At 66.6% G+C, this 56662-nt stretch carries 48 protein-coding genes; 18 read left to right on the top strand and 30 right to left on the bottom strand.

Going from position 1 to position 56662, the window contains the following annotated elements:
* The first annotated feature begins 115 nt into the window (after positions 1-115).
* Positions 116-2332 carry a catalase/peroxidase HPI gene (gene katG / locus EYS42_RS16450; RefSeq protein WP_130969294.1) on the top strand — a complete coding sequence of 739 codons (2217 nt, stop codon included), beginning with the start codon at positions 116-118 and terminating at the stop codon, positions 2330-2332.
* A 52-nt stretch (positions 2333-2384) separates the two neighbouring features.
* On the opposite strand, the gene EYS42_RS16445 is transcribed toward katG, so the two are convergent.
* Positions 2385-3254: an MBL fold metallo-hydrolase gene (locus tag EYS42_RS16445; RefSeq protein ID WP_130969293.1), complete on the bottom strand. Its 870-nt coding sequence runs from the start codon at positions 3252-3254 to the stop codon at positions 2385-2387.
* A 132-nt stretch (positions 3255-3386) separates the two neighbouring features.
* On the opposite strand from EYS42_RS16445, the gene EYS42_RS16440 reads away from it, so the two are divergent.
* The 3 genes from EYS42_RS16440 (at position 3387) to EYS42_RS16430 (ending at position 5028) form a co-directional block, all read left to right on the top strand.
* Positions 3387-3575 carry a YgaP family membrane protein gene (locus tag EYS42_RS16440; RefSeq protein ID WP_130969292.1) on the top strand — a complete coding sequence of 63 codons (189 nt, stop codon included), beginning with the start codon at positions 3387-3389 and terminating at the stop codon, positions 3573-3575.
* Positions 3576-3582: 7 nt separating this feature from the next.
* A complete protein-coding gene (locus tag EYS42_RS16435; protein ID WP_130969291.1) occupies positions 3583-4389 on the top strand; it encodes a sulfite exporter TauE/SafE family protein in 807 nt (268 codons plus the stop codon).
* Positions 4390-4509: 120 nt separating this feature from the next.
* The gene (locus EYS42_RS16430) at positions 4510-5028 is read left to right on the top strand and encodes a Dps family protein (protein ID WP_130969290.1); all 519 of its coding nucleotides are present in this window, start codon (positions 4510-4512) and stop codon (positions 5026-5028) included.
* A 93-nt stretch (positions 5029-5121) separates the two neighbouring features.
* On the opposite strand, the gene EYS42_RS16425 is transcribed toward EYS42_RS16430, so the two are convergent.
* Genes EYS42_RS16425 through EYS42_RS16395 form a run of 7 tightly spaced genes read right to left on the bottom strand, consistent with a single transcriptional unit; the run spans position 5122 to position 15033 of the window.
* Entirely contained in the window at positions 5122-6150 is a 1029-nt protein-coding gene (locus EYS42_RS16425) for a DUF6708 domain-containing protein (RefSeq protein ID WP_130969289.1), read from the bottom strand.
* Positions 6147-6455, bottom strand: coding sequence for a hypothetical protein (locus tag EYS42_RS16420; RefSeq protein ID WP_130969288.1), 309 nt, complete (start codon positions 6453-6455; stop codon positions 6147-6149). Before EYS42_RS16420 ends, EYS42_RS16425 begins: the two co-directional genes overlap by 4 nt.
* Positions 6455-7249 (bottom strand): ion transporter, encoded by a 795-nt coding sequence (locus EYS42_RS16415; protein ID WP_130969287.1) that lies wholly within the window; start codon positions 7247-7249, stop codon positions 6455-6457. The genes EYS42_RS16420 and EYS42_RS16415 overlap by 1 nt, the downstream gene beginning before the upstream one ends.
* 34 nt (positions 7250-7283) lie before the next feature.
* A complete protein-coding gene (locus tag EYS42_RS16410) occupies positions 7284-8306 on the bottom strand; it encodes a DUF6708 domain-containing protein (RefSeq protein WP_130969286.1) in 1023 nt (340 codons plus the stop codon).
* On the bottom strand, positions 8303-11233 hold the full coding sequence (locus EYS42_RS16405) for a T6SS effector BTH_I2691 family protein (protein ID WP_130969285.1): 2931 nt from the start codon (positions 11231-11233) through the stop codon (positions 8303-8305). The genes EYS42_RS16410 and EYS42_RS16405 overlap by 4 nt, the downstream gene beginning before the upstream one ends.
* Positions 11234-11254: 21 nt before the next feature.
* Positions 11255-12091: a DUF4123 domain-containing protein gene (locus EYS42_RS16400; protein WP_165456832.1), complete on the bottom strand. Its 837-nt coding sequence runs from the start codon at positions 12089-12091 to the stop codon at positions 11255-11257.
* A gap of 44 nt (positions 12092-12135) precedes the next feature.
* Positions 12136-15033 (bottom strand): type VI secretion system Vgr family protein, encoded by a 2898-nt coding sequence (locus tag EYS42_RS16395; protein WP_130969283.1) that lies wholly within the window; start codon positions 15031-15033, stop codon positions 12136-12138.
* A gap of 290 nt (positions 15034-15323) precedes the next feature.
* Here EYS42_RS16395 and EYS42_RS16390 point away from each other — a divergent pair, with 290 nt between their 5' ends.
* From EYS42_RS16390 to EYS42_RS16360, 7 genes are all read left to right on the top strand, one after another.
* Positions 15324-16181 carry a gamma-glutamyl-gamma-aminobutyrate hydrolase family protein gene (locus EYS42_RS16390; RefSeq protein WP_130969282.1) on the top strand — a complete coding sequence of 286 codons (858 nt, stop codon included), beginning with the start codon at positions 15324-15326 and terminating at the stop codon, positions 16179-16181.
* 25 nt (positions 16182-16206) lie between these two features.
* Positions 16207-17571: a glutamine synthetase family protein gene (locus tag EYS42_RS16385; protein ID WP_130969281.1), complete on the top strand. Its 1365-nt coding sequence runs from the start codon at positions 16207-16209 to the stop codon at positions 17569-17571.
* 148 nt (positions 17572-17719) lie between these two features.
* Entirely contained in the window at positions 17720-18832 is a 1113-nt protein-coding gene (locus EYS42_RS16380; RefSeq protein WP_130969280.1) for a polyamine ABC transporter substrate-binding protein, read from the top strand.
* Positions 18832-19959, top strand: coding sequence for an ABC transporter ATP-binding protein (locus tag EYS42_RS16375; RefSeq protein ID WP_130969279.1), 1128 nt, complete (start codon positions 18832-18834; stop codon positions 19957-19959). The genes EYS42_RS16380 and EYS42_RS16375 overlap by 1 nt, the downstream gene beginning before the upstream one ends.
* Positions 19960-19989: 30 nt before the next feature.
* Positions 19990-20892, top strand: a complete 903-nt coding sequence (locus EYS42_RS16370; protein WP_425358909.1) for an ABC transporter permease — start codon at positions 19990-19992, stop codon at positions 20890-20892.
* Entirely contained in the window at positions 20889-21752 is an 864-nt protein-coding gene (locus EYS42_RS16365; protein WP_245503684.1) for an ABC transporter permease, read from the top strand. The genes EYS42_RS16370 and EYS42_RS16365 overlap by 4 nt, the downstream gene beginning before the upstream one ends.
* 43 nt (positions 21753-21795) lie before the next feature.
* Complete coding sequence (locus EYS42_RS16360; protein WP_130969277.1) at positions 21796-23277, top strand: DUF3138 family protein; 1482 nt, start codon at positions 21796-21798, stop codon at positions 23275-23277.
* A gap of 36 nt (positions 23278-23313) precedes the next feature.
* Here EYS42_RS16360 and EYS42_RS16355 read toward each other — a convergent pair whose 3' ends face one another.
* On the bottom strand, positions 23314-23934 hold the full coding sequence (locus EYS42_RS16355) for a ParA family protein (RefSeq protein ID WP_130969276.1): 621 nt from the start codon (positions 23932-23934) through the stop codon (positions 23314-23316).
* Positions 23935-24054: 120 nt separating this feature from the next.
* Here EYS42_RS16355 and EYS42_RS16350 point away from each other — a divergent pair, with 120 nt between their 5' ends.
* Positions 24055-25590, top strand: a complete 1536-nt coding sequence (locus tag EYS42_RS16350) for an aldehyde dehydrogenase (RefSeq protein WP_130969275.1) — start codon at positions 24055-24057, stop codon at positions 25588-25590.
* Between the two features lie 8 nt (positions 25591-25598).
* Here the strand turns inward: EYS42_RS16350 and EYS42_RS16345 are convergent, their stop codons facing one another.
* From EYS42_RS16345 to EYS42_RS16335, 3 genes are read right to left on the bottom strand one after another with little or no spacing between them, the layout of a single operon-like run.
* The gene (locus EYS42_RS16345) at positions 25599-28205 is read right to left on the bottom strand and encodes a GGDEF domain-containing protein (RefSeq protein WP_130969274.1); all 2607 of its coding nucleotides are present in this window, start codon (positions 28203-28205) and stop codon (positions 25599-25601) included.
* A gap of 54 nt (positions 28206-28259) precedes the next feature.
* Positions 28260-29291 (bottom strand): methyl-accepting chemotaxis protein, encoded by a 1032-nt coding sequence (locus EYS42_RS16340; protein ID WP_130969273.1) that lies wholly within the window; start codon positions 29289-29291, stop codon positions 28260-28262.
* 16 nt (positions 29292-29307) lie between these two features.
* Positions 29308-29682: a response regulator gene (locus EYS42_RS16335; RefSeq protein WP_342635529.1), complete on the bottom strand. Its 375-nt coding sequence runs from the start codon at positions 29680-29682 to the stop codon at positions 29308-29310.
* 215 nt (positions 29683-29897) lie between these two features.
* Between EYS42_RS16335 and EYS42_RS16330 the strand changes: the two genes are divergently transcribed.
* Entirely contained in the window at positions 29898-30269 is a 372-nt protein-coding gene (locus EYS42_RS16330) for a thioredoxin family protein (RefSeq protein ID WP_245503683.1), read from the top strand.
* 48 nt (positions 30270-30317) lie between these two features.
* Here the strand turns inward: EYS42_RS16330 and EYS42_RS16325 are convergent, their stop codons facing one another.
* The 13 genes from EYS42_RS16325 to EYS42_RS16265 all read right to left on the bottom strand — a co-directional run bounded on the left by EYS42_RS16325 (position 30318) and on the right by EYS42_RS16265 (position 47059).
* Positions 30318-32735, bottom strand: coding sequence for a bifunctional diguanylate cyclase/phosphodiesterase (locus EYS42_RS16325; protein WP_245503682.1), 2418 nt, complete (start codon positions 32733-32735; stop codon positions 30318-30320).
* A gap of 355 nt (positions 32736-33090) precedes the next feature.
* Positions 33091-34449: a condensation domain-containing protein gene (locus EYS42_RS16320; protein WP_130969272.1), complete on the bottom strand. Its 1359-nt coding sequence runs from the start codon at positions 34447-34449 to the stop codon at positions 33091-33093.
* 36 nt (positions 34450-34485) lie between these two features.
* Positions 34486-35547, bottom strand: a complete 1062-nt coding sequence (gene holA, locus EYS42_RS16315; RefSeq protein WP_130969271.1) for a DNA polymerase III subunit delta — start codon at positions 35545-35547, stop codon at positions 34486-34488.
* Positions 35548-35560: 13 nt separating this feature from the next.
* Positions 35561-36109: an LPS-assembly lipoprotein LptE gene (locus tag EYS42_RS16310; protein ID WP_130969270.1), complete on the bottom strand. Its 549-nt coding sequence runs from the start codon at positions 36107-36109 to the stop codon at positions 35561-35563.
* A 9-nt stretch (positions 36110-36118) separates the two neighbouring features.
* Positions 36119-38821, bottom strand: coding sequence for a leucine--tRNA ligase (gene leuS / locus EYS42_RS16305; RefSeq protein ID WP_130969269.1), 2703 nt, complete (start codon positions 38819-38821; stop codon positions 36119-36121).
* A gap of 164 nt (positions 38822-38985) precedes the next feature.
* Positions 38986-39465 carry a PACE efflux transporter gene (locus tag EYS42_RS16300; protein ID WP_245503681.1) on the bottom strand — a complete coding sequence of 160 codons (480 nt, stop codon included), beginning with the start codon at positions 39463-39465 and terminating at the stop codon, positions 38986-38988.
* Positions 39458-40132: a hypothetical protein gene (locus EYS42_RS16295; RefSeq protein ID WP_130969267.1), complete on the bottom strand. Its 675-nt coding sequence runs from the start codon at positions 40130-40132 to the stop codon at positions 39458-39460. Before EYS42_RS16295 ends, EYS42_RS16300 begins: the two co-directional genes overlap by 8 nt.
* On the bottom strand, positions 40129-40749 hold the full coding sequence (locus EYS42_RS16290; protein ID WP_130969266.1) for a hypothetical protein: 621 nt from the start codon (positions 40747-40749) through the stop codon (positions 40129-40131). Before EYS42_RS16290 ends, EYS42_RS16295 begins: the two co-directional genes overlap by 4 nt.
* Positions 40750-40832: 83 nt before the next feature.
* Positions 40833-43001 carry a peptidase domain-containing ABC transporter gene (locus EYS42_RS16285; protein WP_130969265.1) on the bottom strand — a complete coding sequence of 723 codons (2169 nt, stop codon included), beginning with the start codon at positions 42999-43001 and terminating at the stop codon, positions 40833-40835.
* A gap of 1 nt (position 43002) precedes the next feature.
* A complete protein-coding gene (locus tag EYS42_RS16280) occupies positions 43003-44250 on the bottom strand; it encodes an HlyD family secretion protein (protein WP_130969264.1) in 1248 nt (415 codons plus the stop codon).
* Complete coding sequence (locus EYS42_RS16275) at positions 44247-45701, bottom strand: TolC family protein (RefSeq protein WP_130969263.1); 1455 nt, start codon at positions 45699-45701, stop codon at positions 44247-44249. Before EYS42_RS16275 ends, EYS42_RS16280 begins: the two co-directional genes overlap by 4 nt.
* A gap of 137 nt (positions 45702-45838) precedes the next feature.
* Complete coding sequence (locus tag EYS42_RS16270) at positions 45839-46081, bottom strand: hypothetical protein (RefSeq protein WP_130969262.1); 243 nt, start codon at positions 46079-46081, stop codon at positions 45839-45841.
* Positions 46082-46255: 174 nt separating this feature from the next.
* Positions 46256-47059 carry a DeoR/GlpR family DNA-binding transcription regulator gene (locus tag EYS42_RS16265; protein WP_130969261.1) on the bottom strand — a complete coding sequence of 268 codons (804 nt, stop codon included), beginning with the start codon at positions 47057-47059 and terminating at the stop codon, positions 46256-46258.
* A gap of 112 nt (positions 47060-47171) precedes the next feature.
* Between EYS42_RS16265 and EYS42_RS16260 the strand changes: the two genes are divergently transcribed.
* Positions 47172-48788: an FAD-dependent oxidoreductase gene (locus EYS42_RS16260; RefSeq protein WP_130969260.1), complete on the top strand. Its 1617-nt coding sequence runs from the start codon at positions 47172-47174 to the stop codon at positions 48786-48788.
* Positions 48789-48809: 21 nt separating this feature from the next.
* Here EYS42_RS16260 and EYS42_RS16255 read toward each other — a convergent pair whose 3' ends face one another.
* The 5 genes from EYS42_RS16255 to EYS42_RS16235 all read right to left on the bottom strand — a co-directional run bounded on the left by EYS42_RS16255 (position 48810) and on the right by EYS42_RS16235 (position 52577).
* Positions 48810-49745: a PaaI family thioesterase gene (locus tag EYS42_RS16255; RefSeq protein ID WP_130969259.1), complete on the bottom strand. Its 936-nt coding sequence runs from the start codon at positions 49743-49745 to the stop codon at positions 48810-48812.
* 78 nt (positions 49746-49823) lie between these two features.
* Positions 49824-50411 carry a DUF1439 domain-containing protein gene (locus tag EYS42_RS16250; protein ID WP_130969258.1) on the bottom strand — a complete coding sequence of 196 codons (588 nt, stop codon included), beginning with the start codon at positions 50409-50411 and terminating at the stop codon, positions 49824-49826.
* A 17-nt stretch (positions 50412-50428) separates the two neighbouring features.
* The gene (locus tag EYS42_RS16245; RefSeq protein ID WP_130969257.1) at positions 50429-50872 is read right to left on the bottom strand and encodes a PIN domain-containing protein; all 444 of its coding nucleotides are present in this window, start codon (positions 50870-50872) and stop codon (positions 50429-50431) included.
* Positions 50873-50901: 29 nt separating this feature from the next.
* Positions 50902-52041, bottom strand: coding sequence for a tRNA 2-thiouridine(34) synthase MnmA (gene mnmA, locus EYS42_RS16240; RefSeq protein WP_130969256.1), 1140 nt, complete (start codon positions 52039-52041; stop codon positions 50902-50904).
* Positions 52042-52046: 5 nt separating this feature from the next.
* Positions 52047-52577: an NUDIX hydrolase gene (locus tag EYS42_RS16235; protein WP_130969316.1), complete on the bottom strand. Its 531-nt coding sequence runs from the start codon at positions 52575-52577 to the stop codon at positions 52047-52049.
* A gap of 369 nt (positions 52578-52946) precedes the next feature.
* Here EYS42_RS16235 and EYS42_RS16230 point away from each other — a divergent pair, with 369 nt between their 5' ends.
* The 4 genes from EYS42_RS16230 to EYS42_RS16215 are packed head-to-tail and all read left to right on the top strand — an operon-like array spanning position 52947 to position 56279.
* Positions 52947-54062: a Re/Si-specific NAD(P)(+) transhydrogenase subunit alpha gene (locus EYS42_RS16230; protein ID WP_130969255.1), complete on the top strand. Its 1116-nt coding sequence runs from the start codon at positions 52947-52949 to the stop codon at positions 54060-54062.
* 40 nt (positions 54063-54102) lie between these two features.
* Positions 54103-54465, top strand: a complete 363-nt coding sequence (gene panD, locus EYS42_RS16225) for an aspartate 1-decarboxylase (RefSeq protein WP_130969254.1) — start codon at positions 54103-54105, stop codon at positions 54463-54465.
* Positions 54466-54515: 50 nt separating this feature from the next.
* Positions 54516-54824, top strand: coding sequence for an NAD(P) transhydrogenase subunit alpha part 2 (locus EYS42_RS16220; protein ID WP_058086304.1), 309 nt, complete (start codon positions 54516-54518; stop codon positions 54822-54824).
* Positions 54825-56279 (top strand): NAD(P)(+) transhydrogenase (Re/Si-specific) subunit beta, encoded by a 1455-nt coding sequence (locus EYS42_RS16215; RefSeq protein ID WP_130969253.1) that lies wholly within the window; start codon positions 54825-54827, stop codon positions 56277-56279.
* Positions 56280-56662 lie beyond the last annotated feature (383 nt).

Raw genomic sequence — 56662 nt, 5'->3', positions numbered from 1 at the left:
TGCGATAGGGCACCTGCCTATCGCGGGCATAGGCACGATTGCCTTGCCCTGGGCGGGGGCGCTTCCTAGACTGAGGTCCAAGTTCTTCAGCCACCCTTTCCAAGGAGCCCCCGCCATGACACAAGAAGCCAAGTGCCCCTTCCACCACGGCCAGCCCACCGCCGTGGCCAGTGCCGCCCGCGCCAGCGCCCAGTCGAACCGCGACTGGTGGCCCGAGCAGCTCAACCTCGACATCCTCCACCAGCGCCACCCCAAGGGCAACCCGGTGGGTGACGTGAACTACGCCGAGGCCTTCCAGCGACTGGACCTCGACGCCGTGGTGGCCGACCTGAAGGCCCTGATGACCGATTCGCAAGACTGGTGGCCGGCCGACTGGGGCCACTACGGCGGCCTGTTCATCCGCATGGCCTGGCACAGCGCCGGCACCTACCGCATCCACGACGGCCGGGGTGGTGCCGGCACCGGCACCCAACGCTTCGCCCCGCTGAACAGCTGGCCCGACAACGGCAACCTCGACAAGGCCCGCCGCCTGCTGTGGCCCATCAAGCAGAAGTACGGCCAGAGCCTGTCGTGGGCCGACCTCATGATCCTGGCCGGCAACGTGGCCCTGGAAAGCATGGGCTTCAAGACCTTCGGTTTCGCCGGTGGCCGGGAAGACATCTGGGAACCGGAAAAGGACATCTACTGGGGCAGCGAGAAGAAGTGGCTGGCCGCCAGCACCGAGGCCAACAGCCGCTACAGCGGCGACCGCGAACTGGCCAACCCGCTGGCCGCCGTGCAGATGGGCCTGATCTACGTGAACCCCGAAGGCCCGGACGGCAACCCTGACCCTGTGGCCTCGGGCCGCGACGTGCGCGACACCTTCGCCCGCATGGCCATGGACGACGAAGAAACCGTGGCCCTGGTGGCCGGCGGCCACACCTTCGGCAAGGCCCACGGCGCGGGCGACCCCACCCTGGTCGGGCCTGAACCCGAAGGCGCGCCCATCGAAGCCCAGGGCTTTGGCTGGATCAACCAGTTCGGCAGCGGCAAGGGTGTGCACACCACCACCAGCGGCATCGAAGGCGCCTGGAAGCCCAACCCCACCACCTGGGACAACGGCTACTTCGACATGTTGTTCGGCTACGAGTGGGAACTCACCAAGAGCCCGGCGGGCGCCCACCAGTGGGTGCCGAAAAACGTCAAGCCCGAGCACATGATCCCTGATGCGCACGACCCCAGCAAGAAGCACCCGCCGATGATGACCACGGCCGACCTGTCGCTGCGCTTCGACCCGGCCTATGAAAAGATCTCGCGCCGCTTCCACCAGAACCCGGCCGAGTTCGCCGATGCCTTCGCCCGCGCCTGGTTCAAGCTGACCCACCGCGACATGGGCCCACGTGCCCGCTACCTGGGCAAGCTGGTGCCCAGCGAAGTGCTGGTGTGGCAAGACCCCGTGCCCGCGGTCGACCACGCCCTGGTCGATGCGGCCGATGTGGCGGCGCTGAAGGCGCAGGTGCTGGCCAGCGGCCTGAGCACCCAGCAACTGGTGGGCGCGGCCTGGGCCTCGGCCTCCACCTTCCGTGGCAGCGACAAGCGCGGCGGGGCCAATGGCGCCCGCATCCGCCTGGCTCCGCAGAAGGACTGGGCGGCCAACAAGCCGGCCGAGCTGGCCCAAGTGCTCCAGGCGCTGGAAGGCATCCAGGCGCAGTTCAATGCCCAGGCCACGGGTGGCAAGAAGGTGTCGCTGGCCGACCTGATCGTGCTGGCCGGTGGCGCCGCGGTGGAAGCCGCTGCCAAGGCCGCCGGCCATGACGTCACCGTGCCCTTCACCCCGGGCCGCACCGACGCCACCGCCGAGCAGACCGACGTGGCCTCGTTCGCCGTGCTCGAGCCCCTGGCCGATGGCTTCCGCAACTACGTCCGCCCGGGCCTGGAAGAGCACACAGCCGAGATGCTGGTCGACAAGGCCCAGCTGCTCACCCTGGGCGCGCCCGAGATGACCGTGCTGGTGGGGGGCTTGCGCGCCCTGGGCATCACCCACGAAGGCCAGCATGGCGTGTTCACGCAGCGCCCTGGCGTGCTCAGCAACGACTTCTTCGTGAACCTGCTGGACATGGGCACGCAGTGGGCCCGCGCCGCCAACGCCCCCGGCGTGCTGGAAGGCCGTGACCGCCGCACCGGCGCCGTGAAGTTCACCGGCACCCAGGTCGACCTGGTGTTCGGCTCGAACTCGCAGCTGCGCGCCATCGCCGAGGTGTACGCCAGCGGCGACGCCCAGCAGCGCTTCGTGAACGACTTCGTGGCCGCCTGGACCAAGGTCATGCAGCTCGACCGCTTCGACCTGGCCTGATCAGGGCCTCGCGCATGCAATCCAAGGGGGCTTCGGCCCCCTTGGTGCTGGCTCACAGCGCGTTGATGGGCACCTTCAGGTAACGCACGCCATTGGCCTCCGGTTCCGGCAGGTGTCCGGCGCGGATGTTCACCTGGATCGAAGGCAGGATCAGCTGCGGCATCTGCAGCGTGGCGTCACGCGCCTCGCGCAGGGCCACGAAATCGGCCTCGCTCACGCCCTCGTGCACATGGATGTTGGCGCGGCGCTGCTCGGCCACCGTGTTCATGGCCTGCACCGGGCGGTCGGTGGTCGGGTAGTCGTGGCACATGAACAGGCGCGTCTCGGGCGGCAAGGCCAGCAGGCGCTGCACGCTGCGGTACAGCGCGCGGGCACTGCCCCCGGGGAAATCGCAGCGGGCCGTGCCCACATCGGGCGGGAACAGGGTGTCGCCCACGAACACCGCGTCGCCCACCTTGTAGGCCACGTCGGCCGGGGTGTGGCCGGGCACGTGCATCACCTCGATCTGCAAGCTGCCCAGCGGTACCACCTCGCCGTCACGGAACTGGTGGCCGAATTGCGAGCCATCGACCGCAAAGCCCGCCTCCAGGTTGAACAGGGCCTTGAAGGTGCGCTGCACCTGGCCAATGCCATGGCCGATGCCCACCGTGCCGCCCACCTGCTCGTGCACGAAGGGCGCCGACGACAGGTGGTCGGCATGGGCGTGGGTCTCCAGCACCCACTGCACCGTGAGTTGCTGGTGGCGGATGAAATCGACCACCTGCTGGGCCGAGGCCGTACCGGTGCGGCCACTTTTGGGGTCGAAATCCAGCACCGGGTCGATCACGGCGGCATGGCCACCCGCCTGGTCGTACACGACATGGGTGAAGGTCCAGGTGGGGGCGTGGAAGAAAGACTGAACCCGGGGAGAAGCGCTGCGCATGGAAAGCCTCCGGTCGACACAGATCAACAAAGCATGCAAACACTTTATTGACAAATAAACTATCTGTCAATAAAGTGAAGTCAGGCGTTCGGCATCGGGCTGGCGCCACGCACTTCACTCAGGAGAAGGCACATGAACAAGAACGTGGGCGGCATTGACCGCATGGTGCGCATCGGCGCAGGCGTGACCCTTCTGGCCCTGGCGGCCACCGGCGTGGTGGGCCCTTGGGGCTACCTGGGGGTGGTGCCTCTGGCCACCGGCCTGATGGGCTGGTGCCCGGCCTACCTGCCCTTCGGCATTTCTTCGTGCAAGGCGCGCTGAGGCGGCCATGGCACTCACGGCGGCGCTGCTCGGGGGCGTGATCGGCCTGGTGCTGGCCTGGACCGGCGCTGGCGGTGGCCTGCTGGCCGTGCCCCTGCTGGTCCTGGTGCTGCACCTGCCGCTGCAACAAGCGGCGCCCCTGGCCCTGCTGGCCGTGGGCGCCGCCGCCGCCGTGGGGGCCGTGATGGGCTTGCGCCAGGGCATCGTGCGCTACAAGGCCGCCGCGCTGATCGGTGGCCTGGGCATGCTGGCCGCTCCGGTGGGCGTGGCCCTGGCGCACCGCCTGAACAGCCAGTGGCTGACCCTGGGCTTTGGCCTGCTGATGATGGGCCTGGCGTTGCGGGCCCTGTCGCAGGGCGGGCATGACACCTCGCTGGACGCGGCCGAGCCACAGCCCCCCTGTGTGGCCGACCCTCAGCATGGCCGCCTGATCTGGACCTCGCCCTGCGCGCGCGCCCTGGGCCTGACCGGCTTGCTGTCGGGCCTGCTCAGTGGCCTGGTGGGCGTGGGAGGCGGTTTCGTGATCGTGCCGGCGTTGCGCCGCCACAGCGACCTCAGCCTGCCCAGCATCCAGGCCACCTCGCTGGCCGTCATCGCCATGGTGTCCAGCAGCGCCGTGGTGGGGGCCGTGGCTCATGGCCAGGTGCAGCCGGGGCTGGCCCTGTGGTTCGCCGGCGCAGCCGTGCTGGCCCTGCTGGCCGGCCGACAGGTGGCACACCGCCTGCCCACCGCGTGGTTGCAGCGGGCGTTTCAGGGTGTGGCCTTGCTGGCCGGGCTCATGATGGTGCTCAAAGCCGGCGGCTGGCTGGCTTGACGGGCCGGCCAAGCTGCAGGTGCCTCACGCGTGGGCGCGCACAGGAGCAAAACCCCTGTCACACACACCCATGCGCCCGTGGCTAGACTGTTTCAGTCCTCTCAGCCCCAAGGAGCCCGCATGAAAGCCAAGAAGGCCGCCAAGGCCGAAGCAGCCGTCACCCAGGTGCCGCCCATGGACATCGGCATCTCAGCCAGCGACCGCGCGCAGATCGCGCAGGGCCTGTCCGCCTTGCTGGCCGACAGCTACACCCTGTACCTGATGACGCACAACTTCCACTGGAACGTGACAGGCCCGCAGTTCAACAGCCTGCACACCATGTTCATGGCGCAGTACACCGAACAGTGGGCGGCTTTGGACGTGATCGCCGAGCGCATCCGTGCACTGGGCCACCCGGCCCCTGGCACCTACAAACAGTTCGTGAAACTGGCCAGCATCAAGGAAGTGGAAGGCGTCCCCAAGGCCACTGACATGGTGCGCCACCTGGTGGCCGCACAAGAAGCCACCGCCCGCACGGCGCGCAAGCTGTTCCCAGTGGTCGATGCCGCCAACGACCAGCCCACCGCCGATGTGCTGACCCAGCGCATCGACGTGCACGAAAAAACCGCCTGGATGCTGCGCAGCCTGCTGGAGGAGTGAGCCGCTGTGCACCAGCGTGGCCGATGTGAAGCCAGGTGCTCGTGGGTGTTTTGAGACGTCGGGTTGCTTCGGGCGGCCGCGAATCGTGGAGGTTCATGCCCTGCGTTTGCCGGCACTTTTGTGTGCACGCTCCTGCGTCTGGGGCACTGGTGGGCCCACCTTGTCCAGCACCTCCTGCGGCCACTGCACCGGGTAGGCGGTTTTGTAGCTCAGCCAGTTGGTGGTGGCCATCATCAGGGCCAGAGGGAGCAACACGGGCGAGAACAGGTGAACGATCAGCATCCAGCCCCAGCTCTCGCGCCAGCGCTGGATGTAGCCCGGGCCGAACACGCTGACCGCGCCCAGGCTGTCCCACCACGTCACGGGCACGCTGGTGTCGGCCAGTTGCTCGCCCGGTGGCAGGGCCGGGCCGTTCTCGTTCATGTACCGCCGCACGTGTTCCCACACGCGCGGGGTGCTGAATTCGGTGAGCACTTTGCCGTCACCCAGGGCGAAGCCGTCCACATAAGGTGGAAGGTTGGTCGGGGTGATGGGGCCTTGAAAATCACCGGGGTTCTTGTCACGCACCATCAGCACCAGTGTGTGGTGGCGCTGCGCGCTGCTGCCGGTGGTGCTGGTGCTCACATGGTGCTCAGCCACGATGTCGTCCCAGTCGTGCTCGATCACCAGTGCTTGGCCGCGGCGCTTGGGTTTGCCCTTGTCGGCAAGGTCTTCGACCAAGCGGTAGACCTTGCGGCGTTGGCGGTCGAAGAGGATGGGCAGGTCGAGTGGGAGGAAGAACTCAAGGCGGGCGAAGTGGCGCAGTGCCCAGATTCCGACGGCGAGGAAAATAACGTCAACGGGAAGAACCACGAACCACTCGAACCAAGTAAGGTTCAGACCACCCGCACTGTTGACGTCTTCATACATACCCACTAAATACTGAGCAACTACAAAAAAGCAAATAGATGCTGTACCAACCCCACCCATCAAAAATACCACTCCCCTGAGACTCTTGGCCGAAGTTGTGTATTCAATAGCGTTCGGATACACGCCCCGAACCCAGCCACCCGCTGTGGTCTCATGGGCGACGCGCTGGTCTTGCAGGTAAACCGCCAACGGAACAAATTTCTCCTCGCTCATGCGGCCTGTTCCTCCTGGGTGTCAGACTTGACCTCCAGGCCAAGGGCTTCGTACAAGGCCTTCTCCTGCTCCGCCTGTGTCTTGAACTTTTGCCCCTCCGGGCCTTTGCCGAACGGCGTCTGCCGTGCCCAGGCTTCCAGCCGGGTTGGCTCCATCAACGCAGCCCCCACCGATGCCACGATGCCCACACCCAGCAGCACCCAGCCCACCACGGGCACGGCTGTGCCCAGTGCGACGCCGGCCACGCGGGTGGCCACGAAGCGTTTCGTCGCTTGCTGCGCAGTCTGCTGGAGGAGTGAGCCCATCAAACGATGGACGTTGAGGATGATGGTCTGGGGGCTTGTGCCTCTGCCTCTGCTTCGGCTTTAGCCTTGATCTGTTCGCGAGCCTGCGACAGGGCCGACGCCACCAGGCCCACGGGCACGGCCACCAGTCCCAAGCCAATGACGAGGATGAAGAAGGTGAAGATCTTGCCGCCCGCCGTGACGTGGTACACGTCGCCATAGCCGACGGTGGTCAAGGTGCACAGCGCCCACCACAAGCCATCGAACACGGAGGCGAAGGCCTCGGGCTGGGCCGCTTGTTCAAAGTGGTACATGCCCACACCGGCCAGGTACAGCAGGATGAGGGCCATGGTGCCAAAGAGCGTCAATTCTTCGCGCGCAAGGATCAGGGCGCGGTAAAAGCGCAGGGTGGCGGCGTTGTAGCGCCCCAGTTTGAGCAGGCGAAACAAGCGCATGAGGCGCAGCGCACGCAAGGAATCAGAGCCCGCCCCCAGCGCCAGCAGGGCTGGCAGGATGCTCAGCAGGTCGATGATGCCGAAGAAGCTGAACGCGTAGCGATGCCAGGGCCGGGTGAGCCACAAGCGCGCCAGGTACTCCACAGAAAACACCGCCAGAGAAAACCACTCGAACACCTCCAGGGCCTGCACCTGCCAGGGCAACAAGTTGGGCAGGGTTTCCAGCGCCAGGGCCACCAGGGTGGCCACGATGAGCACCTGCAAGGGCAGCTCGGCCCAACCCAGGCTCACGGCGTCGGGACGGTGGGCTTGGGTGCGAATGAGATGGGGTGCAGCAGGGGGCTGGTGGTCGGGTGTCATGGACAGTGACGAGACGTTCTTGAGTCTGTGACGTTCACGCTCTGCGTCCGCTTGCCCTGTTGTCTGAGTGTGCGTAGACATGCTCAGGGGACAACGGCGGCCCCACCTTGTCTAGCACATCCCGCGGCCACTGCACCGGATAGGCGGTCTTGTAGCTGGCCCAGTTGGTGGTGGCCATCAACAGGGCCAGCGGGAACATCACGGGTGAGAACAAGTGAACGATCAGCATCCAGCCCCAGCTCTCGCGCCAGCGATTGACATAGCCAGGACCGAACACGCTGACCGCGCCCAGGCTGTCCCACCAAGTCACGGGCACGCTGGTGTCGGCCAGTTGTTCGCCCGGTGGCAGGGCCGGGCCGTTGTCGTTCATATACCGGCGCACGTGTTCCCACACGCGCGGCGTGCTGAACTCGGTGAGCACTTTGCCGTCACCCAGGGCGAAGCCGTCCACGTAGGGGGGAGTGTTTTCGGGGGTGATGGGTCCTGTGAAATCTCCAGGATTCTTGTCGCGCACCATCAGCGCCAACGTGTGTTGCCTGCTGGCAGAGCTGCCCGTGGTGTAGGTCGTCACGCCATGCTCGGCGACGATGTCGTCCCAATCGTGCTCGATAACGGTTACTTGACGGCGTCGTGTGGTGCGGCCTTTTTCGTCCAGATCCTCGACAAGTCGGTAGACCTTGCGACGTTCGCGATCAAAGAGGATAGGCAGGTCCAGCGGCTTGAAAAACTCCAGGCGACCGAAAAAGTAAAGAGCGAAGAGGCCGACGGTTGAAAAGACGATGAAACCCGGGAGGTCAACGACAAAATCCGTCCAATGGGCATCGTTTTGAATTGCGCGAAGCATTGAATCAAGCAACAACCAACAGAAGAATCCTGCCCCCAACGCAGTGAGAACTCCTCCAAACAGGAATGCCACCCCCCTCGATTTTTTGCTCGATGTCGTGTACTCGACAGCATCCCGGTACACGCCACGAACCCACCCGTTGGTGGTGGCCTCGGGCGCAGCAGCACGATCATGCTCATACACCCACTGGGGCTTCTTCGCGGCAGCACTCATGCGGCTTGCGCCTCTTTAGTTGTGGACTCTGAAGCCAGGCCCAGGGCCTCGTACAGAGCCTTATCCTGCTCCTTCAGCGTCATGAACTTCTGCCCCTCCGGACCTTTGCCAAATGGCGTTTGCCGAGCCCAGGCTTCCACCTGGGTGGGTTCCAGCAATGCAGCACTGACCGATGTCACGATACCCACGCCCAGCAACACCCAGCCAGCCACCGGAATCCAGGCGCCTGCAACAGTGGCCGCCGCCATGCGGGTTGCAGCACCTTGAACTACTCGCCCGCCAACACTGCGTGCAGCAAGATAGGAGAGGGTGCCTGCTGCGATTGGGGAACCTGCGGCAAGCGCTGTCCCGCCGAACATAACCATCGCTACACGGTGCAGAACAAAAACCGAACGAAGACCTTTTTCTTTCGCGTCCTCCGCCTTTAGATAGCTCACATACCCATTCAAGAACCCCCCAAACACCCCCGCCACTTGCGCCCCGAACTTCAGCGCATGGATGGAGTTGATCGCCACGTTCCCCGCAGCCGCCCCACGCTGCAAGTTCATCGTCTCGCCCGCCGCGCGCAGGCTGTCCAGACTGCCCGCCACCAGACCGCCGATGCTGTCCATGTAGCCCAGTCTGGCGTCGCGCAGTTTCTTTTCTTTGTCTGCGCGGTCAGCCGCATCGCTGGCTTTGGCGAGGTTGGCTTCAGCCGCCGCCACCGCTTGTGTGCCGTTGATGATGCCGATGGTCTGCACGATCACGCTGGCCAGCGCCAGCCGTCCGTCGATGCTCATGGCCATGGCCTTGGTGCCCTGCGGAATGGCTGCCCGGATGCTGCCGCCAATTTTTCTGGCTTCTTCCACCTGCTGCGCAAACAGCGCCGCTCCTTGCTGAGGCGTCAGGCCCGTCGCCGCGTTGAGCACGATCAGGCCTGTGGCGCCGCCCGCCGCGCTGGCTTTGGCGGCCAGCGCCGTACCGGCTTGGCGACCATGTGCCACTTCAACGCCATCGCCACCTGCCAGCAGGGCTTGCACATCCACAGGCCCTTTGCGCAGCCGCTCGGTGTCGGTCAGCACCGTCACCCGTTGCCTGCCGCCTGGGCGCGCGCCTTGCCAGCCTTGCGCCTCGCCGTTTGCGCCGGCTATGGCGCGATTGACCAGGCCTTGGTCCACCCAGAAACTCGCCAGCACGGGCCGCACCACCTTTTGAGTCATGGCGGTTTTGAGCGCCGTGTCCATGCCGCCGAACCAGGCCGCAGCGTTCGTCGCCAGCGCCGCCACTTTGGGGTGCTTGGCGAGTGCGTCGGCGCCCTCCAGCGCCACGTAACTGCCCGCAGCCGCAGCCAGGTTGTTCATGGGGCCCATGGCAAAGCCGATGGTGGCATCTGCGAGCCAGCTGTACTTCACCTTGAAGCGCTCACCCGTCACGTCGAGCAAGCCCTTGATGAAGTCCACCGACTTGTCGCGCATCCCGTCACCGTTGGGGTCGCCAGCCAGTTGGGTGCCCAGTGCGCCCAATAGATCCTTTTGGTTGGCCGCCATGGCACGAACCAAAAATGCTTGAGGGTCATCTGGGGCCTTGAGGTAGGCAGCCATGTACGCATCAAGCAGTGGCACCGATGTCTTGGGCGGCGGGCCATCAATGAGGGCCACTTCGCGCAGGTAGGTGGCGCCTGGGCTGTGGTCTTGCGCGGTCCCGGGGCGGTTGCGATCCTCGTCATCGAAGTGCTGCACGAAGTACCGGGCCACGGCCGCATGGTCACGGCCGGCCAGCCATTGCCTTTCGTAGGGCTCAAGCGCTTTGCGGGTTTTTTCTTCGAGTGCTTGCACCCACTTCACACTGGCCTGTGGGTCGTAGCCTTTCTCGATCTCAGCCTTGGCGCGCGCCTTGAACGCAGGTGTTTGCAGCCGAAGTTGCTCACGTGCCTTCGGGGTCCACATGCGACCCATTTGCTGCGGGCTGGGGCGCTCGTTGTCATTCAGCGGCACCCAGGCAGCGTCCTGCATCCGCAATGGGCTGGATTTCTGCAGTGACTCAAAGCTGGCTTTGCTCAGCACCGGCGCCACGTTGTTCACGGCTCGGAGGTCGGCGACGTTGTTGCTCAATCCTTCGAGTGTAAAGTGGCTTTGTAGCTTGTGCTGATCCGTGGGTGACAACTGGAGACCCAGGCGATCAGCCGTCAGCCGCAAGGCATTGAGCTCAGCCGCATAGCCCACCGGGTCAGGCAAGACCACGGCCAGCTCGCGGCCCTTGGTCTTGGCATGGTGGGATGCTGCCTTGTGCAAGGTCTCTGCCATGTGCTTGGTGCCATCGCCCCCCGCCAGGCTGTTGAACGGAAAGGCCGGGGCTGCGTATTTGAGTGCACTGCACTCCAGCACCTGACTGCGCAGGCTGGCTTCATCGGGCTTGAAGGCCGGGGCCTTGGCCTCACCCAGCTTGATTTCGACCATGGCCTGCGGGTTGGCCTTGTTCTGCCGCTTGAGCTTGGCGCTCCACAGGTTGGCGCTGAAGGCCAGCCAGACAGACTGGCCCATCAGCTCATGCGCGTCGGGGATCTGGATGAGTTTGAAGCCTGAGGCGTTGTGGCCGCTGCGGCTGCACACGGCGCTGGCCGATGGCGTGGTGAACAAGGGGTGGCTTTGGGCCAGCAGGTCGCCCTCGTCGGTCACCCGCCAGGTGTGCCAGGCCTTGCTGGGCACCTGGCCAGTGTCGCGGGTGGGAACGTACAGGTGCACATAGCCTGCCCGCAGCAGGCGCAGCACGGGCCTGCTTTGCTGAAGCCCTGCGGGCACGAAGGGGCTGACCAATGCGGTGTCAGCTGCGACCTTGTCGGCTCCTGCGGGCCGCAGCTTGGCATCGTTGGCCAGCGGGCTGGGGCGAAGCAGCAGCAGCGACAGGCTGCTCTTTTGGCAGTGCTTGCAGTCTGGATGAAGCGAGGTCATGCCGACGGTCTTCCTGAAAGGTCAAGTTTGCGGCCCGAGTCCTGGCGTCATGGCCAGGGTTGGGGCGCATGCCGCCTGCCATTGGGCGGCGCCGATGGATGCCCAGCGAGACGGGGGGGCGCAGTCGGGCTGCGTCAGTTGGTGCGCAATGTGGTGGGCCATCTGCCGGTGGATGCTGGGGCCTTGGTCCATCAGCTGCCATTGCTGTGGAGTGAACACCGGCAGCGGTGGTGCCGGTGCTCCCAAGGGCAGCTCGTCAGCAAGGGCTGCGGGTGCAGGCCCGCTCAGTGATGCCCAAGCCGCATGGGCATCCAGCCAGTGCCAGTGCTGCACCAGAGGCAGGCTGGCCGTCAGGGCCACCTTGCCCAGCACGTGCGTGGTCAGGCCCAGCACCCGGCGGTCAGCCAACCGCAGGTAGCGTGCCTGGGTGGGCAGCTGGGTGCGCAGGCGCAGCAGCGTGCTCAGGTGGTCCGCCAGGGCCTGTCCATGGGCTGCGCTTTGAAGCCAGCCGCCCACACGGTGGGGCACTGAGATGGGGGCGTCGCCCTGCCAGGTTTGAACCGTCTCTTGAATGGCCCATTGCACGCTGGCGTCCAGCCAGGGGTCGCTGGCGCCGGTCAGCTCGACCAGGTAAGGCGCCAGCGCGGTGTCCATGGGCAAGCCCACCGGCAGCTGAAGGGCAAAGGTCGGGCGCTGCCAGGCTTCTGTCCTTGCGCTGTTGATGGCTTCGTCAGGTAACCCTTCGTCGAGCGGAGCGGGCAAAACAGGATCGCCCAGCAACGGGTCGATCAGGAGGTAAAGCCCGGCACCAGCGGTTTGCAGTGCGGCCGGTTGCGCCGCGAGCCTTGCAGCGGTCAATTCGTCGATGCAGGCTTCTGCATCCCATGGTGCGGTGGGCTGTGTCACAAGGCACTGGCCCCCTGGCCAGCTGCCTCAGCGGCTGCGCTGGGGCAGCCTTTGATGGCGGCCGCCTTCTTCAACGCCACCCCCGCCGAAGCACCCCTCCCACCCGTCAACTCCTTCATGCTCGCCTTGAAGCTGGCCGTGCCCGTGGTCCCGATCTCGATGTTCCCGCCCTCGATCTTGATGTAGCTGCCGCCGCCGTTCAGCACGATGCGTTCGGGCGCCGTGATCACCACGTCGGCGCTGGTGCTCTGCAGGTCAATGCCCTTCAACGCGGTCAGGGTGAAGGGCCCGCTTTGGGCCTCGGTGCGCACGTTGCCGCTGGCGGCGTGCATTTTCAAGCCGGTGTCCTGCACGCCGCGTTCGGTGTTTTTGGCCTCGCCGCGGGTGAACAGGCTGATGCCGTTTTTGACGGCCCAGGCCTGGTGGCGCTGGGCGGTCAGGTTGGTGTCGCCGGTGGTGCTCAGGCTGCTGTGGCTGCCGGTGGCCACCACGGTGTGGGCCGGGGTCAGGCTGGCGATGTCGGCGGCGGCGTTGAACACCAGGTCAGGGCGGCCCAGGGTGGGGATGCGGCCTGTGCCGCCGCCCATGGCAGTGCCGTCTCCGCCCTCGGCGCCTGCTTGCTGCTCGGTGGCGCTCAGGCTGTGCACGGTGGCCTGCAGGGCCGTGTGGGCGTTCAGCTGGGCGGCGTCGGGCTCGGCAGGCAGGTCGGCGTGGTGGGCGCGCGCGTTGGCGGCCAGGGCCTTGAGCAGTTCGGCTTGGCTGCGCAGTTGCTGCGCGGCTTCGGGGGCGTCGGTGGGCTGGCCGTTGGGGCTGCCGGTGCCTTGGCGGCGCGCATGGGTGCTCAGGTGCAGGCCACTGCCGGCGCGCAGGGCGCCCTGGGCGAGGGTGTGCAGCTCCAGCCCGTGGCCGCGGGGCGCCAGGCGCTGGTTGTCGTGCTGTTGCAGCAGGTGGCCCAGTTGCAGCCAGGTCTGGCGCTGGCTGGTGTGGGCCAGCACGCGGCCTTGGCCCGGGGTGTCGTCCATAACCAGCTGGTTGTGGCCGCCCAGGCCGCTCTGGCTGGTGTCCAGAGCCTGGCTTTTGAAGCCGCTCAGGCTGCTGGTGTGGGCGTGCCCTTCGTGCGGGCCCTGGCGCTGCTCGCCCGGGAACCAGGCGGGGGCATTGCCGGTGGCGTTCACGGCCCCTTGGGCCACTTCGTTGCCTTGTGCGTCGGCCATGCCCTGGCCGTTGTAGGCGGCGCCCACCACCACGGGGCGGTCGGCATCGCCTTCCAGAAAGGCCACCAGCACTTCCTGGCCCAGGCGGGGCTGGAACACAGCGCCCCAGTTGGCACCGGCCCAATTCTGGGCCACGCGCACCCAGGTGCCGGCGCTGTCGTCGCCGGGGGCATTGCTGGCCTCAAGCGCGGTGCTGGGGTGGCTCAGCCGGTGGCTGCCCTGCGCGCCACGTTGCCAGTGCAGCTGCACCTTGATGCGGCCGTCGCGGTCAGTGTGCAGTGGGTCTTGCAGGCCCACCACCAGGGCGGTCTGCAGGCCACCCAGGGGCGGGTGGGTGTTCAGCGCTTGGGGGGCCGGGCGCACGGGCACCTGGGCCGGTTGCGCCGTGAAGCGGGCCTGGTAAACCGGCACGGCCTCGGCGGCCGCCGCGGGTGAAGCAGGGGCCGACCGGACGGCGCTGCGCCCGCTCAGCCAGGTGCCCAGGCCCAGCAGGTGCTGCAGGCCGGCTTGCGCATCAGCCCGCAGGTTGTTGCGCGCTTCGTGGTGCACGCTCAGCACCACGAACTCGTCGCCCGCGTGGCGGGGGTGGTCGTGCAGCGCAAAGCGGGTGGCCGGGGCCAGGGTGCGCACGGTGCCCACGCCTTCAAAGCGCAGGCGTTCGGCGTCGAAAGCCTGCAGCTGGCGGGTGGCGGCCAGCGCCGCTTGCTGCGGGCTTTCGAAAGCGTAAGTGCCGGGCTGGTCCAGGTGGCGCAGCGGCATGGGCTGGGCGTGTTGCCCGTCGGTGTCGGCTTGGGCCTGATGGGCCTGCACCTCGCGGTAGTCCCAGCTGGCGTGGGCCAGGGTGCTGGGGCCCACGCGGCGCACGGCCTTCCAGCGTGACACGCTGTCTTCGGGCAGCACGGCACTGGCCTGGGTGTAGCGCACCTGGGCCTGGGCGTTGGGCTGCAAGGCGCCCGGGTGGTCGGCGATCACCAGGGTGTGCTGGCCCAAGGTGGGCGTGCCGGGGGCGCCCTCGTGTTCGAACCAGGCGAACAGCCCGTGCCACTGCAGGGTGCGCTGCAAAAAGGCCAGGTCGGTTTCGTCGTGCTGGGTGTACAGCGACAGGGCGGGGTAGGCACTGGCGTCGGCCAGCTCCCAGCGCACCCGGGGCAGCAGGGCGCCCTGGCTCTGGTAGTCGGCCATCAGCTGGTCGACCACGCCTTGCACGCTCAGGCCCTGGTAGGCCCAGGCGTCGGCTCGGTGCTGCATGAAGGCCGTGAAGGGCTCGACCACCAGCCGGTAACGTGCCAGGCCGCCGTCACTGCCCAGCAGTTCAAAGCGCGTGACATGGCCGTGGAAGGGGCGCAGCGCGGTGCGGCTGTGGGCCGTCAGCAATTCCAGTAGCACGGGCTGGCCCAGCAGGGCGCTGGCCTGCAGGTGGGCCGACTGGCTCAGGGCCAGCACTTCCAGGCGGGTGCCGAAATGTGGGGCCCCGCCGCCACCATCGGCCCCTGCAGGACCAATGTGTTCACTGACCTGGGCTTCTTCGGCCATCAGCACGTCGGCGCCCAGGGGCGTGTGCAGGCGCAGCACGCGTGCGTGCTGGTGTTCGCCCTGGCTGTGCAGAAATGCCAGCACCTCATCGACCAGGCGTGAGGTGTCGGCCCCCAGCAAAGGCCGGAGGTCGGAAAGGTCGGTCATGCGGCCTGCCCTGAAATATGTGTTTTGAATCGGGTGCCGACCTTACCGGAAAACACCTGCCCTGGCGCCGGGGCTCCCTCCCAGGGGGGCCGCTTGCCCAGGGGCAATGTGCAAGCAAATGTGTGGTGTTTGGCTGGGTGTGAATGGACGCCGTGGTGCCGGCCCTGGCGCCGGGTGCTCCCCGGGGCTTCCCGAAAGGCTGTGGCGTTTTCCGAAAAGCCCGTGTCGGGCATGCGTCATCGGCGTTGACAAGCGCATGGCCTTTGGCACACTGGCTCCAAGGACTCGGTATGAACTCCGCCCCAAACCCACGCCAGCCTGTGGTGCTGGTGCCGGCTTGCCAGCGCCAGCTGGGCCGTCACCCCTTCCATGTGGCCGGTCAGAAATACGTCGATGCCATTCGCCTGGCCGGTTGTGTGCCCCTGGTGGTGCCTGCGGCTCAGCTGCATGAGTTGCCCACCCTGATGGCGCTGGCCGACGGCCTGCTGCTCAGCGGTTCGCCGTCCAATGTGCATCCCAGCCATTTCGGCGAAGCCGTGCACAACCCGGCCTTGCCGCTCGACCCCGCCCGCGATCACTTCACCCTGCCGGCCATTCGTCAGGCCCTGGCCCTGGGCATGCCGCTGTTTGGCATCTGCCGGGGCTTTCAGGAGGTGAATGTGGCGCTGGGGGGCAGCCTGCACCAGGCCGTGCACGAGCAGCCGGGCCTGAACGACCACCGCGCGGCGGCCGATGCGCCGGTCGAAGTCGAATACGGTTTCTCTCACCCCGTGCAGGCCACACCGGGCGGCCTGATCGACCACACCCTGGCGGGCCTGCCCGAGGTGCAGCAGGGCCACTTCATGGTCAACAGCGTGCACGGGCAGGGCATCAAGGCCCTGGCGCCGGGGCTGGCGGTCGAAGCCACGGCACCTGACGGCCTGGTCGAAGCCTTCCGCCATGTCGGCACGGCGCGGGCCCCCGCGCAGCCGGGTGCCTTCAGCCTGTGCGTGCAGTGGCACCCCGAATGGCAGGCCGCACAGAACCCCGTGTCGGTGCGTTTGTTCGAGCGCTTTGGCGAGGCTTGCCGCGCCTACCTGGCCCGCAAGCAGGCCGACCGCTCATCGACCCGACCCGAACCTGGCCTGCACCCCGTGATGCGGGCCTGAAACACTCAACCCCCAGGAGCCTCCCATGTCAGCCCGCGTGCCCACCACCTTCAGTGACCTGGAACACTGGCTGAACGAACGGAGAGTCACCGAGATCGAATGCCTGGTGCCCGACCTGACCGGCGTGGCCCGCGGCAAGATCCTGCCGCGCGAAAAGTTCACCGAGGACCGCGGCATGCGCCTGCCCGAAGGCATCGTGGCCATCGGCGTGACAGGTAACTTCCCCGACAGCGGCCCGTATTACGACGTGATCACGCCCACCGACCGCGACATGCACCTGCGGCCGGACCCCACCACGGCGCGCATCGTGCCCTGGGCCACCGACCCCACGGCCCAGGTCATCCACGACTGTTTCGACCGCGAGGGCAGCCTCATCCCCTACGCCCCGCGCTCGGTGCTCAAGCGCGTGTGCCAGCTCTATGCCGACCAGGGCTGGACCCCGGTGGTGGCCCCCGAGCTGGAGTTCTACCTGATCGAGCGCAGTGCCGACCCCAACACGCCGCTGCGCCCGCCACGCGGCCGTTCGGGCCGCTTCGAGACCTCGCGACAGGCTTACAGCATCGACGCCGTCAACGAGTTCGACCCGCTGTTCGAAGACATCTACGACTACTGCGAGAAGATGGGCCTGAACGTGGACACCCTGATCCACGAAGTGGGTGCCGGCCAGATGGAGATCAACTTCTTCCACGACCACCCGCTGGGCCTGGCCGACGAGGTGTTCTTCTTCAAGCGCACCATCCGCGAGGCCGCCTTGCGCCACGAGATGTACGCCACCTTCATGGCCAAGCCCATGGCCAACGAGCCGGGCAGCGCCATGCACGTGCACCAGAGCGTGCTCGATGCCAGCGGGCAGAACCTGTTCAGCAACCCCGATGGCAGCCCGTCGAAAGCCTTCTACTGGTTCATTGGTGGCCTGCAGCGGTATGTGCCCGCGGCCATGGCCCTGTTCGCGCCCTATGTGAACAGTTACCGGCGCCTGGTGCGCTCCACCGCCGCGCCGATCAACATCCAGTGGGGCTCGGACAACCGCACGGTGGGTTTTCGCTCGCCCGTGGCGCCACCGGCGGCGCGCCGCATCGAGAACCGCGTGATCGGGGCCGACGCCAACCCCTACGTGGCCCTGGCCGCCACCCTGGCCTGCGGCTACCTGGGCATCGTCAAGCAGATCGAGCCCACGCCCGAATGCCGGGGGGATGCCTACCTGGGCGACTACGGCCTGCCCCGCAGCCTGGGCGAGGCCCTGGCCACTTTGCGTGACGAGACCGACCTGGCCGACATCCTGGGCCATGACTTCGTGACCGTGTACACCGAGATCAAAGAAGTGGAGTACGCCGAGTTCATGAAGGTGATCTCGCCCTGGGAGCGCGAACACCTGCTGCTGCACGTGTGACGACTCGCCCCAATGGGGGTGTGTCTCGCGTGAAGGCCTGGGGTTTGCGGCGCAAGCGCAACGCCGCGGGCGCACATCTTGCAAGTGCCCGGGGGCGGCCGCATGATCGGTTGCACACTTGAAAGCTTCGCCTCTGGAGACGGAAGACATGACCCTGACCACCCCCTGGAAGCTGGCCCCCCTGGCCGTGGCCGCCACCTTCAGCCTGCTGGGCACGGCCCACGCGCAGGAAGAGAAGGTGCTCAACGTCTACAACTGGTCGAACTACATCGCACCGGACACCATCGCCAACTTCGAGAAGGAAACGGGCATCAAGGTCCGTTACGACAACTTCGACAACAACGAGATCGTGCACGCCAAGCTGGTGGCCGGCAAGACGGGCTACGACGTGGTGGTGCCCTCTTCGTATTGGGCCAGGCTGCAGATGGACGGCGGCCTGCTGCAAAAGCTCGACAAGAGCAAGCTGCCCAACCTCAAGAACCTCGACCCGGCCTTTCAGGCGCAACTGGGCCGGCTCGACCCGGGCAACCAGTACATGGTGAACTGGTTGTGGGGTTACACCACGGTGGGCATCAACGTCGACAAGGTCAAGGCCGCGCTGGGCAGCACACCCATGCCCGACAACGTGTGGGACCTGTTCTTCAAGCCCGAGTACATCAGCAAGCTCAAGGGCTGCGGCGTGTCGGTGCTCGACTCGGCCACGGAGCTGATCCCGGCCGCGCTGCACTACCTGGGCAAGCCCGCCTACAGCAAGAACATCGCTGATTACCAGGCCGTGCCGCCGCTGCTCAAGGCCATTCGCCCGCATGTCACGCTGTTCAGCTCCAGCGGCTACATCAACGACATGGCCAATGGCTCGATCTGCCTGGCCTTCGGCTACTCGGGTGACATCAACATCGCCAAGAACCGCGCCATCGAAGGCAAGACGGGCCAGAACATCCAGACCCTCACGCCCAAGACCGGCGGCGTGGTCTTCATGGACGTGATGGTGATCCCGGCCGATGCACCGCACCCCGAGAACGCCCACAAGTGGATCAACTACATCATGCGCCCTGATGTGCATGCGGGCCTGACCAACAAGGTGTTCTACGCCAACCCCAACCTGGCCTCGCGCAAGCTGGTCAAGCCCGAGGTGGCCAACGACCCGGCCGTGTACCCGCCCGAGGCCGCCATGGCCAAGATGGCCCAGCCTGAAGCGCTCAACAACGACATCCGTCGCCAGATGACGCGCATCTACACCTCGTTCAAGACGGGGTTGTGATGGCAGCAGGGCAGGGCGACCTGGTCATCGACCAGGTGGTCAAGGACTTCGGGGCCACCGGGGGCGCTGCCGCCTTTCGGGCGGTGGACAACGTGTCGCTGCGCGTGGCGCAGGGCGAGATCTTCGCGCTGCTGGGCTCCAGCGGCTGCGGCAAGACCACGCTGCTGCGCATGCTGGCGGGCTTTGAATCGCCCACCTCGGGCCAGATCACCCTGGGCGGCCGTGACCTCACGGCCCTGGCCCCGTTCGAGCGGCCCATCAACATGATGTTCCAGAGCTATGCGCTGTTCCCGCACCTTTCGGTGTGGGACAACATCGCATTCGGCCTGCGCCGCGAAGGCCTGCCCAAGGCCCGCGTGGCCGAGCGGGTCGAGGCCATGCTCAAGCTGGTGCAGCTGGGCAAGTTCGCCCAGCGCAAGCCGCATCAGCTGTCGGGCGGACAGCAGCAGCGCGTGGCCCTGGCCCGCAGCCTGGCCAAACAGCCGCAACTGCTGCTGCTCGACGAACCCCTGGGCGCGCTCGACAAGAAGCTGCGCGAAGAAACCCAGCTGGAGCTGGTGCAGATCCTGAAGTCGGTGGGGGTGACCTGCATGATGGTCACGCACGACCAGGAAGAGGCGATGACCATGGCCGACCGCATCGGCGTGATGAGCGAGGGCCGCATCCTGCAGGTGGGCTCGCCGCGCGAGATTTACGAAACACCGGGCAACCGCTTCGTGGCCGACTTCATCGGCCACGCGAACCTGATGGACGGCACCCTGGCGGTCGACGAGGCCGACCACTGCGAAGTGCAGTGCGCCGACGTGCGGCATTTCGTGGGCCACGGCATCACGGGCCATGAAGGCATGCCGGTGTCGGTGGCCATCCGGCCTGAAAAGATCCGCATCGACGTGCGGGCCCCCGAGCCGGCCGAGCACGCCCAGATGCCCATGAACCTGGTGCAGGGCACGGTGCGTGAGGTGGCCTACATGGGCAGCCACACGGTGTACCGCCTGCAACTGGCCAGCGGGCAGTTGCTCAAGGTCAGCCAGGGCAACACCGAGCGCCACCCCGCCACCGCCCTCAAAACAGGCGATGCCGCGTGGGCCTGGTGGGCGCCGTCGGCCCATGTGGTCCTGACGGCCTGATGCACAGAGGCGCGCCACACCATGAGCCCCATGAAATGGTCTGAACGCACCCTGATCGGTGTGCCCTACCTGTGGCTGCTGGTGTTCTTCCTGCTGCCCTTTCTGATCGTTTTGAAGATCTCCGTGTCCGAGATGGAGATGGTGAGCTTCAAGAGCCTGGTCACCTGGGTCGACGGGGTCTTGAGCGTGCAACTCAAGTTCGGCAACTACCTGTTCATCACGCAAGACGACCTGTACTTCAAGGCCTACCTGGCCAGCCTGAAGTACGCGGCCCTGACCACGGCCTGGTGCCTGCTGATCGGCTACCCCTTTGCCTACTTCATGGCGCGTGCCCCCAAGGCGGCCCAGCCGGCCCTGCTGATGATGGTGATGCTGCCTTTCTGGACCAGCTTCCTGCTGCGCGTGTACGCCTGGAAGGGCCTGCTGGGCGAGGGTGGCTGGGTGGCCGGTGTGCTCGATGCCCTGGGGGTGGACCAGTTGCTGATGGCGCTGGGCGTGATCCCCGGGCCCGGGCAGTACCTCAACACCCCGTTCTCGCTGGTGCTGGGCATGGTCTACACCTACCTGCCCTTCATGATCCTGCCGCTGTACAGCAACCTCTCGAAAATGGACATGCGCCTGCTGGAAGCGGCCGCTGACCTGGGGGCCACGCCCTGGCGCGCCTTCTGGACGGTGACGGTGCCGCTGTCGAAAGCGGGCATCGTGGCCGGCTCGATGCTGGTGTTCATTCCCTGCGTGGGCGAGTACGTGATCCCCGAACTGCTGGGCGGCCCGCAAACGCTCATGATCGGCCGCGTGCTGTGGGACGAGTTCTTCTCGAACAACGACTGGCCCATGGCCTCCAGCGTGGCCGTGCTGATGATTCTGCTGATCCTGGTGCCGCTGGCCCTGTTCAACAAGGCCCAGGCCGACGCCCAGGAGGCCCGCCGATGAGCGCCGCGCCGCCCACCTTGATGAAGCACGAACGCGTGGGCCGCTGGGTCAGCCGCCTGTGGCTGGCCGGGGGCTTTGTGTTCCTGTACCTGCCCATCGTGGCCCTGGTGGTGTATTCGTTCAACGATTCGCCATTGGCCACCCGCTGGGCTGGTTTCACGCTCGAATGGTTCCGCAAGCTGGCCCACGACACCGAGGTGCTGCAGGGCCTGTGGCTGTCGTTGAAAACCGCGTTCTACACGGCCTGTGCGGCTGTGGTGCTGGGCACGCTGGCCGCGCTCACCCTGCATCGCCACAAGCGCTTTGGCGGGCGCACGCTCATGGTGGCCATGGTCAATGCGCCGCTGGTCATGCCCGAGGTCATCGTGGGCCTGTCGTTGCTGCTGATGCTGGTGTCCATGCAGCGCTGGCTGGGCTTTCCCGACCGGGGCCTCATCACCATCTGGATGGGGCACCTGCTGGTGGGCATGGCCTACGCCACCGTGGTGATCCAGGCGCGCCTGCAAGACCTCAACCCCCAGCTGGAAGAAGCTGCGCTCGACCTGGGCGCACGCCCCGCGCAGGTGTTCTTTCTGGTCACGCTGCCCATGATCGCGCAGTCTCTGGCCTCGGCCTGGCTGCTGACCTTCACCCTCTCGCTCGACGACGTGGTGCTCTCGGCCTTCCTGTCGGGACCGGGCTCGACCACGCTGCCCCTGGTGATTTTTTCTCGCGCACGCCTGGGGGTCGACCCCAGCGTGAACGCCGTGGCCACCCTGGTGATCGCTGTGGTGGCCGTGGCCGTGATCGGCGGCAGCTATGCCCTGGCGCGTGCCGAGCGACGCCGGCAGCAGGACATGGCGGCCGCCGCGCGGGCCTGACCCTTTCAACCTCAACATCCAACACACACAAGGACGTCCAACCATGAACACCCCTTTCCGAGGAGCCCTGCTGAAGTCGCCGGTGGCGCTGGCCGCGGCCGTGTTGATGGCCGCGCTGACCCCGGGCCTGGCCCATGCCGACACCCAGTCGGAGCTGCTGCAGGAGCTGCGCGCGCTGAAGGCCCGTGTGGCCGAGCTGGAAAAGAAGGTGGCCGACCAGGCGGCGCAGCCCGCACCTGCGGCCCAGCCGGGCATGACGACCGAGCAGCTGCAGGACTTCAACCGCATCGCGGTCAAGGCCGAGGCCCTGGAAGATGCCCGTGACATGGCCGGCTTCAAGGGCTTGAAGGTCAGCGGGTACATGGATCCGACCTACATCTACAACCGCCTGCAACACCGCGGTGGCTTCCAGTTCCTGAACAACGTCAGCGACGACGGATACAACTACGACAACAGCTACTTCGGTGCCGCTGTCATCGACTTCACCAAGGAAACCGATGGGGGCTCGCGCTGGCGCCTGACCCTGGCGCCCAACCGCGGCGTCGGCACGGTGTTCAACGGCGAATCGCCGGTGCACGAGGCCTCGGTGTCGATCCCGCTGACCGACCTGCAGACGCGCTTCATCGCAGGTCAGATCCCCGACTGGTCGGGCTATGAGTACCTGCAGCCCACGTTGAACAAGCTGATCACGCACAACCTGCTGTTCGACTTCACCCTGCCCACCGCCTACACCGGCGCGGGCCTGGAGGTGGCCAGCGGCAAGTGGCTGACCAAGGCCATGGTGGCCAACGTCAACACCAGCAAGCGCCCCTCGGGCAACACGGCGCCAGCCCTGGCCTACCGGGTGGACTACGCCAAGGGCGAGTTCCAGGGCTTCGGCTTTGCCGGGGTGCATGGCCGTTTGCCGAACTTCAGTGAGGCCATCACCACCAGCAGCCTGACCGAGTTGGTGGATGCCAGCGGCACCGGACTGGGCATCTACTCGGCCAGCCAGGATGTGGTGGCCCAGAAAGATTCCTTGGCCAACCTGTTCGAGTTCGACGCTTACTTCATCCGTGGCGACTGGACCGTGCAGGGTCAGCTGAGCTACGGCCAGCAGCGCAAGGCGGCCATCACGCCCGACCCGGTCACGGGCGAGCTGCGCGATGCCGAGTGGTACGGGCTGAGCACCCTGGTGGCCTACAAGTTCGAGCCTCGCCTGGAGGGCACGGTGCGCTATGACTACCTGAACAACCGCAAGAACGGGGGCGGGCTGCTGGGCTACACGGCGGCGGACAACCGCAACGGCATTGGCCCGGGTGACCAGAACGGTGACGGTGTGATCGACAGCGGCGACGACGCCAACCGTGGCGTGAACCGCCAGGCCCTGAGCTTCGGCCTGAGCTACCTGTTCAACCTGAACACCACCTTCAAGGTCGAGTACCGACTGGACCGTGCCAGCGCAGCCATCTTCGAAGACGTGCGCCTGGGTGGCTACAAGAAGACCAACCAGCTGTTTGGCGCTTCGGTGCTGGTGTCGTTCTGACGAGTCGGCATCAACAGGAGCGCCTTCCGGCGCTCCTCAGGCCGTGTCCAGCCAGGCCGTGATGGGCGCCCACTGGGCCAGGTCTTTCTCTACCTTGGTGGCGGGCACGTCCCACAGCGTCAGGCCGTGGGCGGCCAGGTGGGCGTAGTTCTGTGTGTCACGCAGCAGGCTCAGGGCCGGCACCTGCAGCGTCTGCAGGAATTCCTGCAGGTGTTCGGTGGCCTTGGTGTGGTCCTTGATGCGGTTGCCCACCACGGCCAGCTTCACCTTGGCGCCGTGCCTGTGGGCACGCACCTGCTCGATGAAGGCCTGCGTGGGGTAGATGTCGAACACGCTGGCCTGCAGCGGGATCAGCACCCGGTCGGCCAGTTTCAGGGCCTCGTCCAGCCGCTTGCCCTGCAGGCCCGCTGGCGTGTCCAGCACCACGTGCGTCACGCCTCTGGGGGGACGGGCGATCTGTTGCGCGTCGATGTCCCAGGGCTGGATGCCTGGCAGGCCTTCAGGGCGCAGCTTCAGCCACAGCGCGGTCGATTGCTGGGGGTCGATGTCGCCCAGCATGACGGCATGCCCCTGGTGCGCCCAGTACCCGGCAATGTTGCTGCTCAGCGTGGACTTGCCCACGCCACCTTTGGGGTTGGCGATGACGATCACCGGCATGTGAAGGCGCTCCGCTTGTGTGGGGCCTTCCATGTTGCCCAAAGCAGTGTGACGGATCAAGCGTGAAGGGCCGTGTTTCGCTAGAGTGGTGGCATTGCACCGACCCCCCGGAACCACGGCATGAGCGACACCCACACCCCTCTGACCGGCCAGGCCCGCATCTGGCATGACCGTGCCCAGGCCCTGACCGACGACCGCCGGCTCGATGGCCGCGCCTGGATCAATGGCCAGCGGGTGGCCGCCCGCGACGCGCAGACCTTCGAATGCCGCTCGCCCATCGACGGGCGTTTGCTGGTGCCCGTGGCGAGGGGCCAGGCGGCGGACATCGACGCGGCCGTGCAGGGCGCCCGCCAGGCCTTCAACGACCGGCGCTGGGCAGGCAAGGCCCCGGCCATCCGCAAGCGCATCCTGTTGCGCTTTGCCGAGCTGATCAACCAGCACAAGGACGAGCTGGCCCTGCTGGAAACGCTGGACATGGGCAAGCCCATCCAGCACAGCCTGGGCGTGGACGTGCCGGCCGCGGCCCGAGCGATCGCGTGGTACGCCGAAGCCATCGACAAGGTGTACGACGAGGTGGCGCCCACGGCCGATTCGGCCCTGGCGCTCATCCAGCGCGAGCCCATGGGCGTGATCGGTGCCATCGTGCCCTGGAACTACCCTCTGATCATGGCCGCCTGGAAGCTGGGCCCGGCCCTGGCCACGGGCAATTCGGTGGTGCTCAAGCCCTCTGAAAAATCCCCGCTGACGGCGCTGCGCCTGGGGGAGCTGGCCCAGAAGGCCGGCCTGCCCGATGGCGTGCTGCAGGTGGTGCCCGGCTTCGGGCATGAGGCCGGCGAGGCCCTGGCCTTGCACATGGATGTGGACGCCATCGGTTTCACGGGCTCGACCCGCGTGGGCCGGGCCATGCTGGGCTATGCCGGGCAGAGCAACCTCAAGCGCGTGTTCAACGAGCTGGGCGGCAAGTCGGCCTTCATCGTGTTCGACGACAGCGATGCCATCGAGCGGGCGGTCGATGCCGTGGCCACGGGCATCTTCTTCAACCAGGGCGAGTCGTGCAACGCGCCGTCGCGCCTGCTGCTGCACCGTGGCATTGCCGATGACTTCGTGAAGGCCGTGGTGGCCAGGGCGGCCCGCTGGCAACCAGGCGACCCGCTCAATCCGCGCACGCAGATGGGGGCCTTGGTGGATGAAGGCCAGCTGCGCACGGTGCTGGGCTACATCGACTCGGCCCGCGAGCAGGGTGCGCACTGCCTGACCGGTGGTGAGCAGGCCCTGGCCGACACCGGGGGCTTTTACGTGCAGCCCACCGTGTTCGACCAGGTGCAGCCGGGCATGCGCATCGCGCAGGAAGAGATCTTCGGGCCGGTGCTGAGCGTGCTGCGCTTTGACACCGAGGCCGAGGCGCTGGCCCTGGCCAATGGCTCCAGCTACGGCCTGCAGGCCAGCGTGTGGAGCGCTCACATCGACCGGGCCCACCGCGTGGCGCGTGCGCTGCGCGCGGGCACCGTGCACGTGAACCAGTACGACGAGGACGACATCACCGTGCCTTTCGGCGGGTACAAGCAGTCGGGCAACGGACGCGACAAATCACTGCACGCGCTCGACAAGTACACCGAGCTCAAGACCACCTGGCTGCGCATCAACGCACGGGGCTGACCGCCCCTTCAACGCACCGGGTTGAAGGTGATGGCGCGGTTGCGGCCGCGCGCCTTGGCGTCGTACAGGGCCTCGTCGGCCATCGACAGCAGCTCGGAGGGCGACAGCGGCTTGAGGTGCGGCATCACCGTCACCACGCCGATGCTCACGGTCACATGCGGGCCCACGGTGCTGGCCTCATGCGGCAGGCGCAGCGCTTCGATGTGCTCGCACATGCGCTGGGCCCAGTCCCAGGCGTTGTGGGCCGCTTCACCGCCCAGGATCACGGCAAATTCTTCACCGCCCAGCCGTGCCAGCAGCCCGTGGCCTTCACGGGTGCAGCGCGCCAGGCCCTCGACCACGTCGCGCAGGCACTGGTCGCCCCGGGCGTGGCCGTGGTGGTCGTTGTAGCGCTTGAAGCAGTCGATGTCCACGATCATCAAGGCCATGGGGGTGCGGCTCTGCTCGGCCTGCTCCCAGCTGGCATCGAGGTCGAGCATGAACTGGCGCCGGTTGTTGATGCCGGTCAGCGGGTCGGTCAGGGCCAGGCGCTGCAGCTCTTCCGACAGCTCCTTGAGGATGGCGTGGTGGATCTGGTCACGCCGCTGCAGCAGGAAGTGCTGCTGGGCGCGCTGGTGCAGGGTGTGGCAGCCGTACAGCATCAGCACCGAAGACAGGGCCACCAGGGTGGTCGAGTCCAGGGCAATCAGCTGTTCCACCTCGCCACGGCCGCGCAGCCACAGGGCCATGGAGGCCACCACGCCCACCGCGGGCAGCGCGGCGACATGGGCGGCCTGTCGCGCGCCGATGGCCGAAAACGCCGGCACCAGGAACAGCGCAGCGGCGTACGAAAAGGCGGCGGGCGCCTGGCTGAGCGACAGCACATAGGCGGTGCTCACGCCCAGCACGGCGGCGGCGCCGGCGAACAGCCATTCGCGGGTGCGGGTGGACATGGGCGCCATCAGCGCTGCCAGAGCGCCCATCAGCGCCATCAGCGAGTATTCACGCACCTGGGTGAACAGCCGGGCGATGTCGGGCAGCAGCGAGGCGGCGTCCAGCGTCATCACCATGTAGGCGATCAGGCCCAGCAGGCCCATCAGCACCAGGTGCTGCTGGCGGGGCTTGCGGCGTGCGTCGTCGAATGCCTGTCGCAAAGGCAGCGGCAGACGCAAGCGCCACAGCGGCTGGGTCAGGGTCTTGCGGATGAGTTGCAGCTCCTCTTCCTGGGCCTGCCAGGCGGCTTGCACCGAAGCAGTGGGCGGCGCGACAGGCGCACGCGTGACGTGGCTCTGGCGCACCTGCTGCATGCGCTGCCCCAGAGCGCCCTGCATCCAGTCGTCGGCCGCTGCCACGCACTGGTTGCGACCCTGGCGTTTGGCCTCGTACATCGCGGTGTCGGCCAGCACGTACAGCTCGTCGGGCGAGACCAGGTGCCCGGCTTCAGCGGTGGCCACCCCCACGCTCAAGGTCACCACGCCGCTGGTGGGTGAGGCCCCATGGGGGATGCCTTCGCCGCGCACGGCTGCACACAGCGCACGGCCCAATGCATGCGCCTGTCTGGCATCCGTGCCGGGCAGCAACAGGGCAAACTCTTCGCCACCCAGTCGGGCTGCCGTGCCCTTGCCCAGGCGTGCATGGTCAGCCAGCACACCGGCCACCGTGCGAAGGGCTGTATCGCCCTGTGGATGGCCATGGTGGTCGTTGTAGGCCTTGAAGTGGTCCACGTCCACCATCAGCAGGCTGATCGGGCGTGGGCCTTCCAGCAGGCTGTGGTGCAGCAGTTCGTCGAAGTGGCGGCGGTTGTGCAAGCCCGTCAGGGGGTCGAGGTGGCTCTGCTTTTTGAGGCGTTGCTTCAACCCTTCAAGCTGCAGGCGCTGGTGCAGGGCCTGCTGGTGCAGCCAGTAGGTGTGTCGCTCGTGGCGTTCCAGCACGTAGTTGGCCACCAGGCTCAGGCCACCCGAGAGCCAGATCACCTTGATGTTCTCGCCCAGGATCAGGGCTTCGATGGGGTTGCGGGGCTCGACCAGCAGCGGGTAGGCCAGCATGCTGCCCAAGGTGATCACCAGGGTGTGTGTGAAACGCTGGAACACCACGGCACCCAGGTAGATGGGCAGCACGAAGAGGCTGATCGAGTGCGTGATGGCCGCGAGGTTCTGGCCTTTGAGCGTGGTCCAGAAGATCAGGGCGATCACGCCCAGGGCCTGCAGGCTGGTCAGCCAGGCCAGTGTGCGCGGGCCCACGCGAGGGCCGCGCCCGCCCCACAGGCCCAGGCCCAGCACCCACACCGTCAGTGCGATCTTCAGGGGCGTGCTTTCGGCTTGCAGTTCTGGCAGCAGCCGGGCATCGTTCACATAGCCAATCAACAGGCACACCAGGGCGAACAGCGAGCACACCATCATGTGCCGGCGGTGAGAGCCCAGGCGTGCCGACTGGTAGGCCTGTTCCAGCTCCTGTGGAAAGCGCAGGCGATTGAGGTGCCAGCTCAGGTCATCACCCCGCAGGCGTTCGGCCCGTTCGGCCACCTCGCGCACATCGGCCGAGGCGGGCTCGACCGCGTCGATGGCGCTTTCCCGGTTCAGCCGTCTGGCGAGCCGGTGCGATCTGCGGTCAAGTGGTGGTGGGGCTTCCCTGTGCATGCCGAAAGAGTCCGAGTTCTTCTCGGTTTTCGGCCTGCGCGTCGGGTTCTTGATTCAGAAAAGCTCGATCACGCGAGATTCGTCCGCACGCACGCCGGTGTGGCCGCTGCCGGCCTGGGCATGGGCGTCCCGCTGGTGGTTCATCACGTAGCGGGCCTGCCAGCCGTCGAGCATGGCTTGCACGTCGTCCTGGGTGTGTTGCCAGCCCTGGCGGTGCGAGCCGTTCATCCAGCGGGGCACGCGCTGGCCCACGTCCTGCAGGTTTTCGCACACCTGCTCGATGATCTGGCGGTTCACGTCCTGGAACTGCATCTGCGCCAGGGTGTCGACCAGGTCCATGCGGATGGTGCGCATGTCGCCTTCCATCTGCACGGCCAGACGGGCCAGGTCGGTGGCGATCTGGCCCGGGGTGGCGCCCATTTTCTCGATGTCCTGGGCCAGCTCGTCCAGCAGGCGGTTGTCCATGCGCGCGCCGGGTTCGCCCTCTTGCTGCAGCGATTCTTCGGTGCGGCTGATGCCCTGGATGCCCTGGCTGATCCGCTGGGCGGCTTCGGCCGTCTGGTTGGCCAGCTGGCGCACTTCGGCGGCCACGATCTTGAAGCCCGCGCCTTCCGGGCCGGCTCGGGCCGCCTCGATGGCTGCGTTGATGGCCAGCAGGTCGGTCTGGCGGGCGATGTCGCGGATGGTGTTGGTCAGGGGGATCAGTTCGCGCACCTGGCTCAGCAAGGCGTCCACCCGTGCGGTGTGCAGTTGCACCGCCTGCTGGAAGCGCTCCTCGTGCTCGTTCAGCATGGCCAGTGCGTGTTGCTGGCGGCGCATTTGCTCTTCGGCATCCAGCGCCAGCTGCTGCGATTTGGCGCTGGCATTCGACAGCTCGCCCTGCAGGGCACCACAGCGTTCGTTGACCGCGCTGATGCGCCCGGTCATGGCCATGACCGCGCCATGCGAGCTGGTCTCGGCCCGCCGCAACTGGTTGCACAAAATGGTGAAGCCTTCGCTCATGCGGGCCGTCAAGCCACGTTCACGCGCATCATCGTGCGAGGTGTGCCCGCGCACACCGCTCAACCAGCCGGGCAGCAGTCCCATGGCGATTCCTTCGGGTTCAGGCGACCATCAGGGTGGGCAGCACCTGATTCACCACCTTCATCAGGTCGGAGCCCAGGGCGGGTTTGAGGATCCAGCCGGTGGCGCCCAGCTGCTTGGCTTCGTCACGCTTGGCCCGCTGGCCCTCGGTGGTCAGGGCCAGGATGGGCGTGAAGCGCAGGGTCTGGCGGGCATGCCGGATGAAGGTCAGCCCGTCCATGTGCGGCATGTTGATGTCGGTGATGACCAGGTCGGGCCGCAGGCCACCGCGCAGCAGCCGCATGGCCGCTTCGCCATCGGTGGCGGTGGCCACCTTGAAACCGCTGATTTCCAGGGCGGTCTGCAGGCTCTTGAGCATGGTCACAGAATCGTCGACCAGCAGGACGGTCTTCATGATGCGGCCTTGTCGTGTGAATCGATGGCTCATTGTCGGCAGGCTGACCCGTTCTGTGGAGGGCTTTTTTGGCACTGTTCAGGACAGAATTGAAAAGTTTGCAAAAAGTTCGTGCATTCGCTGGTTTGTTCACCCGTTTGTCCATGACAAGGTGGGTGGCGTGCACCCGCCGATGGGCCATGGGCATCCCGGCCGGATGCGAGACAATGTGCGGCATGAACCCTGTGGTCCTCGACATTGCCTGTCTCTGTGCGGCCTGGTGCGGCACCTGCACGGCCTATGAGACCACCTTTGCCGAATTGACCGCCGCCTGGCCAGGACACCGTCTGCGCTGGATCGACATCGAGGACGAGGCCGAGCTGGTCGGTGACATCGACGTCGAAACCTTCCCGACGCTGCTGGTGGCCCATGCCGGGCAGGTGCTGTTTGCCGGTCCGGTGCTGCCCCGCCTGGGCGATGCCCAGCGCCTGCTGGAGGCCCAGCTCGACGGCCTGGCCCAGGGGCGGCTCACCCCATTGACCCTGAGCGATGAACAGCAAAAGGCCTACGCGGTGCTCGCGCAGGCCTTGGCGGTGTCAGGGAACTGAAAGCGGATGGACCGAGGTGGCGGGCGCGCGTGGCGCCTGTCACGGGCCTCAGATCATGGCTGCGAACTCGGTGCTCAGCCACTCGTCGGTGGTGTCAGGCGGCTGCCAGTGGCGCACCCAATGCAGGAACTGCGCTGCGGGCATGGGCCGCGCGATGAAGTAGCCCTGGCCTTCGTCGCACGACAGGCCCGACAGCAGCTTCCACGACTTGGCGTTTTCCACGCCTTCAGCCACCACGCTCAGGCCCAGGTTGTGCGCCAGGTCGATGGTCGAGCGCACGATCTTGGCGTCCTGCAGGTCGCTTTCCATGTTCATCACGAAGGACTTGTCGATCTTCAGTTCATCGACCGGCAGGCGTTTGAGGTAGGCCAGCGACGAGTAACCGGTGCCGAAATCGTCGATCGACAGGCGCAGGCCCATGGCGTGCAGGCGGCCCAGGGTCTGCAGGGCACGCTGCGGGTCGTCCATGATGGCGCTTTCCGTGATCTCCAGCACCAGGGTGTTGGAGGGCACGCGCTGGGTGGCCAGCAGCTGTTCCATGCGGGTGGGCAGGTCCTGGTCCATCAGGTCTCGGGTGGACAGGTTCACCGAGAGCTTGAGCGGAAAGCCTTCGGCGGCCAGGTGTGCAGCGGCCTGTGCGCATTGCTCCAGCATCCAGTGCGTGAGCGTGCTGATGAAGCCGGTCTGCTCGGCAAACGGAATGAAGCGCATGGGCGGCACCAGGCCGCGTTCCGGGTGTTCCCAGCGCACCAGGGCTTCAGCCCCGATGACCTGGCCGGTGCGCAGGTTCACCTTGGGCTGCAGGAACAGGCGCAGCTGGTTGTGGTCCACCGCGTAGCGCAGTTCGCTGAGCAGGGTGAGCGATTCTTCACTGGTCGAGTCCAGCCCCGGGTGGTAGACCACGGTGCCTGCCTGCTGCTGTTTGGCCGCGTACATGGCCACCTCGGCGCGGCTGAGCAGCTGGTCGGCCTCGCGGCCGTGGTCGGGGCAACAGGCGATGCCGATGCCGGCGCCCAGGTCGACCGTGTGCTCGTCCAGGCGAATCGGGCGTTCGAACGACTGCTGTACCCGGGCGGCCACGTCACGCGCCTGGGTCACGCCAGTGAGGGGAAGCAGCACCGCAAATTCGTCACCACTCAGTCGGGCCAGCACGCATTCTTCGTCCAGGGCTTCGTGGCGCAGGCGGTGGGCCACGGCGCGCAGCACCTCGTCGCCAAAGCGGTGGCCCAGCACGTCGTTCACGTGCTTGAAGCGGTCCATGTCCAGCAGCAGCACGGCGCAGGGCTGGCCTTCCTGCTGGTTGCGCTCGATGGCCTGGCGCAGGTCGTGGCGGAACTGTTCGCGGTTGGGCAGCTCGGTGAGGGCGTCTTCATAGGCCAGCCGTCGGATCTGGCCTTCCCGGGCCTGGATGGCCTGGCGCATGGCCTCGAACGACTGCGCCAGATCGCCGATTTCATCTTGCGAAGGCACCTTCACTTCGGCGCCATAGTCGCCACGTTCCAGGCGCCGTGCCAGCCCGGCCAGCTGGCGGATGGGGGTGGTGATGCGCCGCGCCGTGACATAGCCGCCCACACCAAACGCGGCCACGCCCACCAGGCTGAGCAGGAACAAGGTGAGTTTGAGGGCCGCAAAGGGCTGCAGGGCCTTGTCGACCGAGCGCATCAGCAGGGCGGTCACCGGGGGCTGTCCGGGGGCTCCCGGCAGGATCACAGGGTGGGCGCTGTACTCTTGACCCGCCACCATCAGGGTCGGATCCAGGCTGTCGGCGTCAGTACGCACTGGGTTCTGCCAGGAGGCCACCACCGGCTTCCACAGTGCGGGATCGAAACTGCCTTGACTCACGGTCCATTCGCCACGTGGCGAGCGCAGCATCAGAACCGAGTCCAGCTCGGACAGGTAACGGAGTTCCTTGAGCAGCGCATCACCAATCGGAAAGCCCATGCCCACCCAGCCGATCAGCAGGGGCGCACGCACGGGCACGGCCACGATCTGATATGGCTGTCCATTGATCACCTCGACCTGGTTGGCCTGGGTGCCCCCCGACAGGCTTTGCCGCGCGTAGCGCTGAACCGCCGCCCCGAAGGGACGTGGGTCGGTGGCAGTGCTGGCCAGCACCTCGAAGTTGGCGTTGGTGTAAATGGCCACGCCCGCGTTGATGCGTTCCCCGTGGTTTTGAAGGGCCGATTGCAGGGTTTCGCGGTCGGCGCTGGAGATGGCCGAACGGAAGCCATAGTCGGCCGCAAGCACTTTGGTCGCCTGCTCCAGGCTGCTGGTGTTTTGCTGCAGCAGGCGTGAAAACACACGCTCTCCGGTGCGCAATTCAGTGCTGATCGAGTCGCGCGCGTTGCGGTCCACCGTGTCTTCGATGAACCAATAAGACGTCAGCTGAATGATCGCCAGCAAGCCCAGGTACACCGCCACAATGCGGGCCTGGAGCTTTCTGGGGTTGATGATGGCTTTCAGCATGCGTCGGGGCACGTCAGGAACCGTTGGAAGGGTTGTCGGCGGGGCGAACTGGCACTTGAGGCTGTTCACGCCACACTCGGCAAGCGTCTTGCCACCAACCACGGTCGACCGATGGTGGCGGGTTCGAATTCTGTTCGTCGTTCACAACAATGGGCGAATCGGATTGAGGGCCTTGCGGCCCCATCAGCATGGGCATGTCGGGCATCACTGCACTCCCTTCTGCGCCTGAACAGAGGGGGTATCGGCAGTGTGATGCCTTCGATCAAGTCCCGACAGGGGTGAAACAGGGGGCAAACCCCGCCCATTTGTGATGGATCGCACGGGCAGGTGCCCGCGATCCCATGCCCATGGGGTCTCAGTCGGTGCCCACCCAGCGAGCCAGGACTCTGTTGGTCTGCGCCATCATGGCGCTCACGCCCTCTTCGCCAAACTCGTCGCGCTGGTAGGCCACCGTGGCGCGCTGCTGGCCATTCGATTGCGCCAGCACCACCAGCGGCACCACGCTGCTCACCGAGGGGTGCATCTCGGCCATGCGCACCTGGGCATCGGCCGCATTGAAGGCGTCCACGCTGCCGATGTTCGAGGCATGGAAGCTCAGCGGCGGGAACTGGTCCATGCGCTTGGCGCGGCGCATCAGGCGGCTGTACATCTGGGTCGACATGAAGCCCATCAGCTCGTAGGGCAGCAGGGGCAGCAGCAATTCGCGGCGCTCGTAGCGGGCCAGGCCCGCCCGCACGCGCGCATCGATCCACTTCACGCGCTCGGCTTCTGGCACGTGCTGAGGCAGCAACACGTCGAACACGAACACGTAATTGCCCAGCATCGGCTGCTGGCCTTCCGGGAAGTATTTGCGCAGGTCCACGCCCACGCGCACCAGGGCGGCCGTGCCCGGGCGGTTGCCGTTCATCTCCAGCAAGGCGGTGCCCATGGCCGCGATCATCAGAGAGTTCGACGAGCCGCCCAGGCCCTTGCCAGCCTTCGACAAGGCCTTGCCAGCCTGGCCGGTTTGATGGTGCAGCACCCCGCACGAGGTGAAGCGCTCGCTGCGGTCGCTGCGCAGGCGCACGATCTCGTACTGAGAGATCTCGCGGGCCTCGGCCTTGAGGTGCCTCCAGGCGGCCCACACCTTGCCGGGCCATTCCCACCAGTGGTTCGGCAAGATGGCCGGCAGCATGCTGGACGATTCCAGCGGCACATCGGCCACCGGCTGGCCATTGAGCAGCTTCATCAGCGACTCGACCAGGTGCACCATCGAACGGCCATCCATCAGCACGTGGTGCACCGTCAGCATCAAAGCGCTGCGTGTGGGGTGGGGCACGTGGGTGAAGCGCACCATCAGGCCATGCTGCAGGGCCATGGGATCGTTCACATGGATCTCGTGCCAGCGGCGCACGGCTTGCGGGTCATCGAGATCGATGTGCTCGGTGCGAAACGCGATGTCGAACAGCTGCTCGAAATGGTGGTCTTCCGGCAGGATCCGGAACTGAAAGCGCCGCGGCGTGGGCTCGAGCACGCCGCGCAGGCGCGGGAAGGCGCTCATCATGCGGCGCGCCGCCCGGCGCAACTCGGCCTCGCCGACCACCTGCTCGAAGCGGATCACATAGGCCTGGGCCATGCTGCCCAGGAAGGGCTCCATGGCCAGGTAGACCCATTCAGAGCGGTTCAGGGCCTGAACAGGGGCGGAAGAAGGCGGCAGAGGCTTGCGGACGTGCATACATCGGGGCGGGCCACATGGAAGGCAGGCCCAGGTTCACCGAGTCACAGTCTTGCACAACATGAGGGTCAGGCGCATCAAGGCTTGCCAGGGGTCTTGCGGCCAGGCGGGGTGGGGCAATCCCTTGACGATGCCGTCGACGACGCTGGCGGCATTCACCAGCCGGGCGGTGGCCGCCAGCTTGAGTTGCGGCACGATGCGCTCGTACAGGCGCTCCTTGGGGCCCCACACGCGCAACTCGCGCAGCACGCTGCCCAGGGGCTTGCCGTCGTCCATGGCCTGGCGGGCCTTGTGCAGGCCCATGATGTCGTCGCTCAGGGCCCAGTGCACCAGCACGGCCGCTTCGCCTTCGGCTTCCAGCCCCTCGACCATGCGCAGCGCACGGGCGGTCTGCCCGCCCAGCACCGCTTCGCTGAGTTTGAACACATTGAAGCGGGCCACATCGACCACGGCATCTTCGATCTGGGCCAGGCTCAGGGTGCCTGGCGGGTGCAGCAGGCCCAGCTTGACCACCTCCTGGTGGGCGGCCAGCAGGTTGCCTTCCACCTTGTCGGCGAAAAACGCCAGGGTGCGCTGGCCTGCTTCGCCCGGTTCCACCTGCTGGCCCTGTGCCGCCAGGCGCTGGCTGATCCATTGCGGCAGGGCCTGCCGCTCGATGGGGTCGCAGCGCACGGTCACGCCCACCTGGTCCAGTGCGCTGAACCAGGCGCTGCCCATCTGGGTCTTGTCGAGCCGGGGCAAGGTGACCAGGGTGATCACGCCGTCGTTGCCCGCGGCCTGTTCGCAATAGGCCTGCAGGGCGGCCGAGCCTTCCTTGCCAGGCTTGCCCCCCGGGATGCGGATGTCCAGCAGCTGCCGGTCACCGAACAGCGACATGGCCTGGCCCGCACCCATCAGGCTCGACCAGTCGAAATGGGCCCCTTGCACCGTGAACACCTGCCGCTCGGTGCAGCCGGCTTCACGCGCAGCCGCCCGGATGGCGTCACCCGCCTCTTGCGCCAGCAAGGGCTCATCGCCATACAGGGTGTAGATGGGCTTGAGCCCGTTGGGACCCGCCTTGCTCAGGTGGGCGCCCAGTTGCTCCAGACGGATCTGCATGCGGGCGCGTGGCTCAGGGCTTGAGGGTGGCCAGGCGACGCATGACCTGTTCGATCAGGTCGGTCTGCATGGCCCTGTGGATGGATTCGAACTCGTCCTGGCGGGCCAGCGCGTCCTTCTCGTTGTAAGGCAGGATGCGACTGAGCTGCAGGTCGGTGGGGCCCAGCAGCACCGAGCCATCGGCGCGCAGCACCCGAAACCGCAGCCGGGTGCGAAGACCCATGTCGCGAATCTGCCGGTAGGCTGTGGTCGATGCGGCGGTTTGCTCCTGCTGGTCGTTCAGGGCTTCGAAGATCAGGTGGCCCGCCAGGGGCTGGCCTTCGTTGGGTGAGGCCAATGCCGCAGCCTGCGCGCTGGTCTCCACCACGGCCACACCGGCTGCATCGAGCGTGCGTGCCAGCTCGATCGCCATGCCCGAATTGCCTGCAAAGCCCTGCAGGGCCATCGAGCGGAAAGGCAGGGGCTGCACGCGCTTGAGCGCAAAACCACAGCCACCCAGGCCAGCCAGGGCCAGGCCCGCAGGAATCAGCAGGCCATGGCCCAGCAGCGCGCGTCGGTTCATGCCTGAACCTTACACCACCACGTTGACCAGGCGGCCCGGCACCACGATGACCTTCTTGGGTGCCTTGCCTTCGCTGAATTTGGCGAAGTCTTCACTGGCCAGCGCTGCCGCCTCGATGGCAGCCTTGTCGGCGCTGGGGGCCACCTTGATGGCGCCGCGCAGCTTGCCATTGACCTGCAGCATCAGCTCGATCTCGTCCTGCACCAGGGCCTCCTCGACCACGGTGGGCCAGGGGGCGTCCAGCAGGTCGCCGCCATCGGTGGCGGCCAGGCCCAGGTCTTCCCACAGCACATGGGTCAGGTGCGGGCAGGCCGGGTACAGCACGCGCAGCAAGATGCCGAAGCCTTCACGCAGCACGGCGGCGTCCTGGGTGGTGGCGCCCTTGTGGCCTTCCAGGGCGTTGAGCAGCTTCATGCCGCCCGACACCACGGTGTTGTACTGCATGCGCTCGTAGTCGTAGCTGACCTGCTTGAGCACCACGTACACCTCGCGGCGCAGGGCCTTGGCTTCGGCGCTCAGCTCGGCCTGCACCACGGCGCCGGCGTCTTTCAGCAGGGCACCGTGCTTGGCGCCGAAGTTCCACACGCGCTTGACGAAGCGGTGCGCGCCTTCCACGCCAGCGTCGTTCCACTCCAGCGTCTGCTCGGGCGGCGAGGCGAACATGGTGAACAGGCGGGCCGTGTCGGCGCCAAAGGTGTCGATCAGCTGCTGCGGGTCGATGCCGTTGTTCTTCGACTTCGACATGGTGCCCACGCCTTCGTAGTCGATGGCCGTGCCCACGGGCAGTTCGCCATCGGCGCTGTCGACCGCATTGATCAGCCTGGCGCCCACCACCTTGCCGGCTCCGTCGAGCACGTGCTCGACGTCGTGCGGCCAGAAGTACTCCTTGCCACCCTTGGCCGTGCGACGGCTGTAGATGTGGTTGAGCACCATGCCCTGGGTCAGCAGCTTCTTGAAGGGCTCGTCCACCTTGATCAGGCCCAGGTCACGCATGACCTTGGTCCAGAAACGGGCGTACAGCAGGTGCAAGATGGCATGCTCGATGCCGCCGATGTACTGGTCCATGCCGCCGTCGGCCATCCAGTAGTCGGTGCGGCCGTCGACCATGGCGCCGTGGTTGTCGGCGCAGGTGTAGCGCAGGAAGTACCAGCTCGAATCCACGAAGGTGTCCATCGTGTCGGTTTCGCGCTGGGCCGGCTTGCCGCACTTGGGGCAGCCCACGTTCAGGAAGTCCAGGCGCTGCTTGAGCGGGTTGCCGCTGCCATCGGGCACCACGTCTTCGGGCAGGCGCACGGGCAGGTCTTGTTCAGGCACGGGCACCGGGCCGCAGTCGGCACAGTGGATGATGGGGATCGGCGTGCCCCAGTAACGCTGGCGGCTGATGCCCCAGTCGCGCAGGCGCCAGGTGGTCTTTTTCTCGCCCACGCCCTTGGCGATCAGCAGCTCGGCCACCTTGTTCACGGATTCTTTGTGGCCCAGGCCGTTCAGGGCGTCGCTGTTGACGCACACGCCGCGCTGCTTGTCGCCGTACCACTCTTGCCAGGCGTCGGTGCTGAAGGTTTCGCCCTCCACGGCGATGACCTGCTGGATGGCGATGCCGTACTTCTTGGCAAACGCGAAATCACGTTCGTCGTGCGCGGGCACGCCCATCACGGCGCCGTCACCGTAGCCCATCAGCACGTAGTTGCCCACCCAGACCTCGACCTGCTGGCCCGTGAGGGGGTGCGTCACGAACAGGCCGGTGGCCATGCCCTTCTTCTCTTGCGTGGCCAGTTCGGCTTCGGTGGTGCCGCCCTTCTTGCATTCTTCGATGAAGGCTTGCAATTCAGGCTTCGTGGCGGCGGCGTGCACGGCCAGCGGGTGCTCAGGGGCCACGGCGCAGAAGGTCACGCCCATGATGGTGTCGGCGCGGGTGGTGAACACCCACATCTGGCCCTGGTTGATCAGTGCGCCTTGGGCGTCTTTGATCTCGTGGGCAAACGCAAAGCGCACGCCTTCGCTCTTGCCGATCCAGTTCTCCTGCATCAGGCGCACGCGCTCGGGCCAGCCTGCCAGGTAGTTCTTGTCGTCCGGGTTGGCCACCGCGCCGAGCAGTTCGTCGGCGTACTTCGTGATGTTCAGGTAGTAGCCCGGGATCTCGCGCTTTTCCACCAGTGCGCCCGAGCGCCAGCCGCGCCCGTCGATCACCTGCTCGTTGGCCAGCACGGTCTGGTCGACCGGGTCCCAGTTCACGGTCTGGGTGCGGCGCTCGCAGATGCCGGCTTCCAGCATCTTGATGAACAGCCACTGGTTCCACTTGTAGTACTCGGGCTGGCAGGTGGCGATCTCGCGCGACCAGTCGATCGCCAGCCCCATCGCCTTCATCTGCTTCTTCATGTAGGCGATGTTGTCGTAGGTCCAGCCGGCGGGTGGCACCTTGTTCTTCAGCGCCGCGTTTTCAGCGGGCAGGCCGAAGGCGTCCCAGCCCATGGGCATCAGCACGTTGTGACCGTTCATGCGCAGGTAGCGCGTGAGCATGTCGTTGATCGTGTAGTTGCGCACGTGGCCCATGTGCAGCTTGCCCGAGGGGTAGGGCAGCATCGAGCAGGCGTAGAAGGCCTTCTTGCCCGGGGTCTCGGTCACGCGGTAGGCATCTCGGCCTTCCCAGTGTTGCTGGGCGCGCGCCTCAACGGCACGGGGGTCGTAGGTCTGGTGGTCTGGGGTGGTGCTCATGGCTGGGGTGCCAGGGCGTGCCCGGCGTTCTGCTGCAGGGATGGCCGGGCCGGCATGGCGCTGCCACCACCTGGGGATGTGGAATCTGTGGATTATAGAAAGGTGGGGCCTGGGCCCGGGCCTCATGCGCTCGGAGTCATCCGCCCTGTGTCAGGTTGCCGCACTCAAGGGTTGGCCGGCGGTGGGGCTTGGCCCAGGTCGGGCAGGCCGAACAAGAGGTCGAACGCCCAGTTGAACACGAAGGTGTACACCAAGAAAAACAGCATCAGCCCCAGATCTGTCACCAGCGCCTGCCACCAGTGCATGTCCAGCATCCAGGCGATCACAGGAACGGTCCACAGCACCAGGCCGCCCTCGAACCCAGCGGTGTGTACCAGACGCCGTTTCAGGGTTCTGCGGGTGTCTGCCTGCCGAGCTTCCCAGTGTTCGAACAAGGCATTGAATGCCATGTTCCATGCCATGGCGATGAGGGACAGCACTGCAGACAGCATCAGCCCCTGAGATGGGCTGGCCAGCTGGGCCAGGGCCATCAGCCCGCTGGCCAGCACAATGGCCAGAACTTCGAAAGAAGCGGCATGGACGATGCGCCGCTTCAGGCCTGTCAGTCGGGTCAGCAAGGCCGCAGAATCAGCGCGTTCATTCAAGACCACTGGTCTGGAATCCTCCAATCCGAGTGGCCTTGAGGTCATATTTCATGTCGCTCAGCACGGAGGGGTACTGCTGCGCCAGTGACTGACTTTCGTTGCCCAATTGGTGGGTGCGCATGTCCGGCGAAAAGTACAGGATGTTGGGCACGACCGTGCCTGGGTACGCTGGCACCTGAAACACCCCGTTGTTGGTGATGACCGCCGAGCCGTTCGCCGTCAATTCGGCATCGCCCACTGGTGTCAGTACGGCCGTACCGGAGGGGACGCTGACAGTGACCTGCTGGACCTGTTCACCTGTCGCCAAGGTGGTGCTTCCATCGATTGAGATCACCGCGTCAGGAAAGCGCAAAGAAAAGCTGACTTCGCTGGCGCAGGAGGAATCTTCGTAGAAAAAAAACGTTTCTCGCCTCAGCAACTGCCGCGTGTTGCTCGTTTGCAGGTACTGGAGTTGCTGACGATAGCCCAGGCCGGGGAAAAAGTCTTCCTTGCATTGGGCCGATTGATACACGTATACCGCGGTATCACCTTCGAGCAAACCCTGTTGCGCGTTGGTCTTGAGGTCTTGCGCCCATGTCGGGCCGGTGTCACCACCGCCGCCACATGCGGTCAGGCCCAGAACGGTGGCCGCGCTGAGAGTGCGCAGAAACAGGGAAGCGAATTTCATGGTTGACGGGGGGTCTTGGGGGCCAGGTAGCTGGGCATGTCCAGGCGCTTGAGAGGGTTTTCCAGATCGAGGTCCTGCAGGTAGCCGTCAGCGCCGCGAGGGCCTTGTGCTTGCCCCACATGGAGCAGGCCGTCTGCCGACAGCCAGCGCAGGTCGAGATCGGAACTCATGGCGGCTTCTTTCTCGACCGTGACTTTCTCGCCATTTTGGGTGCGGATCAGCCAGCTGTCAGGCGTTTCTTCGATCCGGCCTTCCCGGGCATGGGTGATGCGGATCATGCCCCGTGGCAGCACCACGGCCACCAGGTCCACGAGGCGCTGGTTTTGCGTCCGCTTCTTCTCCAGCTTCCAGGTGCCCTCGGGCAATTCCAGCAGGCCAATGAACCCGCTGGCGTCGCATGGGCCCGGGTCATACAGGGCTTTGGCGTAACGCACTCGGTGGTTTTGCTGGCCTGGCCCCACGACCATGACGTCGCGGGTGTACAGCTCGGCAGCCACTTCGGTGCAACCCGACTCGTAATGACCTTCGTAGTTCGGGTTGGCGGGCAAACCTTGTGCCTGGGACAGGGCCGAGGCACACAGCAGGAGCAGCGCAGACAAGCGTTGAATGTGTTTCATGTTCACTGAAGCAAAACCCCGCCCATGATGCCGCAAGCCGGCATGGTGCGCGTCCGTGAGTTCCCGGGGCTTGGTGCGTGGGGTCATTGCCCTGGCAGCCCTTGAGGGTCTTGCTGTGTGGCCTCGGCCAGCCGTGCCTCGAACTCGGCCTGTTTCATGAGCTGGCCGCCCCACAGCATGTACACCTCGTCGCCTTCGCTCAGGCTGTGGCGGCGGTGCGTGATGATGAAGCGGCCGCTGCCCAGGGCATTGATCGACTGCTGCACGTGGTATTCGGTGTCGAAGTCGAGGTGGCTGGTGTATTCGTCCAGCAACAGGAAGCGGGGGTTCTTGTACAGGGCGCGGGCCAGCAAGATGCGTTGCTTTTGCCCGCCCGACAGCGTGGCGCCCATGCCGCCCACCAGGGTCTGATAGCCCATGGGCATGCGCAGGATGTCGTCGTGCACGCAGGCGCGGGCCGCCGCCTGGGCCACCTTCTCGGGCGTGGCCTCGACATCGTTCATGGCGATGTTGTCGTAGATCGAGCACGAAAACAGCTGGTCGTCCTGGAAGACGGTGCCCAGCACCGAGCGGAAGGCCTCGGCGCCCAGGCGCTGGATGGGCACGCCATTGAGCAGCACCTCGCCCGACTCCGGCTGCACCTGCCCCGAGAGGATCTTCATCAGCGTGCTCTTGCCGCAGCCCGAGGGACCCACCACGGCCACGGCCTGGCCGGTGCGCAGTGTCAGGTTCACCTGGTTCAGGATGGGCTCTTCGCCTGCGGCGTAGCGGAAGGTCACGTTGCGCGCCTCCAGCACCAGGGGCTCGTCGGGGTTGAGGCTTTGCAGCGCGCCGGCGGGGGAGGGCGTCTCCACCTCGCTCAGCACGATGTCGGCCAGGCGCTCGCCCTGCAGCTTCATCAGGCGCAGGCTGATCACGCGCTCCAGCAGTTCCGAGGCGCGCTGCAGGAACTGCCCCTTGTAGGCCAGGAAGGCCACCAGCATCCCGATGGAGAACTGCTCGTCCAGGATCATCTGGGCGGCCAGGTACAGCACCAGGGCCTGCTCCACGGCGCTGATCAGGCCGTTCACGCCCTGGTACAGCATGCTGATGCGCTGCTGCTTGACGTGCGCATTGATCATGGCGGCCTGCTGGTTCATCCAGCCCGCCACGCGCCAGCCCGGCTTGGCGAAGAACTTGATGGCGGCCACGCCGCGCAGCGTTTCCAGCAGGAAGGTCTGGGCATTGGCCTGGCGCACGATCAGCTCTTCGGCGGCCTGGCGGTAGGGGCCGAACACGGCAAAGCGCATCAGCGCATGCAGCACGGCCACGCCCAGCACGATGCTGGCCAGCGTGGGGCTGTACATGTACATCAGGCCCAGCGTGACCAGGCTGACCACGCCGTCCAGCACGGCTTCGACCAGGTTGGTGGTGATGGTGTCCTGGATGGTGTCGACCGAGCCGAAGCGCGAGAGCACATCGCCCGTGTGTCGCTTGTCGAAGTACGACAGCGGCAGCTTGAGCATGTAGCGGAACACGTTGGTGCTCGAGGCCATGCGCCAGCTCTGGCTGGCCCCCAGCACGATCCAGCTGCGCAGCAGGCGTGTGCCTTCGGACATCACCGCAGCCAGGAAGATGGCCATGGCCAGCATGGCCAGCAGGGGCGCATCGCGCGTGACCACCACGTCGTCCACGATCCACTGGCTGAGCATGGGCATCAGGATGCTGAACACCTCCAGCACCAGCGACAGCAGGGCCATCTGGCCAAAGGCGCGCCACAAGTGGCCCTGGCCGGTGAAGAGCACGCGGATGTCGAAGGGCGTGCGGTCCTGCTTTTTCTGAAAGCCGGTGGTGGGCGACAGTTCGAGCGCCACACCCGTGAAGTGCGGGCTGACCTCTTTCATGGTCAGCGTGCGCTCGCCCACGGCCGGATCGAGGATGGTGATTTTCTGGCCGTCGGCGCGCGTCAGCACCACGAAGTGGTTGAGGTCCCAGTGCAGCAGGCAGGGCGTCTGCAGCTGGGGCAGCTCGTCGAGCTCCAGACGCAGGGCGCGGTTGGCTAAGCCCAGCTGCTCCGAGATCTCCATCAGGCGGGCCAGCGAGGCCCCGCGTGAGCTCAGTTCGAAGCGACGACGCAGGGTCAGCAGGTCGGTGTCGTGGCCGTGGGCGCTGGCCACCATGGCGATGCAGGCCAGGCCGCATTCAGCCGCTTCCGACTGCAGGATCAGGGGCACGCGGCGGCGCGGCCACAGGGAAAGCACATTGGGCGTCATGTCAGAGCTTGCCGCTGAAGGCGAACAGGGGGTCGAGCATCCAGCGGTACAGGCGGCGCCGGTCGAGTTCGATGTCGGCCGTCAGGGAGTGGCCGGGGCGCAGGGCGATGTCGGCGCCATAGGCCTGGATGCGGTCGGTGCTCAGCGCCACGCGCACCAGGAACACGGCACGGCGGTCCTGGCCGTTGCCGGTCTGCACGGGCACGTCGGTCTGTGACACGCTGCGCACGGTGCCGGCGTACTGGCCGAAGCGCTGGTAGGGGAAGGCGTCGTAGCTGATGCGCACGTGCTGGCCTGCCTTGATGAAGCCCATGGCCGTGCTGGGCACGTACAGCACGGCTTCGAGCTTCGATTCGGCCGGCACCACCGAGGTGATCACGGTGCTGGGGCCCACGCTCTGGCCCGGGGTGGCCAGCAGGCCCGAGATGGTGCCGTCAAACGGAGCCTTCAGCCAGGTCACGCGGGCCGAGCGGCGCTGCAGTTGTTCCTGTTGCAGGCTGAGCATGTCCCGGTCCAGGCCTGCGCGGGTCACACGGTGCTGGGCGGCCTGCTTCTGGCGCTCGTCCTGGGCCTGGGCCAGGTCGGCCTCGGTGGCGCTTTTCTGGCGCTTGAGGGCCTGCAGGCGGGCGGTCTGGTCCAGCAGGGCCTGGCGTTGCTGCTCGTACTGCAGGTCGGAGATGATCTTTTCTTCGGCCAGGGGTTGCAGCTGTTTCAGCAGCTTGCTGGCCGAGGCGATCTGCTGTTCCTGCAGGCGCATTTCTTCCAAGGTGGCGATCAGGTCGCGGCGCCCCTGCGCGATGCGCTGGTCGAGCCCTGCGAGGGTGGCCTGGTGGGCCGCATTCTGGCCCTCGGCCTGCTCCTGCACCTGCGTGCGTTGCTGGTTCAGGCTCGACTCGATCAGGGCCTGGGTGTTGCCGGCGTCAGAAAACCGTTCCTGGCTGATCTCGGCGATCAGGTCGCCGGCCTTCACGGTCTGGCCTTCTTTCACGCGCACCTGGCGCACCACGCCGGTTTCGGGCGGCAGGATCTGGGCCACGCCGCCTTCTGGCTGCAGCAGGCCCTGCACACGTTCTTTCTTGGTGTACGAGCCGAACACCAGCACGCCGATGGCGGCCACGGCCAGCAGCGCGAAAAAGGCGGTCAGGGTGCCCGCACGCACGGGCTGGATGTGCAAGGGGGCGCCGGCGGCCGTGTCGGACTTGGCCTGCAGCACCTCCTGCCGGAACAGCGATTGGGCGTCTTCACTCATGGGGTGTCTTCGGGAGGCAGGGGGCTGATCAGGGGGGCCAGTGGCGCCACGCGTTCGGCGTCCAGGCGGTCCAGCAGGGCCAGGATGTTCACCTGGGCGTTCAGGCCGGCCACGGTGGCCGACACCAGGGCCTGGCGGGCCGAGAGGATCTGCTGCTGGGCGTCGAGCAGGTCCTGGTTGGTGCGCACGCCGGCCACGAAGGCCTTGCGCACGGCATCGAACGTGGCCTGTGCGGTGGTTTCCACTTCGCGCTGGCGGCTCATCTGCAGGCGGGCCCGGGCCAGTGTCTGGTAGGCGTCGGCCAGGCGGGTCAGCACCTGCTCGCGGGTGTCGTCGAGCTGCGCCTGGGCCTGTGCGAGTTGGGCCCCGGCTTCCTTGATGCGGCTGGTCTGGGCCCCGCCGCTGAACAGCGCCCAGTTCAGTTGCACGCCCATCGACTGGCTGCGGGTGGTCTCGCTCTGGCTGAAGCCTTCCAGCTTGGGCACCTGCTTGAGTCGGCTGGTGCTGGCGAAGGCATCCACCGTGGGCTGCCAGCCTTCGGCCTGGCGCGTGCGCACGGTCGCCCGCGTGGCAGCGGCTTGCAGCCGAGCCTGTTGCCAGCTCGGGTTGCGGGCCTCGGCCTGGGCCAGGGCCTCGTCTTGTGGGGGCACCACCTCGGGCAACATCCCCGTGAGGGCCTGAAAGCCGGCGGGTGCGCGGGGGGGCAGGCCGGTCAGGCGCTGCAGGGTCAGGGCCTGGCCGTCGGCCACGCGCAGTTGCTCGTTGAGCAACGCGTCGGTCTGGGCCAGCCGTGTGCGGGTTTCCAGCGTGTCGAGCACCGTGCCTGCCCCCCCTTGCAGCCGCCGCTCATTGATCTGCAACTGACTGCGCAGCACGGCCTGTTGGGCGCGCAGCTGGCGGGCCTGCTCCAGCGCCTCCACCCAGGCCAGGTAGGCGGTGCTGGTGTCCTGGGCCACCTGGGTGCGTGTGGCCCGGGCCTGCCACTGTGCGGCTTCGCGCAGGGCGTCCTGGGTCGAGACCACCGCACGGTCGGCGGCACGCCACAGGGGCAGGGTGGCCGTCATGGCCAGCGACGTGCTGGGTGTGCGGATGCTGGGGTTGTCGTTGACCTGTTGCCGGTCTCGTGCGGTGCTGGCCGCCAGGTCCAGGCGTGGCATCCAGGCCTGGGCCCAGGCCTGGTCACGCGCATATCCTGCGGCATCGGCGCCAGCCTGAGCCGCACGCACAGCGGCGGCATGGCCATCGGCCTGCAGCAGCACTTCGGCCCAGCCGGTGGCCGCGCGCGCCGCTGCCGGGGCTGGCGCGCGTTCGGCTGGCACGTGGCCCAGTGTGGCGCTGAACGCCAATTGCAGCGGTGTGTCCTGGTGCTGGGCCAGGACAGGCTGGGCGGCGATCAGGGCAGCCGAGGCCAGCGACAGCATCACCCAGGTGGACATCAGAGAGCGGGGCACGGTCAGATCGAAACAGGCAGGCGGTTCAAGAGCGCAGCAGGTGAGCGACAGGGGCACAGAAACAACAAAGGCCGCAGATCGCGGCCTTGCTGCGATGACACGAGTGTCGTGTCACGCCCAGTATCGCCTGAGGCGACTCACAGATCGACTGGGGGATTCGTGGGGGTGGGGGCAGGGGTGGTGCCACCGCAAGCAGGCGGGGTCGGCTTGCATGCGCGGGGCTTGAACAGCGACGCCGTGAAGTAGGCGAAGTCCACCAGGCAGGTCAGGGCCGACTTGCGGGGCTGGCAGGTGGTGGGGGCGGGTTGGCAGCTGGGGGCCGGACGGCAGCCAGTGGCGCCCGTCACGCGGGTGGCTTCAAAAGGGGTCAGTGCGCGCATGGGTGTCTCCTGTAAGGGCATTCACCCAGGACCTCCTGGGCAGATGGCGCATTGTGGACGCACGGGTGCCTGGTGCACACCCCCAGCTTGGGTGCCCCAAAAAGAGGCAAATTCACGCATGCCGTTGCCTTGCCGGGCAGTGTTGCCTGCCTGGGCGAGCCCCTGCCTGCCAGCTCAGGGGGCGATGGTCAGGCGCACGCCCCAGGCCTGCATCTGGGCGGGCAGGGGTGCCGGCGGAAGGGCGTCGGTGAACACCCGGCGCATGTCCTGCACATGGCCAGCCACGGTGGGCTCGTTCTGCTGGAACTTGCTCGCATCGACCACCAGCCAGGCCTGTTCGGCGCGGCACAGCATGCTCTGCAGAACGGGCAACTCCCGTTCGTCTCGGTCCAGCAGGTGCCCCTCGGCGGACACACCCATGGCCGACAGGATGGCGATGTCCACCTTGTACTGCCGCATGGCATCGGCTGTGTCCGGCCCTTCCAGCGCACTGTCGCGGCGACGCAGTTGCCCGCCAGGCACCTTGACCAGGCAGTGAGGGTTGTCGGCCAGCACCCGGGCCACCGGCAGGCTGTGGGTGATGACCGTGATGTCGCGCCGGGCATGCAGGGCCTTGGCCACGGCCTCGATGGTGGTGCCGATGCCCAGCATGATCGTGGCGCCATCCGGGATCGCCGCAACAACCGACGCCGCCACCCGAGCCTTGGCGTCTGCTTGCAAGGCCTGGCGTTCTTGCCAGGCCTGCGCGGGGGCCGTGCTGCGCAGCGGGTTCATGCTCGGCAGGCTCACACCGCCGTGAAAACGCGACAGCAGGCCCGCTTCATGGAGTCGCTGGACATCGCGGCGCACCGTCTGAAGGGTCACATCCAGCCGTTGCGCCAGCCGTTCGACCGACACCGCCCCGCGGGCCCTCACCTCTTCCAGCAGCGACAACTGCCTGGGGTTGGGTTTCCATTCGTCACTGCGTGGGGAAGGCATGCGGGTCTCCTGTGCGCTCGGCGTCCGTTTGCAACGCCTGCACTGTAATTCAGGTGTGTGACAGGGTCCACCCTGCCACAGGTGGTGCCTCAAGAGCCTCTACCATTCAGGCATGTCCATGCAATCCGAGCCCTCCTTGACGCCCGAGCCGAGCTATGACGCCCGGTGCGATGTGCTGGTGGTCGGCGGCGGGCTGCAGGGGGCTGCCACTGCGCGCGACCTGGCCGGTCGCGGTTGGTCGGTCATCCTGTGCGAGCAGGGCGATCTCGGCCAACGCAGTGCCGCCCCTGCGCCGCAGTGGATGGGCGGCAGCCTCCAGGATCTGGCCCACGGTCAGCTGCACAGCCTGCGCCTGGCGCTCACCGAGCGAGAGGCGCTGATCGATGCCGCACCGCATCTGGTGCGGCTGCAGCCCAGTCTGCTGGTGCATGACCCAGCCCTGCGTCCTTTGTGGCGCATGAGGATGGGCATGTGGATGCTCGACCATCTTGTGCCACGCCAGCTGCTGCCTGACATTCAGGCCGTTGATCTGGGCCAGGAGGCGCCGGGCTGGGGGCTGCAGCCCTCGTGGGCCGAAGGTTTCGTGTTGCCCGCTGCGGTGGGGCACGAGGCCCGCCTGGCGGTGGCCTGTGCCCAGGACGCGCGCGACCACGGCGGACACGTGCTCACGCGGGCGCGGGCCGAGCAGTTCATGGCCTCCGAGGCGGGCTGGCAGGTGTTGCTGGCCCATCGTGCGCCGCTCGAGGGCCGACTCACCCATCACACCCGGGTGCTGGCACGCTGCGTGGTCAATGCCGCGGGCGGTGAACACGAGGCCGTGCAGCATCGCCTCCAGGAGGCATTGGGGCAGGCCCCGGCCACATCGGCCGCGCGCAGCGGATGGGTGCGCCAGGTGCACGCCCTGGTGCCCGCCATCGGCCAGGCCGGTCGGGCGCTCGTGTTGCAGGGGGTGCAAGGGCAGTGGCTGGAGGTGTTGCCCGCCGGCGAGCACGCGCTGCTCATCTTCCGTCAACCGGTGCCCTGGCCGGAACCGTCCTTTCCCGATTCGACCGAGGCTGACAAGGCCGCACGGGTCTCGGCTGATGTGCAGGCCCTGCTCCTGATGGCCAATCGCTATCTTCAGCGCTCGCTGGCACCGTCCGATGTGCGCTGGCACCGCGTCGTGCACCATCCGGTGCTGGCGGCGCCGCGCCGGGTGGCCGGCCGCGTGCGCCGCGTGCCAGGCGTCGACCATGCCGAAGGCGCATGCCCCTGGGTGGCCGTGCGGGGGGTGCCCTTCACGCTGTGGCGCCTGGCGGCCGAGGAGGCGGGCAGCCTGGTCGGCGAGGCGTTGTCCGACCACCGAGACCCCTGGACCCGCCACGCCACCTTGCCCGGTGGGCGCCTGGCCGATCACATTCCGGTGGAAGTGGATCCGGCCACCGACCAGGACACCTTCCTGCAGCAGTTGCGCCACAAACATCCCTGGCTCGACCTGGGGCTGGCCCGCCGCTGGGTGCAGCAGTTCGGCTCTGCCGTGGTGGTCATGCTGGAGGGCATCGGCAGCCGTGCCGACCTGGGGGACGAAGTGCTGCCGAGTCTGCACGAGCATGAATTGCAGCACCTGGTGCGCCACGAATGGGCCCGCACGGCCGACGATGTGCTGTGGCGTCGCACCGGCCTGGGGGTGCATTGCACGCCCGAACAGGTGCAGCACCTTCAGGCCTGGATGGCCCGCGCCCAGGGCTGAGGGAGGTGGCTTGCGCTGGGCTCAGCCCTGCGGCAGCAGGCAGTGGCAGCGCGCACTCACGATGGGTTTGCGCTCGTCGTCCTGCCACACCGTCACCTGCACCAGCGCCACACGGCTGCCCTGGCGCACGGTGGTGCAACGGGCGAAGGTGTCGATGGGCTTGGCCGATCGCAGGTAGTCGATGGCGAAGTCCACGCCACGCGGGGCGTGCGGCGCCAGGTGCGGGTTGCCGTAGATCAGGTGCAGCAGCGCCGCCGATTCCGCAAACCCGGCCACCACACCGCCGTGCAGCGCCGGCAGCACCGGGTTGCCGATCAGCTCGGGCTTGAAGGGCATGCGGAAGGTGTCGCCTTCCTGTCCGTCGGCCGCGGGCATGCGCTCGATGCCCAGGAATTCCACATAAGGCGAGGTGCCCAGTGGCAGCGCCGGGGTGCCGGCCCAGGGGGCCTGGGGGCTGGCCGGGCCACCGGCGGTGCGCGCATCGTCTTTCGGGGGCGGCGGCAGGTCCTGCCGGCGTGTGTTGGCGGTGGCCAGCATGAAGGTGGCGCTCACAGCGGCCACCGGCTCATCCGCACCCTCCTGAAACACCTCGCCCCGCACAAAGGCCACGCTGCGCGACAGGCGGTGGCAGTGCGCATCGCAGCGCAGCACCGAGCCGGCGCGGGCCGGGCGCAGGTAGTCCATGCGCAGGTCCAGCGTGGCATACGGGCCCACCGGGTCCATCGCGGTGCCCACGGCCACGCCACAGGCCGTGTCGGCCAGCACCGTGGCCACCCCGGGGTGAATCTGCTCGGCCGAGGCATGGCCCGTCCAGGCCGCATCGGCTTTCATGCTCACCGACGCACGCGCCTTCGACACGGCCGTGGCCGTCATGCCGGCCACGCGGGCGTAGGGAATGCCTTCCAGGAAGGCCTTGGCAAAGCCCTCCAGGGGCTTGTCAGGGAAGATGCCGCTCATCTGTTTGTCCGGTGAAAGTGCCTGCACTTGATCGGATGCGCCAGGGCGTCTCCGTCACGACGTGTCGGAAGTCCCACGTCAGGACTTGGGCGCCAGCTGGATCGCCAGGCCCTTCTGGGTGATCTTGATGTCGGTGACCGTCAGGCCGTGCTTGTCGGCCTTCATCAGGTCTTCCGGGCTGAACCGGTGCACCACGTAGTTCTGCAGCCGGTCTTCGGCCAGCCAGGCGCCCAATTTGGTCAGGTGCTTCTCGTAGCTGGCCGGCAGGCCCTTGAAGGCAATGCGGTCCACGGTCACGTTCTGCAGCCGGATGGTCTGGTCGCGTGGTTCGTACCGCAGCCTGAAGCTCATCCACAGGTTGCCCTGGTACTGCTTGGAAAACAGCCGGTCGCGCGCCGACAGGTCCACATCGGCCAGCACCCGGTTCGAATCGGGCTGCAGGTTCAGGCGGGGCGCGGCGCATTCCACGTCGAACAGGTCCATCACCGTGTTGCGCATCGGGAACTGCGAGGCCATCTTGTTCAGCAGTTCCGTCTTGCTGATCTCCACGGTGCGCGGGGCCAGCATCTGGGTCACGGTGCTGCACCCCGTCAGCCAGGCGGCGCCCAGGGCCAGGGCGCTCAGGCCCAGCACGGCGCGGCGATGGGGGTGTGGCGTTGGTTGCATCGGGTGTGTCATCCAGGTCATTCCAGGGTCCAGGGGCTGCCGGCCGCCACCCATTTTTGCAGGCTGGTCACCCCGGTGCCCAGCGGGCGAGCGCGACGGGCCAGCTTCAGCAGGGCCGCATCCTTCGTGAACAGCCAGCGCGCGCCCACGTGCAGGGCCAGGTCGATGAACACCTGGTCGTCAGGGTCCTTGCAGCGGCAGGGGCCGCGTGGGGGCTCGTCCACGAATTCGGCATGGCCGAACACGGTCAGGGTCAGCATGGGCTCGGGCGCCCAGTGTTTCAGGTAGCTGCGGGGCCACACCTGGTGCCATTCCTGCTCCATCGAGGGGCTGGCCAGCCATCGCACCGTGCCTGTCTCGATGGCCTGGGCCACAGGCAGGGCCGCCGGGTCCTTGAACACGCGCCAGTCCAGCAGCGCGTTCGTGTCCATGATCACGATGGGGCGCGGGTCCAAGGTCATTGCAGCATCCGGCCGGGCAAGGGCAGCGCTCAGGCGGCCGAGGCGATCACGCCGCCGCCCAGGCACACGTCGCCCTGGTACAGCACGGCCGACTGGCCGGGCGTCACGGCCCACTGCGCCTCGGGGAAGCACAGCGTAATCTGTTGCGGATCCGCGCCCGTCACGTTGCAGCCCGCATCGGCCTGCCGGTAGCGCGTCTTGGCCGCCATGGGGTGCTCGCCCACCTGCGGCCCCAGGCCGTCCACCCAGCTCAGGTCCTGGGCCACCAGCGTGTGCTGCAGCAGCCAGGGGTGGTCATGCCCCTGCACCACGTACAGGGTGTTGGTTGCCATGTCCTTGCGGGCCACGAACCAGGGCTCGTGTTCACCCCCGCCGCGCGGCGCGCCCTTTTCCTTCACGCCGCCAATGCCGATGCCCTTGCGCTGGCCCAGCGTGTAAAAGCTCAGGCCCACGTGCTCGCCCAGCGTGCGGCCCCGGTCGTCCTTGATCGGGCCCGGGGTGTTGCTCAGGTAGCGGTTCAGGAATTCGCGGAAGGGCCGCTCGCCAATGAAGCAGATGCCGGTCGAATCCTTCTTGCGCGCATTGGGCAGCTGAATCTCGGCGGCGATCCGGCGCACCTCGGTCTTGGGCAGCTCGCCCACCGGGAACATGGTCTTGCTCAGCTGCGCCTGGTTGAGGCGGTGCAGGAAGTAGCTCTGGTCCTTCAACGGGTCCAGGCCCTTGAGCAACTCGAAGCGCTGGCCCCCGTCAAAGCGGGCATCGGCCACCGAGCGCACCCGGGCGTAGTGGCCTGTGGCGATCTTCTCGGCGCCCAGGCGCATGGCGTGGTCCAGGAAGGCCTTGAACTTGATCTCGGCATTGCACAGCACGTCCGGGTTCGGCGTGCGCCCGGCCTGGTACTCGCGCAGGAATTCGGCGAACACCCGGTCCTTGTAGTCGGCCGCGAAATTCACGTGCTCGATCTCGATGCCGATCACGTCGGCCACGCTGGCCGCATCCAGGAAATCCTGACGGCTCGAGCAGAACTCGCTGTCGTCGTCATCTTCCCAGTTCTTCATGAAGATGCCGACCACCTCGTGGCCCTGTTGCTTCAGCAGATGGGCCGTCACGGCGGAGTCGACGCCGCCACTGAGGCCCACCACCACGCGGTGACGGGTTCCGGAACTCATGCAGATCAGGCCGCGCGGGCGGCGGCAGGCGGGGTGAACAGGCTGCTGTGGGCCTTGACGATGTCCAGCGGGAAGCGCTGGCCGGCCAGGTAGGCCTCCAGGCACTCCAGCACCAGCGGGCTGCGGTGGCGCTCCGGGCAGGCCCGGATCTCGTCGGCCGTCATCCACACCGTGCGCACAATGCCTTCGTCCAGGGTCAGGCTCAGGTCGGGCGCCGACACCGAGCCGGCATAGGCCAGGCGCAGGTAGGTGATGTCCTCGCCCGTGCGAGTGCGGCGGAAACGCGACATGAACAGCCCCAGAAAGTGCTCTGGCGTGAACCGGCAGGCGGTTTCTTCCAGCGTCTCACGGATCACGCCCTGCTCGGGCGTCTCACCCGGGTCCAGGTGACCGGCCGGGTTGTTCAGCAACAAGCCGTCCGACGTGTCTTCTTCCACCAGCAGGAACCGTCCCTCGTGCTCGATCACCGCCGCCACGGTGACGTTCGGCTTCCAGCGCACTTTCGGCGTGGGCGCGACAGTCTGGGCGGCGGTCATGGCGGCAGTCAGGGCCTGCTCGCCGGCGGCTGTGAGGTTGGCGGGTTTCATGAGCCCAGCATTATCTGACAAGCCCGTGTCGGGCGCATGACCTGTTTCGGGGCCCCCTCGGTTCGGGAGATGGCGCTTCACCCAGGTCCTCGGGTATCATCGGTCTGACAACAAGCATTGTCAGTGCGAGCCCCGGCTCGCGCAAGGGGCCCTGTGCATCCAGCGATCCTGGTGCGCCGCGGGCCTTTTTCTCGTCCGTTCCTGTGTATCCTCCTCAGGTCTGCGAGACATCTCACATCTTGAGACACCGATTCGTGCCCTTGCGCCGCATGGCGAAGGGCCCTGGCGGGCAACCGCTTCCTCGAAGGAGACCGTCGTATGCTGATCGGCATACCCCTGGAAACTGTCGCGGGTGAAACCCGTGTGGCTGTCACGCCCGAGACCGTCAAGAAACTCAAGGCCCAGGGTCACACCCTGCGTGTGCAAACCGGTGCCGGCATCGCTGCCAGCGCCATCGACGACGCCTACGTGGCGGCCGGCGCCGAGATCACCGATGCGGCAGGCGCCCTGGGCGCCGACATGGTGCTCAAGGTCCGCTCGCCCAGCGCCGACGAACGCGCGCTCATGAAGCCCGGCGCCGTGCTGGTGGGCATGCTCAACCCGTTCGACAAGGACAACCTGCAGGCCCTGGCTTCGGCCAACATCACGGCCTTCGCCCTGGAAGCAGCGCCCCGCACCACCCGTGCCCAGAGCATGGACGTGCTGTCGTCGCAGGCCAACATCGCCGGCTACAAGGCCGTCATGATCGCCGCCGACAAGTACCAGCGCCTGTTTCCCATGCTCATGACCGCTGCCGGCACCATCAAGGCCGCCCGCGTCGTCATCCTGGGCGTGGGCGTGGCCGGCTTGCAGGCGATTGCCACGGCCAAGCGCCTGGGTGCCGTCATCGAAGCGTCCGACGTCCGTCCGTCCGTCAAGGAACAGGTCGAATCGCTGGGCGCCAAGTTCATCGACGTGCCCTACGAAACGGCCGAAGAGAAGGAAGCTGCCGAAGGTGTGGGTGGTTACGCCCGCCCGATGCCGCAGTCCTGGCTCGACCGCCAGAAGGTGGAAGTCGCCAAGCGCGTGGCCCAGGCCGACGTGGTCATCACCACGGCCCTGATCCCGGGCCGCGCCGCGCCGGTGCTCGTCACCGAAGAGATGGTCAAGTCCATGAAGCCTGGCTCGGTCATCGTCGACCTGGCGGCGCCGGCCGGTGGCAACTGCCCCCTGACCGAAGCCGGCCAGACCGTCGTCAAGCATGGCGTCACCCTGGTGGGCGAAACCAACCTGCCCGCCCTGGTGGCCGCCGACTCGTCCTCACTGTATGCGCGCAACGTGCTGGACTTCCTCAAGCTGGTCTTCAACAAAGAGGGCCAGTTCCACATCGACCTGGAAGACGACATCGTCAAGGCTTGCCTGATGTGTCGTGACGGCCAGCTGCTTCGCAGCTGACCCGGGTCCGCGCGCCCCACACTGACTGAGGAAGTACACCATGCAAAGAATGATGCTGCGGGCCAAGCTGCACCGCGCCACCGTGACCGAAGCCGACCTTCACTACGAAGGTTCGTGCGGCATCGACGAAGACCTGCTCGACGCGGCCGACATGAAAGAGTTCGAGTACATCGAGCTCTACAACATCAACAACGGCGAGCGCTTCGCGACCTATGTCATCAAGGCCCCCCGGGGCTCGGGTGTCATTTCGCTCAACGGTGCGGCGGCGCGTCGGGCCCAGGTCGGTGATCTCATGATCATCTGCACCTACGGCCCCATGACCGACGCCGAGGTGTCTTCCCACAAGCCCAAGGTCGTCCTGCTGGACGGCCAGAACCGCATCAAGGAAATCCGCAAGTTCTGACCCGAGCGCTTGCGGCGCCTGACCGATTGACTGGACCCCTGGAGACTTCGATGGAAGCCATTTCCCACGTCGTCATCAACCTGACCATCTTTGTGCTGGCCATTTATGTCGGCTATCACGTGGTCTGGACGGTGACCCCCGCCCTGCACACGCCGCTGATGGCGGTGACCAACGCCGTCTCGGCCATCGTCATCGTCGGTGCCATGCTGGCTGCGGCCCTCACGGTCACGCCCCTGGGCAAGACCATGGGCGTGCTGGCCGTCGCGCTGGCGGCGGTGAACGTGTTCGGGGGCTTCCTCGTCACGCGCCGCATGCTGGAGATGTTCAAGAAGAAAGACAAGAAGGCGGGGGCCAAGTAAATGAGCATGAACCTCATTGCGCTGCTGTACCTGGTCGCCTCGGTGTGCTTCATCCAGGCCTTGAAGGGCCTGAGCCACCCGACCACGTCGATCCGCGGCAACCTTTTCGGCATGGTCGGCATGACCATTGCCGTGCTCACCACCGTGGGCCTGATCCATCAACAGGCCGCTGACCTGAACGTCTCGTTCAGCGAAGGCCTGGGTTACGTGCTGGGCGCCCTGGTCGTGGGCGGCGGTGCCGGCGCCATCATGGCCAAGCGCGTCGAAATGACCAAGATGCCCGAGCTGGTCGCCTTCATGCACAGCATGATCGGCCTGGCCGCGGTCTTCATCGCCGTGGCCGTGGTCGCCGAGCCCTACGCCTTCCAGATCGTGCCCAAGCCCGCTGACGGCAGTCTGCCGGCCATCCCGGTGGGCAACCTGCTCGAACTCTCTCTGGGTGCGGCCATTGGCGCCATCACCTTCTCGGGTTCGGTCATCGCCTTCGGCAAGCTCAGCGGCAAGTACAAGTTCCGCCTGTTCCAGGGTGCCCCGGTGGTGTTCCAGGGCCAGCACATGCTGAACCTGGTGCTGGGCCTGGCCCTGGTCGCCCTCATCGGCACCTTCATGGCCACCCAGCGCATGGACCTGTTCCTGGCCCTGATCGTCCTGAGCTTCATCCTGGGCGTGCTGATCATCATCCCCATTGGCGGCGCCGACATGCCTGTGGTGGTGTCGATGCTCAACAGCTACTCGGGCTGGGCGGCCGCGGGCATCGGCTTCTCGCTGAACAACTCCATGCTGATCATCGCCGGCTCGCTGGTGGGTTCGTCCGGTGCCATCCTCTCGTACATCATGTGCAAGGCGATGAACCGCTCGTTCTTCAACGTGATCCTGGGTGGCTTCGGGGGTGACGCCGCAGCCGCCACGGCCGGTGGTGCCCAGCAGCAGCGCAACGTCAAGAGCGGCTCGGCCGACGACGCCGCCTTCATCCTGGGCAATGCCGAGTCGGTCATCATCGTGCCTGGCTACGGCCTGGCCGTGGCCCGCGCCCAGCACGCCGTGAAGGAGCTGGCCGCCAAGCTGACCGAAAAGGGCGTCAGCGTGAAGTACGCCATCCACCCCGTGGCAGGCCGCATGCCCGGCCACATGAACGTGCTGCTCGCCGAAGCCGAAGTGCCCTACGACCAGGTGCACGAGATGGAAGACATCAACGCCGAGTTCGGCCAGGCCGACGTGGCCATCATCCTGGGTGCCAACGACGTGGTGAACCCGGCCGCCCACGTCAAGGGCAGCCCCATCTACGGCATGCCCATCCTGGAAGCCTACAAGGCCAAGACCGTGATCGTGAACAAGCGCTCCATGGCCAGCGGCTACGCCGGCCTCGACAACGAGCTGTTCTACATGGACAAGACCATGATGGTTTTTGGCGACGCCAAGAAGGTTGTCGAAGACATGGTCAAGGCCGTCGAGTGATGTGGCTGGCCCCTGGCGACCGGGGCTTTGTTCTTCATCCCACGCACAGCCGCCTTCGGGCGGCTTTTTCACGCCCGATCCCAGCCGAGTGCCTCACGCCACCCTCGCGTGAGTCCGCGTGAGCCCCTCTGCGCGCAGCACCTGCAGCCCACCCTCCTGACGCAGCGCAGGAGTGCTTTTCAGGGCTCCGCGCATCTTCTTCAACTTTTTTGAGAAAAGACTTGCGCACACGTCCAAAACGGTGCCATAATTGCGTTCTTCGCTGATCACGGCGCTGCAGACAAAGCAGCAAGGCGGTGGTCGAGAAAGCGAAACAGTTCTTTAAAAATTAACAGCCGATAAGCGTGGGTGTTTGGTGCGCTGCCAAGCAGTGGCGTCAGGCA

This window comes from Aquabacterium lacunae (genome assembly GCF_004310865.1).
In the GTDB taxonomy this organism is placed as follows: domain Bacteria; phylum Pseudomonadota; class Gammaproteobacteria; order Burkholderiales; family Burkholderiaceae_C; genus Aquabacterium; species Aquabacterium lacunae.
The sequence above is the reverse complement of the archived record's forward strand: the minus strand, read 5'-3'. Positions and strand labels throughout refer to the sequence as shown.

Excerpts from the sequence above, each read along its gene's own strand:
- EYS42_RS16335 (WP_342635529.1), bottom strand. The coding sequence starts at position 29,682 with ATGAAGACCGTCCTGCTGGTCGACGATTCTGTGACCATGCTCAAGAGC.
- EYS42_RS16330 (WP_245503683.1), top strand. The coding sequence starts at position 29,898 with ATGAACCCTGTGGTCCTCGACATTGCCTGTCTCTGTGCGGCCTGGTGC.
- EYS42_RS16440 (WP_130969292.1), top strand. The coding sequence starts at position 3,387 with ATGAACAAGAACGTGGGCGGCATTGACCGCATGGTGCGCATCGGCGCA.
- EYS42_RS16310 (WP_130969270.1), bottom strand. The coding sequence starts at position 36,109 with ATGAACCGACGCGCGCTGCTGGGCCATGGCCTGCTGATTCCTGCGGGC.
- EYS42_RS16215 (WP_130969253.1), top strand. The coding sequence starts at position 54,825 with ATGAGCATGAACCTCATTGCGCTGCTGTACCTGGTCGCCTCGGTGTGC.
- EYS42_RS16375 (WP_130969279.1), top strand. The coding sequence starts at position 18,832 with ATGGCAGCAGGGCAGGGCGACCTGGTCATCGACCAGGTGGTCAAGGAC.
- EYS42_RS16325 (WP_245503682.1), bottom strand. The coding sequence starts at position 32,735 with ATGCTGAAAGCCATCATCAACCCCAGAAAGCTCCAGGCCCGCATTGTG.
- EYS42_RS16345 (WP_130969274.1), bottom strand. The coding sequence starts at position 28,205 with ATGCACAGGGAAGCCCCACCACCACTTGACCGCAGATCGCACCGGCTC.
- EYS42_RS16255 (WP_130969259.1), bottom strand. The coding sequence starts at position 49,745 with ATGAGCGGCATCTTCCCTGACAAGCCCCTGGAGGGCTTTGCCAAGGCC.
- EYS42_RS16365 (WP_245503684.1), top strand. The coding sequence starts at position 20,889 with ATGAGCGCCGCGCCGCCCACCTTGATGAAGCACGAACGCGTGGGCCGC.
- EYS42_RS16250 (WP_130969258.1), bottom strand. The coding sequence starts at position 50,411 with ATGCAACCAACGCCACACCCCCATCGCCGCGCCGTGCTGGGCCTGAGC.
- EYS42_RS16410 (WP_130969286.1), bottom strand. The coding sequence starts at position 8,306 with ATGAGTGCTGCCGCGAAGAAGCCCCAGTGGGTGTATGAGCATGATCGT.
- EYS42_RS16425 (WP_130969289.1), bottom strand. The coding sequence starts at position 6,150 with ATGAGCGAGGAGAAATTTGTTCCGTTGGCGGTTTACCTGCAAGACCAG.
- katG (WP_130969294.1), top strand. The coding sequence starts at position 116 with ATGACACAAGAAGCCAAGTGCCCCTTCCACCACGGCCAGCCCACCGCC.
- EYS42_RS16395 (WP_130969283.1), bottom strand. The coding sequence starts at position 15,033 with ATGACCGACCTTTCCGACCTCCGGCCTTTGCTGGGGGCCGACACCTCA.
- EYS42_RS16340 (WP_130969273.1), bottom strand. The coding sequence starts at position 29,291 with ATGGGACTGCTGCCCGGCTGGTTGAGCGGTGTGCGCGGGCACACCTCG.
- EYS42_RS16430 (WP_130969290.1), top strand. The coding sequence starts at position 4,510 with ATGAAAGCCAAGAAGGCCGCCAAGGCCGAAGCAGCCGTCACCCAGGTG.
- EYS42_RS16285 (WP_130969265.1), bottom strand. The coding sequence starts at position 43,001 with ATGACGCCCAATGTGCTTTCCCTGTGGCCGCGCCGCCGCGTGCCCCTG.
- EYS42_RS16380 (WP_130969280.1), top strand. The coding sequence starts at position 17,720 with ATGACCCTGACCACCCCCTGGAAGCTGGCCCCCCTGGCCGTGGCCGCC.
- EYS42_RS16220 (WP_058086304.1), top strand. The coding sequence starts at position 54,516 with ATGGAAGCCATTTCCCACGTCGTCATCAACCTGACCATCTTTGTGCTG.
- EYS42_RS16320 (WP_130969272.1), bottom strand. The coding sequence starts at position 34,449 with ATGCACGTCCGCAAGCCTCTGCCGCCTTCTTCCGCCCCTGTTCAGGCC.
- EYS42_RS16235 (WP_130969316.1), bottom strand. The coding sequence starts at position 52,577 with ATGACCGCCGCCCAGACTGTCGCGCCCACGCCGAAAGTGCGCTGGAAG.
- EYS42_RS16420 (WP_130969288.1), bottom strand. The coding sequence starts at position 6,455 with ATGGGCTCACTCCTCCAGCAGACTGCGCAGCAAGCGACGAAACGCTTC.
- panD (WP_130969254.1), top strand. The coding sequence starts at position 54,103 with ATGCAAAGAATGATGCTGCGGGCCAAGCTGCACCGCGCCACCGTGACC.
- EYS42_RS16405 (WP_130969285.1), bottom strand. The coding sequence starts at position 11,233 with ATGACCTCGCTTCATCCAGACTGCAAGCACTGCCAAAAGAGCAGCCTG.
- leuS (WP_130969269.1), bottom strand. The coding sequence starts at position 38,821 with ATGAGCACCACCCCAGACCACCAGACCTACGACCCCCGTGCCGTTGAG.
- EYS42_RS16355 (WP_130969276.1), bottom strand. The coding sequence starts at position 23,934 with ATGCCGGTGATCGTCATCGCCAACCCCAAAGGTGGCGTGGGCAAGTCC.
- EYS42_RS16265 (WP_130969261.1), bottom strand. The coding sequence starts at position 47,059 with ATGCCTTCCCCACGCAGTGACGAATGGAAACCCAACCCCAGGCAGTTG.
- EYS42_RS16270 (WP_130969262.1), bottom strand. The coding sequence starts at position 46,081 with ATGCGCGCACTGACCCCTTTTGAAGCCACCCGCGTGACGGGCGCCACT.
- EYS42_RS16230 (WP_130969255.1), top strand. The coding sequence starts at position 52,947 with ATGCTGATCGGCATACCCCTGGAAACTGTCGCGGGTGAAACCCGTGTG.
- EYS42_RS16350 (WP_130969275.1), top strand. The coding sequence starts at position 24,055 with ATGAGCGACACCCACACCCCTCTGACCGGCCAGGCCCGCATCTGGCAT.
- EYS42_RS16290 (WP_130969266.1), bottom strand. The coding sequence starts at position 40,749 with ATGAAACACATTCAACGCTTGTCTGCGCTGCTCCTGCTGTGTGCCTCG.
- EYS42_RS16385 (WP_130969281.1), top strand. The coding sequence starts at position 16,207 with ATGTCAGCCCGCGTGCCCACCACCTTCAGTGACCTGGAACACTGGCTG.
- EYS42_RS16415 (WP_130969287.1), bottom strand. The coding sequence starts at position 7,249 with ATGACACCCGACCACCAGCCCCCTGCTGCACCCCATCTCATTCGCACC.
- holA (WP_130969271.1), bottom strand. The coding sequence starts at position 35,547 with ATGCAGATCCGTCTGGAGCAACTGGGCGCCCACCTGAGCAAGGCGGGT.
- EYS42_RS16295 (WP_130969267.1), bottom strand. The coding sequence starts at position 40,132 with ATGAAATTCGCTTCCCTGTTTCTGCGCACTCTCAGCGCGGCCACCGTT.
- EYS42_RS16360 (WP_130969277.1), top strand. The coding sequence starts at position 21,796 with ATGAACACCCCTTTCCGAGGAGCCCTGCTGAAGTCGCCGGTGGCGCTG.
- EYS42_RS16280 (WP_130969264.1), bottom strand. The coding sequence starts at position 44,250 with ATGAGTGAAGACGCCCAATCGCTGTTCCGGCAGGAGGTGCTGCAGGCC.
- EYS42_RS16390 (WP_130969282.1), top strand. The coding sequence starts at position 15,324 with ATGAACTCCGCCCCAAACCCACGCCAGCCTGTGGTGCTGGTGCCGGCT.
- mnmA (WP_130969256.1), bottom strand. The coding sequence starts at position 52,041 with ATGAGTTCCGGAACCCGTCACCGCGTGGTGGTGGGCCTCAGTGGCGGC.
- EYS42_RS16370 (WP_425358909.1), top strand. The coding sequence starts at position 19,990 with ATGAAATGGTCTGAACGCACCCTGATCGGTGTGCCCTACCTGTGGCTG.
- EYS42_RS16245 (WP_130969257.1), bottom strand. The coding sequence starts at position 50,872 with ATGACCTTGGACCCGCGCCCCATCGTGATCATGGACACGAACGCGCTG.
- EYS42_RS16435 (WP_130969291.1), top strand. The coding sequence starts at position 3,583 with ATGGCACTCACGGCGGCGCTGCTCGGGGGCGTGATCGGCCTGGTGCTG.
- EYS42_RS16445 (WP_130969293.1), bottom strand. The coding sequence starts at position 3,254 with ATGCGCAGCGCTTCTCCCCGGGTTCAGTCTTTCTTCCACGCCCCCACC.
- EYS42_RS16260 (WP_130969260.1), top strand. The coding sequence starts at position 47,172 with ATGTCCATGCAATCCGAGCCCTCCTTGACGCCCGAGCCGAGCTATGAC.